Source organism: Microbispora corallina, from assembly GCF_016863035.1.
In the GTDB taxonomy this organism is placed as follows: domain Bacteria; phylum Actinomycetota; class Actinomycetes; order Streptosporangiales; family Streptosporangiaceae; genus Microbispora; species Microbispora corallina.
In genome coordinates this window covers 1-57,671 of record NZ_BOOC01000008.1, presented here as the reverse complement: position 1 = coordinate 57,671, position 57,671 = coordinate 1, and the positions used below count along the sequence as shown (strand labels likewise).

The following is a 57,671-nucleotide window of genomic DNA, read 5'->3' as shown; positions in this document are numbered from 1 at the left end:
CCCGTGGCCCACGGCCGCCGAGGTCGAACACCTCCTGGGCACCGCGCGCGACCTGCGCAGACGACTCGACGTCCGCTGACGCGCGAACGCGAGACCGCCGCCGCGCCGAAGGGCACGGCGGCGGTCTCCGCGTCGGATCAGGCCGCGGCGAGGACCTCGGCGGCCGGGGTGTACGGCAGGTCGTGCGCCACCGCGACGGGCTCGTTGGTGAGCACGCCGGCGTGGGTGTTCAGGCCGAGCCGCAGGGCGTCGTCGGCACGCAGCGCGTCCCGCCACCCCTTGTCGGCCAGCTTCACCGCGTACGGGAGGGTGGCGTTCGTCAGCGCGTACGTGGACGTGTTGGCCACCGACCCCGGCATGTTGGCCACGCAGTAGAAGATCGAGTTGTGCACCCGGAACGTCGGGTCGGCGTGCGTGGTCGGGCGGGAGTCCTCGAAGCAGCCGCCCTGGTCGATCGCGATGTCCACGAGCACCGAGCCCGGCCGCATGCGGGAGACCAGCTCGTTGGACACGAGCGTCGGGGCCTTGGCGCCGGGGATGAGCACGGCGCCGATGACGAGGTCGGCCTCCAGCACGGCGCGCTCGATGGCGTACGAGGTCGACACGATCGTCTTCAGGCGGCCCTGGTAGACGGCGTCGATGAAGCGCAGCCGGTCGATGTTCACGTCGAGGATCGACACGTCCGCGCCCATTCCGACGGCGATCTGCGCCGCGTTGAGGCCGGAGACGCCGCCGCCGATGACGACGACCTTGGCCGGCGCGACGCCCGGGACGCCGCCGGGCAGCACGCCGCGCCCGCCGTTGAAGCGCATCAGGTTGTAGGCGCCGACCTGCGGGGCGAGGCGGCCCGCGACCTCCGACATCGGCGCGAGCAGCGGCAGGGCGCCGCCGGCCTGGACCGTCTCGTACGCGACGGCGGTCGTCCCGGCCTGGAGCAGGGCGTCGGTGCAGGGCCGCGAGGCGGCCAGGTGGAGGTAGGTGAACAGGACCTGGTCCGCGCGGAGCCGGTGGTACTCCTCGGCGATCGGCTCCTTGACCTTGAGGATCATCTCCGACTCGCCCCAGACGTCGTCGGCGCGCTCAACGATCTTGGCGCCGGCGGCGAGGTACTCCTCGTCCGTGATGTGCGAGCCGAGGCCCGCCCCCTGCTGGACGGTGACCTCGTGGCCGTGGCGGACGAGCTCGTGCACGCCCGCGGGAGTCGCGGCGACGCGGTATTCGTGGTTCTTGACCTCGGCAGGCACGCCGATCTTCATGGAACAGGTCCTTTCAGGATTCCCGGCGGCCGGGCCGAGGCGGGGCCGGCCGCCGGGCGCATTCGGTCAGAGACGGGCCCACGCCTCGGTGAGCACCGAACGGAGGATCGACTCGATCTCGTCGAACTCCTTGGGGCCGCAGATGAGCGGCGGCGCGAGCTGGACGACCGGGTCCCCTCGGTCGTCGGCCCGGCAGTACAGCCCGGCGTCGTACAGGGCCTTCGACAGGAAGCCGCGCAGCAGCCGCTCCGACTCCTCGTCGTTGAAGGTCTGCTTGGTCGACTTGTCCTTGACGAGCTCGATCCCGTAGAAGTAGCCCGACCCGCGTACGTCGCCCACGATCGGCAGGTCGAGGAGCTTGTCCAGGGTGGCCCGGAAGACCGGCTCGTTGGCGGTGACGTGGCCGAGCAGGTCCTCGCGCTCGAAGATGTCGAGGTTGGCGAGGGCCACGGCGGCCGACACCGGGTGGCCGCCGAAGGTGTACCCGTGCGCGAACGACTCCGTGCCGCTCTTGAACGGCTCGAACAGCCGCTCAGAGGCGATCATGGCGCCGATGGGCGAGTACCCGCTGGTCAGGCCCTTCGCACAGGTGATGATGTCCGGCACGTAGTCGAACTTCTGCCCGCCGAACATCGTGCCGAGGCGGCCGAAGGCGCAGATGACCTCGTCCGACACCAGCAGCACGTCGTAGGCGTCGCAGATCTCCCGCAGGCGCCGGAAGTATCCGGGCGGCGGCGGGAAGCAGCCCCCGGCGTTCTGCACCGGCTCGACGAAGACGGCGGCCACGGTCTCCGGGCCCTCCATCTCGATGGCCTTGCCGACCTGGTCGGCGGCCCAACGCCCGAAGGCCTCGGCGTCCTTCTCCATGCCGGGGAAGCCGCTGATCTCGTCGGCGCGGTACAGGTTCGTGTTGGGGGCCTTGAGCGCGCCGGGGACGAGCGGCTCGAACATCTGCTTGAGCGCGGGGATGCCGGTGATCGACAGGGCGCCCTGGGGAGTGCCGTGGTAGGCGATGGACCGGCTGACGACCTTGGTCTTCATCGGCTTGCCCTGGGTCTTGAAGTACTGCTTGGCGAGCTTCCACGCCGACTCGACGGCCTCGCCGCCGCCCGTGGTGAAGAAGACCCGGTTGAGGTCGCCGGGGGTGAGGTCCGCGAGCCGGGCGGCCAGCTCCGCGGCCTTCGGGTGGGCGTACGACCAGAGCGGGAAGAACGCGAGCTCCTGGGCCTGCTTCGCCGCGGCCTCCGCGAGCTCGGCGCGGCCGTGGCCCACCTGGACCACGAACAGCCCGGCCAGGCCGTCGAGGTACCGCTTGCCGTGGATGTCGTAGACGTAGGCCCCCTCGCCCCGCACGATCATCGGCACCTCGGCGTCCTCGTAGGAGCTGTGCCGGGTGAAGTGCATCCAGAGATTGTCCTGTGCGGCCTTGAGAACGTCGGGGCGCGTCATCGCAACCTTCCCTAAGGTGATCCGTGCTGTGGACAGTGTGCATGCCACTTCTGCGTTTTGCCAAGTGATTACGTGGTGTCACTCTGCAAGAAGTTCGGAATCCGCGATATCGGGTTGTAACAGCAACGAAATCCGTGACCGTACATTGGGAGCGTCCAGACCCTGCGCAGCCCCTGCTGCGGCCGGTCCGCCGTGCGTCCCCGGCGACCTCGTCCCGCCGTGTGGTGCAATGGGGTCCGACCAGCAGCTCACAACGTCGTGAACAACGCATATCCGGGAGAAAACGCCGTGACACCCGAGGAGATCGAGAGCGCCGTCGAGGCGGGGATGCCGCAGACGGTCGAGGACCTCACGAGGCTGGTGACCATTCCGTCCGTGGCCTTCCCCGGCCACGCGGAGGCGCCCGTCCTGGAGGCCGCGGCCCTCACCGAGCGGCTGCTGCGCAGCGCCGGCCTCCCCGAGGTCCGGCAGATCCCGGTCGAGGGCAGCTACCCGGCCGTGTACGGCGAGGCGCCCGCGCCGCCCGGCGCGCCCACCGTCCTCCTCTACGCGCACTACGACGTGCAGCCCGCGGGCGACACCGCCCTGTGGCGCACGCCGCCGTTCGAGCCCACCGTGGTCGACGGCGCGATGTACGGCAGGGGCGCGGCCGACGACAAGAGCGGCGTGATGACCCACGTGGCGGCGCTGCGCGCCTTCCAGGGCCGGTTCCCCGTGGGGATCAAGGTCATCGTGGAGGGCCAGGAGGAGTACGCCGGGGAGCGCCTGGAGGATTTCGTCGAGGCCAACCCCGAGCTCGTGCGGGCCGACGCCATGGTCATCGCCGACTGCGGCAACCCCAGGGTCGGGGAGCCGGCGCTCACCACGTCGCTGCGCGGGATGGCGGCGTTCACCGTCGAGGTCCGCACGCTGGCCGAGGCCGTGCACAGCGGCGCGTTCGGCGGCGCCGCCCCCGACGCGCTGTCGGCGCTGATGCGCATGCTGACCGCCATGCACGACGACAACGGCGACGTCCGGGTGCCGGGCCTGGCGCGCGGCGTGTTCCCGGGCGCGAGCGACTCCGAGGACGAGTTCCGCGCGACGGCGGGAGTGCTCGACGGGGTCTCCCTCGTCGGCACCGGCTCGCTCGCCGACCGCCTCTGGGCGTCGTACGCGATCACCGTCACGGGGCTCGACGTGCCGACCGTGACGGGCGCGATCAACGCGGTCCAGGCGGTCGCCCGGGCGCGGGTCACCGTCCGCATCCCGGCCTCGGGCGACGCCAAGACCGCGCTCAACGACGTGACCGGTTACCTGGAGAAGGTCGCGCCCTGGGGCGTCAAGGTGAGCTTCAGCGACTTCGTCACGGGCTCGGGCTTCCAGGCGGGGGCGGAGGGCCCGGCGCGCGGCGCGGTCGAGCGGGCGCTGGAGCGCGCCTTCGGCCGGGCGCCGCGCCAGGTCGGCCAGGGCGGGTCGATCCCGCTGGTCGCCACCCTCGCCCGCCGCTTCCCGGCGGCCGAGATCCTGCTGTACGGCGCCGAGGACGAGGGCGCCGCCATCCACGCCCCCAACGAGCGGGTCGACCTCGAGGAGCTCCGCCGGATCATCACGGCCGAGGCGCTCTTCCTCGCGGAGTACGGCGCGGGCCGTTAGGCGTCCACGAGGGAGGGCCCGGCGGCCTGGGGGACCGCCGGGCCCTCTCTCATCGGCGGGGCGTCACCGGTAGGTGATGTCGGACGCCGAGTAGATGCAGTTGACGCCGTCCGCGCCGCTGCCGATCTTCGTCGGCTCGCTGCCCTTCGGCACGCCCTTGTACTTGTCGCAGATCGAGATCTCGCGGCTCGGGTCGTTCACGATCGTGATGTTCGAGAAGCGCGCCGTGTCGCCCCAGTTGGTGTTGATGCCGGCCAGGGCCTTGCCGGGCGAGGTCGCGGTGACGTTGGAGATCACGACGTTCCGCTGGTAGGAGTTCCCACAGTTGCCGCAGCCGCGGTAGTCGCCCATGTTCCCGGTCGCGTAGTAGCGCTTGAGGCCGCCGTCCACGGTCCCGGAGACGCTGATCGTGCTGCTCACCGCCTGGGAGCCGTTCGCGCCCGGCCATCCGCCGGACGGCGGGGGCGACGTGGGCGTGGGCGTGGGGGTCGGCGTGCGCGTCGGAGTGGGGGTGGGCGTCCCGGTCGGGATCGACCCGGCGGGCTGCAGCGTCCACCGCTTGCTGGTGACCGAGTCGCAGGAGTTCTGCTGGACCGGCGCGCCCGCCGCGGTCGAGCTGTCCATGACGTTCAGGCACTTGCCGCCGTTGGCGTCGACCACCTGGTAGGTCGAGCCGCTCACGAGGGTGAGCTGCCAGGTCTGGGAGGCCGCGCCGGTGCACGTCTCCTGCTGGACGGCCTTGCCGGCCGAGGTCGAGGCGTCCCTGACGCCCGCGCACTTGCCGCTGTGGGCGGCCGCGAGGCGGAACCCGCCGCCCTGCGCCCGCCAGGTTCCAGGTCTGCTCGGCCACGCTCGCGCAGCCCCGCTGGTCGAGCTGGTCAGGAAGTAGCGCAGATCACAGGCCGTCCGGCAGGTCTTCCCGCCATTCGGCGTTACGCTTTTTGTGCCGACTGGTCAGTTCAAAAGGAGGGGCGATGGCGGAGGAGGCACGGGCCGCGTTCGCGGGCGCCGAGGTGCGGGCACGCGGCCTCGGCCTGCGGGGACGGCACGGCTGGGTCTACCGGGACGTGACCCTCGACGCCGGGCCCGGTACGCTCACCGCCGTCCAGGGCGAGGCGGGCAGCGGCCGGACGAGCCTGCTGCTCACGCTCGCCGGACGGATGCGGCACGGCGAGGGGACGCTCCTGGCCGGCGACCACGACCGCCCGCGGGCCATCCGCAGGGTGGCCGCGCTCGGCCTGTTCCCGGACGTGAACCCGCTCGACGACGCCCTGTCCGTACGGGAGCACCTGCACGAGCGGATGCGGCCGCACGGCCTGCTGTGGCGCCACGGGAACGGCGACATCGTGGCGCCGGCGCTCGCGCGCGCGGGCCTCGACCCGGCCGGCCTGCCCGAGGGCGACCGGACGCTCGCCCGGGACCTCACCCGCGAGCAGGCGGTGCGGCTCGGGATCGCGCTGGCCCTGCTCGACGCGCCGGGCCTGCTGCTGGTGGACGACGCCGACGACGGGATCCCGGCGGACGGGCGCCGCGCGCTGTGGGCGACCCTGCGGGGCCTCGCGGACGCGGGGCTGACGGTCATGGCCGCCTGCACGGACGCGCGGGAGGCCGCCGAGGCCGCGTCCCTCGTGCTGACCCTGCCCGGCCGGGACGGGGACGGGCCTGCGGACGACCGGCGGGACCTGGACGGCGACGCACACGGGGACGATCCGCGAGACCTGGACGGCGACGGGCCCGGGGACGATCCCCGAGACCAGGACGAGGACGGGCGGGACGGCGACGAGGAGGGCGGGCTCCGATGAGGTCTCCGCACCCGGGGCGGCTGGAGTTGCGCCGGTTCACGCGCTCACGACTGACCAGGGCGGCGCTCGTGGCCGTGGTCATGCTGCCCCTGCTCTACGCGGGGCTCTACCTGTGGTCGTTCTGGGACCCGCAGGGGAACCTGGAGCGCGTGCCGGTGGCGCTGGTCGTGGAGGACCAGCCGGCCGCGGCGAACGGCACGACGCTGCGGGCGGGCGGCGACCTGGCGGACGAACTCGTGAGGCGCCGGGTCTTCGACTGGCACCGGGTGGACGCGGCGGAGGCCGACCGGGGCGTGCGCGACGGCAGGTACTACCTGTCCCTCACGATCCCCCGGGACTTCAGCGCCGACCTCGCCTCCCCCTCCGGCGACGGCGCGCCGCGCCCCGCGCGGCTCGGGGTCCGCGTGGACACCGGCCGCAGCTACATCATGCGGACGATCTCCGACTCCGTCTTCCGCGAGGTGAAGGAGGCGTCCGGCCGCAGCGCGGTGCGCGGTTACCTGGACCAGATCTTCCTGTCGTTCGCCGACCTGCACGACCAGACGCTCCGGGCGGCGCAGGGGGCGGACCGGCTGCACGACGGAACGGCGCAGGCCCGCCAGGGCGCCGCGTCGCTGAACGCCGGGCTCGGCACCGCGCAGGACGCCACCGGCAGGCTGTCGGCGGGCGCGGGGACGCTGCGGGCGGGGTCCCGGGCCCTCGCGAGCGGCGCGCACACCGCCTACGCGGGTTCGAGGACACTGGAGGCCGGCCTGTCGACGGCGGCGAAGGGCGCGGCCGGCCTGCGGTCCGGGCTCGCCGCCCTCGACGCGGGCGCGGCGAAGCTGGCCGAGGGCAACCGGCAGGCGTACCGGCAGGTGCACGCGCTGTCGCCGGTGGTGAACGGGGCCGCCGACAGGTACGCGCCCGTGCTGACCCGCGACGGCGACCGGATCAGGCGGGCCGCCCTCACACTGGCCGACGGCGCGGACGCCGTCGCCGGCGCGCTGGGCGGCCTGCCCCAGGAGGTCAGCGGCTCTGCGGGCGCCGCCCGGCAGGACCTGCGCGCGGTCGAGCGCTGGCTCGACGCCCACCCCGGCGCCGACCCCGAGCTGCGCGCCCTGGTCGAGCGCGCCTCCGGCTCGGCGGGCGAGCTGTCGGACGCGGCGGGCCGGCTGCAGAGCCGCCTCGGTGCCCAGGCGGGCCGTACGGACGACCTCGCCCGCACGGCCCGGCAGGTCGCGGGCGACGCGCGCGAGCTGGCCGCGGCGGCGCCGGGGCTCGGCGCGGCGCTCGACGGGGCCCGTGACCGGTTCAACCAGCTCGACCGCGGTCTCAGGCAGCTCGCCGACGGAGCGGACGACCTGCGGAACGGCAGCGGGAAGGCGCTGAAGGGCGCGTCCTCGCTGTCGGCGGGCCTCGGCCGCCTGGGCGGCGGCGCGAGCAGGCTGTCGGACGGCCTCGCGCGGCTCGGCAGCGGGGCGAGCCGGCTGGACGCGGGCGTCGGCGCGCTGGCCTCGGGCGCCGGGCGGCTCGACTCGGGCATCGGCAGGCTGCACGAGGGGGCGGGCCGGCTGGACCACGGCCTGGTGCGGCTGGCGAACGGCTCGGGCGAGCTGGCCGACAGGCTGGGCGACGGCGCCGCCCAGATCCCCGACTACGGCACAGCCGAGCGCGACAGCCGTACGGGCATGATGAGCGACCCGGTGCGGCTCGACTCGCGGATCGACAACGACGTGCCCAACTACGGCACCGGCTTCGCGCCGTTCTTCGTGCCGCTGGCCCTGTGGGTGGGCGCGATGGTGATCTACATGCTGCTCCGCCCGATGAACCCGCGGCTGCTCGCCGGGTCGGCTCCCGCGTGGCGGACCGCGCTCGCCGGGTGGCTGCCGGGGATGGCGATGGGCACGCTGCAGGTCGGGGTGCTGCTCGCGGTGCTGCGCCTCGGGCTCGGGCTGTCGGCCGCGCACTGGCTCGGCGTGGCGGGCTTCCTGCTGCTGACCACCGCGGCGTTCCTCGCGGTGATCCAGGCGGTGAACGCGCTGCTCGGCACGCCGGGGCGGATCGTGGTGCTGGCGCTGCTGATGCTCCAGCTCACCTCGTCGGCGGGGACGTACCCGATCGAGACCTCGCCCGGGTTCTTCCAGGCCGTCTCGCCGTGGCTGCCGATGAGCTGGGTGGTCGCGGCGATGCGCCGCCTGATCAGCGGCGGCGACCTGGCCGTGGTGTGGCAGGCTTGCGGCGTGCTGACCGCGTTCGCCGTCCTCGGGTTGTCGCTGACCGTCCTCGCCGTGCATCGGGGCCGCACGTGGTCCCTGCGCCGGCTCAAGCCGGAGCTGGCCCTGTGAGCACGCGCGGCGAGCGGACCGAGCGGACCGAGCGCGGCGAGCGGGGGCGGCGGGGCGACACCCGGCAGCGGCTCTACCGGGCCGCGGTCGACCTCATCGCCGAGCAGGGCTACACGGCCACGACGGTCGACGCCATCGCGGAGCGCGCCGGGGTCGCCAAGGGCACGGTCTTCTACAACTTCGGCAGCAAGGAGGCGCTGTTCGCGGGGCTGCTCGACCACGGCATCGAGCGGCTCGCGGACGCCCTCGCGGAGGCCGCCCGGGCGCCGTCCGCCTCTCCGGTCGCCACGCTCGACGCCCTCGTGCTGGCCCAGCTCCGCTTCGTCGACGAGTACGGGCCGTTCGCGCGGGTGCTGCTGGCGGAGATGTGGCGGGCGGCCTGGCAGGAGGCCGTTCTGCGGCTGCGCACGAGCGTGCTCGGCGTGTACGAGCGGGTCCTGGAGGAGGCGGTGCGCGCGGGCGAGCTCCGTGAGGGGCTCGACACGGCGACGGCGGCGACGGCCGTCTTCGGCATGGTGCTGACGGTCGCCATCGAGCGCCGCGCCCTGCGACCCGACCACCCGCTGGACGACGTGCACGCGACGCTCGTCGAGCTGATACACGGCCGCATCTCCGGACGTTAGCCCGCCGAGATCATCGGCAACTAACGTGAGCCGTCATTCGTCGGGATAAGTGCTGGCATTCCTCGAATGGCCCTGGAGGACGCGTGTACCCCCCACCCCAGCAGAAGCGCCGCCGCGGCTTGGCGCCGTTCATCATCGCCGTCATCCTCGCGGGCGCGCTGATCGTGGGGCTGAGGACGCTGATCGGCGGCGGCGGGGGCGACGACCCGGGCGGCGGCGGCGCCGGCATCGCGCAGAAGCGGGCCTGCGGCGACGACGGGATCGTGCTCACGATCGCGGCGTCCAGCGAGAAGGCCGAGCTGCTGCGCGGCATGGCGAACGGCTACAACGGGCACCGGGTGGACGGCCGCTGCGTCGACGTGGTGGTGAACTCCAAGGCCTCGGGCGGCGCCATGCAGGCGCTGGCCCGCGGCTGGGACGAGCGGCAGGACGGCCCCCGCCCCGACGTCTGGACCCCGGCGAGCGCCGGCTGGGTCGCCCTGCTGCGGCAGCGGACGGAGGGCGGCGACCGCGCCACCCCGGTGGCCGCGGACAACCCCACCCTCGCCGAGTCGCCGCTGGTCATCGCGATGCCGAAGCCGATGGCGCAGGCGCTCGGCTGGCCGGCCAAGAAGGTCGGCTGGTCGGAGATCCTCGACCTGGCCAACGACCCGAAGGGCTGGGCGAAGTACGGGCATCCGGAGTGGGGCGCGTTCCGCCTGGGCAAGACGAACCCGAACTTCTCCACCTCCGGCCTCAACGCGACCGTCGGGGCGTACTTCGCCGCCACCGGGCTGTCGGGCGACCTGACCGAGAAGGACGTCTCCTCCGCCAAGACCCGGGACTTCGTGCGGGGGGTCGAGCGGTCGATCGTCCACTACGGCGACACGACGCTGACGTTCCTGTCCAACCTCCAGCACGCGGACGACGAGGGCACGGCCATGTCGTACATCTCCGCCGTCACGGTGGAGGAGAAGTCGGTGTGGGACTACAACCAGGGCAACCCGACCGGCGACCCGAAGACGCTCGGCGAGCACGCGAAGCCGAAGGTGCCGCTCGTGGCCATCTATCCCAAGGAGGGCACGCTCTTCTCCGACCACCCGTACGCCGTGCTGTCCTGGGCCGACGCGGCGAGGAAGGCGGCCGCGGCCGACTTCCTGAAGTATCTGCAGGCGCCGGAGCGGCAGCGGGAGTTCGAGAAGTACGCCTTCCGGACCTTCGACGGCAAGCCGGGCGACCTCATCACGGCGGCCAACGGCCTCGACCCGAAGCAGCCGTCCACCACGCTCGGCGCCCCCACCCCGCAGGTGCTCGACCGGATCCTGAAGAGCTGGTCGGAGCTGCGCAAGCCGGCGAACGTCCTCATGGTCATGGACGTCTCCGGCTCGATGGGCGCCGAGGTCCCCGGCACCGGCAGGACCAAGCTCGACCTGGCCAAGCAGGCGGCCGTCAACGCGCTGCCGCAGTTCGGCCCCAACGACCGGGTCGGCCTGTGGATGTTCTCGCTCAAGCAGGACGGCGACAAGGACTACCGCGAGCTCGTCCCGATGGACAGGAACACCGGCAGCCGGCTCAAGGACCGCATCGAGGGCCTGATCCCCAACGGCGGCACCGGCCTGTACGACACCACGCTCGCGTCGTACCGGTACGTCATGGCGCACCGCAGCGGCGACGCGATCAACGCGGTCGTCTTCCTGACCGACGGGAAGAACGAGGACAACAACTCGATCTCGCTGGACGACCTGGTCCCCGACCTGCGCACCGAGGCCGGCGAGGACGGCGTGCGCGTCTTCACCATCGCGTACGGCGCGGACGCCGACCTGGGCACACTCAAGAAGATCTCGCAGACGACGGACGCCGCGGCCTACGATTCGCGCAAGCCGGGAAGCATCGACCAGGTGTTCACGGCCGTCATCTCCAACTTCTGACTGCCGGGAGCCGCCCGTGTCCCGCTTCACCGAGGAACTGCGCGATCCGTGGGGGCTGCTCCTGGGCGCCACCGCGGGAGGCGCGGCCTGGGCGGTCGACGTCCACCCGGCCGGCGCCGCCTTCGTGGGCGTCGCCGTCTGGCTCGTCAAGGCGTTCGCCTCGGCCTGGCAGTCGACCGGGGGCGAGAGCCGTACGGAGGAGCCGGAGGCGCCGCGCGTCGCGCGGGGCAGCGCCGAGGAGGCGTGGCTGCGGCGGGCCGAGCGGGCCGCCGCCACGTTCGCGGACCTCACCGCGTCGATGCGCGGGCAGCTCCTGCTCGACCGGATCGCTGAGATGCGCCCGCAGGTGGACGACACCGTCGCCACCCTGCGCCGGCTCGCCGGCCAGGCGTCGGTGACGGGCGCGGCGCTCGCCCGGTTCGACCCGGGGTTCCTGGAACAGGAGCGCCTGCGGCTCATCCACGCCCGGGAGCGGGCGCGCGGCGACGTCGCGGGCGAGCTCGACCGGTCCCTCGCCTCACTGGCGGCGCAGCGGGAGGTGCTCGACCGGCTGACCGCCGCCCGCGACCGGGTGCTCGCCCGTCTCGAGTCCGGGGCGATCAGCCTGGAGGGCCTGGTCGCCCGGGCCGTCGAGGTCGGGGCGATGAGCGCCACGTCCTCGGCGGCGGACGACGGGACGCGGGCCCTCGACGAGCTCACGTCCGAGCTGGAGCTCACCCGGCAGAGCCTCCACGAGGTCGAGGAGGCCACCCGCCGCGACCTCCCCTGACGGCCCCCGTTCCCCTCGTCAGGCGGCGAGGAGGCGGGCGAGCTCGGCGGGGCCGGCGTTGCCGCCTGTGCAGACGACGGCGACCTCGGCGCCGGCGAACTCCTCGCGCCGGGCCAGCAGGGCCGCGAGGGCGGCCGCCCCGGCGCCCTCGGCGAGCGTGTGGGCCTCGGTCAGCAGCATCCGCTGCGCCCGCAGGATGTCCTCGTCGTCCACGAGGACGAAGTCGTCCAGGCGGGCGCGCATCACCGCCTGGGTCATGGCGAACGCCGAGCCGGTGGCGAGCCCGTCCACGACCGTCTTCACCGGCCGGGTCACCGCCTCGCCCAGCCGCCAGGAGTCGTGGGCGGCGGGCGCCTGGGCCGACTGGACGGCGATCACCCGGCACGCGGGCGCGAGCGCCTCGGCGACGATGCAGGCGGCGGCCGCGCCGGTCCCGCTGCCGACGGGCACGAACACCGCGTCCAGCCGCGGCCGGGCCGTGAGGATCTCGGCGTAGAGCGTGCCGACGCCCGCGATGATGTCGGGCTCGTCGGCCGGGCTGACGAGCCGCATGCCCTCCCGGTCCGCCAGGTCCCCGGCGTGGCGGGCGGCCTCGACCATCGTGGCGCCCGCGACGTGGACGTGCGCGCCCAGCGCCTCGACCGCCGCCACCTTGGCCGGGTTCGGGTTCTCCGGCATGACGACGGAGCAGGGCACGCCGTGCAGCCGGGCGGCGTACGCGACGGACTGGGCGTGGTTGCCGGTCGAGTACGCCACCACGCCCCGCCGCGCGTCGGGCATCCGCGCGAGCAGGGTGATGCCGCCCCTGACCTTGAACGCCCCGGTGGGCTGGACGTTCTCGTGCTTGACGTGGACGCGCGCCCCGACGGCCGCGTCGAGAACGGGATAGGACCACATGGGCGTCTCGGGAAGGTGCGGGGCCAGCAGCGCGCGGGCCTCCAGCACGTCACGGATGTCGGTCATGAATCTCAGCCTGCTCGCCGTACGGCCCATAGGTCCAACTCGACTTTTCGCGGTGACCCATAGACCGCGTTGATATGGTGCGGAGATGCTCGACGTGGTGCGGCTTCGCGTGCTGGTCGCGGTCGCCCGCACCGGCTCGGTCACGGCGGCCGCCCGCGAGCTGCACTACTCGCAGCCGTCGGTGAGCCACCACCTGGCCCGGCTGGAGGCGGAGACCGGGGCGAAGCTGGTCCAGCGGGTGGGCCGCGGCATCCGGCTCACCGACGCCGGGCGCCTGCTGGCCGAGCGGTCCGCGGAGATCCTCGGCCGGCTCGACTCCGCGTCCGCCGAGCTCGCCGCGCACGTCGGGCTGCGGTCGGGGCGGGTGCGGCTGGCCGCGTTCCCCTCGGCCCTCGGCACGTTCGTCCCCGCCGCCGCCGTCCGGCTCGCGTCCGCGCACCCGGGGCTCGACCTGCGGCTCATCGAGGCCGAGCCACCCGAGGCCCTCCGCATGCTCCGCGACGGCCAGGTCGACGCGGCGGTGGTGTTCCGCTACGGCGGGACCGGCCCGGACGAGGACGGCGTCCGGCTGACCCGCCTCCTCGACGAGCCGAGCCTGCTCGTCACCCCGGCCGCCCTCCTGGACGTTCCCGCACCGATGGGCGACGGGACGGGGACGCTGGCCGGGCACGCCGGGTCGCGGTGGATCGCGGGGTGCGACCGGTGCCGGGCGCACCTGCTCGACCTGTGCGCCGCCGCGGGCTTCGAGCCGCGCGTGTCGTTCACCACCGACGACTACGTGGCGGTCCAGGCCATGGTGGCGGCGGGGCTGGGCGTCGCCGTCCTCCCCCGGCTCGCGCTGTCGGCCCACCGCCACCCCGGCGTACGGACGGCGGGGCTGCCCGGCTCGACGCGGCGGGTGTTCGCCGCCACGTACGGCGAGCCGCCCGATCCCCCCGCGACGGCCGCCCTCGTCGCCGCGCTTGTCGCCGCCGTCGAGGAAGCCGAAACCGTCGGCGCGGTCCAGGGAGCCGATGCGGTCGCGGCCGCCGGGATGGTGTGAGACCGCGGTGGTGTGACGCCGGGATGGCTGACGCGCGGGCGGTGTGAGACCGCGGTGGTGTGACGCCGCGGAAATCCGATGGCCGCGCGGCGGGCCGCGTTCGTACCATCGCGGCATGCCCGCACTGCCGACGCTCGCCCTGTTCGCGACCGCCACCCTCGCGCTGCTCCTGGTCCCCGGACCCGCCGTGGTCTACATCGTCACCCGCAGCGTCGCCCAGGGGCGCGCGGCGGGACTCGTGTCCGTGCTCGGCGTGCACGCCGGGTCGCTGGTGCACGTCGCCGCCGCCGCGCTGGGGATCAGCGCGGTCCTCGCGGCGTCGGCCACCGCGTTCGCCGTCGTCAAGTGGCTGGGCGCGGCCTACCTCGTCTACCTCGGCGTACGGAAGCTCCTGAGCCGGCCGGCGGCGGAGACGCCGGAGGTCAGGCCGGCGTCGCGGTCACGGCTGTTCGGGGAGGGGTTCGTGGTCAACGTGCTCAACCCGAAGACGGCCATCTTCTTCCTGGCCTTCCTCCCGCAGTTCGCCGACCCGGCGCGGGGACCGCTCGCGCCGCAGATCGTGCTGCTGGGGGCGATCTGGGTGGTGCTCGGCATGGCGAGCGACGGCACCTACGCCCTCGCCTCGTCGGCCCTCGCCGGCCGTCTGCGCTCGTCCGCACGGGCCCGCAGGCGCCTCGACGTCGGCAGCGGCGTCGTCTACCTCGGTCTCGGCGCCGTCGCCGCGCTCGCAGGCGAGGGAGCCAAGAAGCTCTAGGCGCGCCTCCGGCGATCGTTTTCCACCCCGCGCGCGATCTCATCCACTAACGTCACCCGAGGGCGATTGTGGAGGTCGGTTTGCGGGGTTTACAGGGACTCGGTCAGGGCGACCCCTCGCACGTCGGCGCCTACCGGCTCGTCGGCGTGCTCGGCGAGGGCGGGCAGGGCGTCGTCTACCGGGGCGAGGGGCCGGGCGGAGCGCCGGTCGCGGTCAAGGTGCTGCACGCCCGGTTCGCGGGGGACGCGAGGGCCCGCTCGCGCTTCGCGGGCGAGCTCGCCCACGCCAAGCGCGTGGCGGCGTTCTGCACCGCGCGGGTGCTCGACGCCGACGCGGACGGCGACCGGCCGTACATCGTGAGCGAGTACGTGGACGGGCCTCCCCTGTCGGAGGTGATCTCCTCGGGCGGCCCCACCCGGGGTCCCGCGCTCGACCGGCTGGCCATCGCCACGGTGACGGCGCTCGCGGCGATCCACCAGGCCGGGGTGGTGCACCGGGACTTCAAGCCCGGCAACGTCATCATGGGCGCGGACGGCCCCCGGGTCATCGACTTCGGCATCGCGCGGGCCCTCGACGCCACCGGGACGCTGTCGAGCGCGGTGGTCGGCACGCCCGCCTACATGGCCCCGGAGCAGATCAGCGGGGCGGAGGTCGGGCCGCCTGCCGACGTCTTCGCCTGGGCGTGCACCGTCGTGGCCGCCGCCACCGGTGCCGCGCCCTTCGGCCAGTCGTCGATCCCGGTGGTGATGCACCGCATCCTGCACGAGGAGCCCGATCTCGGGCCGCTGTCGGGCCCGCTGCGCGACATCGTGGCGGCCTGCCTCGCCAAGGACCCGGCCCGCCGCCCGACCGCCCGCCAGGTCCTGCTCCGGCTGCTCGGCGGGGCGGAGGCGCCCGGGGACGCGCTGCTCAGCGAGGGCGTCCACGCCGCCTCCGGAACACCCGGCCGGTCCGCAGGTCTCGGCGCGGCCGAGGGCGCCGCGCCCGGCTTAGCGCCCGGCGCATACGGGGGCGCGCCGCCCCACTCCAGGCCCGTCACCGCCGAGGGCACACCACCCGGCTCCGGCCCGGGCGCATTCGAGGGCACACCGCCCCACTCAGGACCCGGCGCGGCCGGGGGGGCGCTGCTTCTGCCGCCCGGCTCCGCGGACGCCGCCGGGACGCCGGACGCGACGGCCCGTCTGCGTCCCACATCCGGGCCCGCGGCACCCGGCGGGGAGGCGGGCCCGCGGAGGGGCCGCCGGGCGATGGCGCGGCTGGTCGCCGCGGCGGGTTTCCTGCTCGCGGCGGTGACGTTCGTGGCCTGGGGAAGCGTCGGCACCCTCAGCGGCGGCATGTCGATCCCCATCGACGTCACCCCGGTGGCCGGCCTGGCCACCGTCTGGGGCGTGGTGACGCTCGCGACGGGCCTGCTCGCGATGGTCGTCGCGATGATCGACGAGTTCACCCGGCGGGTGTCCGCCGCGTGGGCGGCGCTGCCGGGCCTCGCCGCCGTCGGCGCGCTGACCGCCTTCTGGATCCGGCGGGAGGACCTGCACAGCGCGCATCCGAACCTGGGCATGCTCTCGCCCGACGAGCTGCGCGGCTTGGGCGCCCGCTTCTACACGTCCATCGCGTACGGCTGGTACGCCGCGCTGGCGATCGCCGTCGTCCTCGTCGTGCTGGCCCTGGCGGCCGTCCCGCTCCGCCGGAAGTAGCGTTCAGCCGGCCAGCGCGGTTCTCCCGCCGTCCCCGCCCTCGGCGCACGCGGCGGCGAGCTCGTCCAGCGAGAGGCCGAGCGCGGCGGCCAGGGCGGCGATCGTGAAGAACGCCGGCGTCGGGGCGCGCCCGGTCTCGATCTTGCGCAGCGTCTCCGCGGACAGCCCCGCGGCGGCCGCGATCTCGACCATGCTGCGGTCGCCGCGCGCCTGCCGGAGCAGGACGCCGAACCGCTCTCCGCGCTCCCGTTCCCAGGGGCTCAAGGGTGGCCTCACCATGGGTGTGATACTAATACCGGTATAAGTATTGGGTCTACCGAGGAGCCCGGACATGGTGGAGATCAAGTCGGACGACGCCCTGGCGGCCATGCGGGAGGCGGGCAGGGTGGTGGCCCGCGCCCTGGAGGCGGTGCGGAAGGCCGCCGCCGTGGGTGTCCGCCTGCGCGACCTGGACGAGGCCGCCCGCGCGGTGCTGGACGAGGCCGGCGCGGGCTCGCCGTTCCTGGGCTACCGGCCCTCCTTCGCGCCCACGCCCTTTCCCGGGGTCATCTGCACCTCGGTGAACGACGCCATCGTGCACGGCATCCCGGGCGACTACCGCCTCAGGGACGGCGACCTGCTCGGCGTCGACTGCGGCGCCGAGCTGGACGGCTGGACGGGCGACGCCGCCGTCACGTTCACGGTCGGCACGCCGCGCCCCGCCGACCTCGAACTCGTCGAGACGGCCAGACGCGCCCTCGACGCCGGGATCGCCGCCGCCGCCGTCGGAAACCGCGTCGGCGACATCTCCCACGCCATCGGCACGGTGGCGCGCGCCGCCGGGTACGGGATGCCGCGGGACTTCGGCGGCCACGGCATCGGACGCCGGATGCACGAGGACCCCGCGGTGCCGAACGACGGACGGCCGGGCCGCGGCTACCCCCTCCGACACGGCCTCGCCCTGGCCATCGAGCCCATGGTCATGGCGGGCGGCGGGACCCGCTACCGCACCGACGGCGACGGCTGGACGCTGCGGACCACCGACGGCAGCCGGGCGGCGCACATGGAGCACACCGTGGCCATAACCGAGGAGGGCCCGCGCGTCCTCACGCTGCTCTGAGGCGGGCGGCCCGAAGAGACGGCGGCGGCGCATGGCAGAGTGAACGGGTGACGATCCGCGGAGTGCTGTTCGACGTCGACGACACCATCTTCGACTACTCGTCCTCGGAGGAGACCGGCCTAATTGGGCACCTCACGGCCGAGGGCCTGCTGGACGCCTTCCCGTCCCCCGCCGAGGCGGTGGCCGTCTGGCGGCAGATCATGGAGGAGGAGTACGCCCGCTGCCTGGCCGGGGAGCTGACGTTCGCGGAGCAGCAGCGGGTCCGGACCCGGCGGTTCCTGACCCACGCCGGGCGCCTCGCCGACGGGGGGATGTCCGACGCGGAGGCGGCGGTCTGGTTCGAGCGGTACGGCGGCCACCGCGAGGCGGCCTGGGCCGCCTTCCCCGACGCCGACCCCGTGCTCAGGAAGCTCGCCCCGGCGTTCAGACTCGGAGTCGTCTCCAACTCCTCCCTGTCCCACCAGCGGCGCAAGCTCCGGAGGGTCGGCCTGCTCGACCACTTCGGCGAGGCCGTCCTGTGCTCGCTGGAACACGGAACGTCCAAGCCGGACCCGGCCATCTTCCTCGCCGGCTGCGCCCTCCTCGGCCTCCCGCCGCACCAGGTCGCGTACGTGGGCGACAGGTACGACATCGACGCGCTCGGCGCCCGGGCGGCGGGCCTGCGCTCCTACTGGCTCGACCGGGCCGCCACCGGAACCGCCGTCGTGGACGGCGTCACCGTCGTCCACTCCCTCGACGACCTCGCCCTCGACCTGATCCCCGGAAACTGATCCGCCTCATTAAGCAGTGGACATGTCAACCGGCCCCCTCGCCGCACACTTCAGCGCTCCAGTCCTGACTTGACAAACTCGGACAAACGCCCGGGCTTGACCTGCAGCACAACAGGACCGCCGTTGGCGCCCGCGATGGCGCGCTCAAGCGCTGTCGCCGCCTCGGCCAGCGGCAGTGCGGAGCCGACCGACAGGGTCAGCCGGCCATCTCCCAGTAGCGCACAGAGCTCCGCGAGCTGGGTGGCGTCCGGGCGCACGTAGACGTCGGCGACGCTGATTCCACGGTCGGCTGCCGGCGGGTCGCCGGTGATGGTCGCCATCCGACCACCCTCCTGCACGGCCAGGATGGTGTCGGCACTCCCCCCGCGAACAGCGTTGACAGCAGCGTCGACGCCCGCGCCGCCGGTCAGTTCGCGGACGCGATCGGGCCACCCGCTGTCGTGGTAGTCGACGACCTCGGCCGCTCCGGCCTTTGCCACTCGAGCGACGCTCGACGGTCCGGCGGTGGCGATCACCCGAGCCCCACGCAGGGCGGCGAGCTGCACAATCAGCCCACCGGTTGTCCCACCTGCGCCGTGGACGAGCAACGTCTCGCCCTCGGCGAGCTTGAGCGACTCAGCGAGGACCTGCTTCGCGGTCAGCGCGGGCACCGGGAACGCCGCCGCCACCTCCCACGACACGCCAAGCGGCTTCCGCACGACCAGACCGGCGTCCACAACGACGCGCTCCGCCCAGCAACCCTGGTCACGCAGCGGCAGCGGGTGACCGAGGACCTCGTCGCCCTGCCGAAGGCCTGTGACCTGCGAACCGATCGCGATCACCGTGCCGGCGACTTCCACGCCAAGCGCCATCGGCGGTGTGGGCCCGACGTTCCACACGCCGGTTCGGACGATGTCGTCCCAGTTGCCGACACCGGCCGCCTCGACCTCGATCAGGACCTCGTCCGGACCGGGGCTATGAGGGTCGGGGAGGTCGAGCAACTCGACCTGACCAGCGGACTCACGCACTCCAGCAGCACGCATCACACTTCCTCCTCTTCACTTTGAACAACCTGGTACTTGGCAGACCACTCGGCGATGAGGGCGGTTTCGTCCGCGTCGCCGAAGGCATAAGCGGGTGACGTGATCGGTCGGGCCTGATCGACATGGACCAAGACAGCTTCGTGGGCGGGGTAACCCGGTCCGTTCAGGTCGAGCAGCCAGCTGCGTAGCCATTCGTAGACCGGCGTTCCCTGACCATGAAGCGTCGCGGTACCGGTGAACCGATAGCCCCGGCGTCGGAGGACATCCACCGCATTCATCTCGATGCGCGGGTCCGCGGTGAGATTGGCGATCGTCTGGGGCGAGGCGATGTTCATGAAAGCGATGTGCTCGTCGTCGTACACCCGCGCCGATCCCTTCGGTGACAGGTTGGGCGAGCCGTCCGGCCGCACCGTCGCGACGAAGGTAAGCCTGGCGGCCTCCACGATCAGCCGCATGTCGGCGTTGATCATGCTCTTGGCTCCTCTCTTATTCCCTCTCTTAGTCCCTCTCGTTTCGCGTACGTCCGTAGCCGGCAGCGAGCGTCCTGGCGAAGTGAAACGCGCTTATGGACAGGCCGACGCGTGCGTAGAACCGATGCGCGTCGCTCCGCGTCACAGCCGAGTCCAGCTCGATCGTCTGACAGCCCGCGGCGACGCCCGCCCGCTCGAGCCAGGCGAGCAACGCACGGCCCGCGCCCATGCGTCGCATCCCTGGATCGGTCACGAGGTCGTCGACGTAGAGCACCCGCCCCCGTATGGTCGACATGATTCGCCAGCTGGCCAGGCCGACGAGTCTCCCGGCCTGCTCGAACGCACTCAGATGACGCACCCGTTGCGCCGCCGACGCTGCGATGGACCCGGTCAGGTCGGCGGTGCCCCTCGCAGGTGAGCCAACAGCGCCACGACCCGATCGTCAGCTGCTGGATTTTCCAGCTCACGGACCCACACGTGCACCAGCGGGGTATCGGCGCTCGCTGTGGTTTCTTGCATGCGACTACGCTAGCCAACAGTCGGACCCGTAATAGGGTCCACATCTATGCCAGATATGGGTACCACTTCTGGAGTGGAGCTCCTCCTTCCGATCGAGCCACCGCAGCCCGGACGACCTCGCCGGGTTCAGCTTGAGAGCGCCCTGCGCGACGCGGTGCGTACTGGTCGGCTCGCGGCCGGTCAGCGGTTGCCGGCCAGTCGTGTTTTGGCCGGCGACCTCGGAGTCTCTCGTCGCCTGGTCGTCGAGGTCTACACGCAGTTGACCGCCGAGGGCTATCTGGTCAGCCGGCCCGGCTCTGGCACCTGCGTCTCTGATCTGCCCCTGCCTCCGGCCGCCAATGCGCCTGCTGCTCGCCGATCGCCGGAGCCCTCAGCCCGATGGGACATGCGCCCAGGCATTCCGACGCTGTCGGCGTTCCCCCGCCACCTGTGGCGGCGGGCATGGACGGCCGCGCTGGGTGCTGCCGCAGATTCCGATCTGGCGTACCCCGACTCCGCTGGGCATCCCCGGCTGCGCCAGGTGCTGGCCGCCTACCTCGGTCGGGTCCGCGGCGTGGACGCCGACGCGCAGCGGCTGCTGATCTGTGCCGGTTTCACGCAGGGCCTTCACCTGCTCGCCCATACCCTGCGCGCCCGAGGCGCCCGGACCGTCGCGCTCGAGGACCCGGGGCTGCCTCACCGCGCACCGATCCTGCACCAAGCCGGTCTCGCTGTCGTACCCGTCTCGGTCGACGGCGACGGCATCCTCGTCGACCGACTACCCGAGCAGGGCGTTGACGCAGTACTGACGACCCCAGCTCACCAATTCCCTACCGGCGCGGTCATGGCACCCGCCCGCCGGGAGGCACTGCTGGCCTGGGCCGGCCGCTGCGGCGCGATCGTCGTCGAGGACGACTACGACGGGGAGTTCCGCTTCGACCGACGCGCTGTGGGCTGTCTGCAGGGCCGTGCGCCTGACCGTGTCGTCTACCTTGGATCCACCAGCAAGACGCTCGCCCCGGCGCTACGTCTGGGCTGGATGGTCAGCCCGGCCGAACTACACACCGAGCTGCTGCTCTCAAAGTTCCTCGCCGACCATGGCAGCCCGACCCTCGATCAACTCGCCCTGGCTCACCTCGTCGAAACCGGCGACTACGACCGGCACATCCGCGCCGCCCGAGCCCGCTACCGAACCGCCCGGCAAGCCCTCGAGCAGGCCATCACCCGTCATGACGTGCCCCTACGACTTGCAGGGACACCCGCCGGCGTCCAGACCCTCGCGACCCAGCTCGACGGCACCCACCCCGACCAGCTGACCGCGCGCGCCCGGGCCGTCGGGATCGCGTTCGACTCCATCACCCGCTACCAGCTCACCCCTGACGCGGACCCCCTCGGCGTCGTCATCGGCTACGGCAACATCACCCCCCACGCCATCGACGAGGCCATCGCCCTCCTAGCCACCATCACCAACGGACAGCACCGATCAGCCCGATGAAATGCACATCGACCGGTGAGCTCGACACACGCTCAACCTCGTCGAGAATCGCGTAGGCCCGCCGGGCGTCTCGGAGCGCGGCGGCCTGTACATCGTCGGCCAGGGCGGCGAGCAGGTCGACCGACTCGCGCACGTACCGCCAGGCGGTGGTGGTGGTCCCGACCCGCCTCCTGCGCCCATCCTGACCAGCATGATCAGGATGAAAATGGCTCTATCTCTCACGAAGGGGTGGAGGCGAGAGCCTCGCTCACTAGCCGTGGGAGGAGCCTGCCGGGGGCCGGAGGGACGCGCCGGTGCCGCCGTCCGTGAACCTGACGTCGTCCGGCGCGACCACGGCGTCGGCGTCGTCGACGAAGGCCACGCGCACCGGCCGGCCGGGGCCGGCCGACCGCCTGAGGACCGTCGGGCCCACCGACGGCGGCCTGTTGTCGTCGCCCCACTGCTGCAGCGCGGCGAGGACCAGGCGGAGGTCCTCCCCCGCCGGGGTGAGGTGGTAGCTGTCCCGCGTCCGCGCGCCCGGCTCGCGGTACGGCCTCTTCTCCATGACGCCCGCGTCGACGAGAGAGGCCAGCCGGGCGCTGAGCAGGTCCGGGGCGATGCCCAGCCCGGCCCGGAAGTCGGCGAACCTGGTCACCCCCCGCAGCGCCGCCTCCCGGATGATCAGCAGCGTCCACATGTCGCCCACGATCTCGAGCGTGCGCGCTATCGAACAGAGCTCTTCCGCCTCGCGGCGGCGGCCGACCGTACCCACCCCACCATCCTACTCCTGGGTAGGCCGTTCCTACCCAGGCGCGCTCAGCTCCCGGCGGGGACGCTCGGGTAGAGCAGGTCCAGCCCCCCGGAGAGCGCGGCCCTGACGTTCCGGGTCTTGTCGTCGACCAGCACTTCCGCGGCCCGGGCCTCGACGCCGTCCAGGGCCAGACCGGCCACCCACGCCGGGTCGACCTTGTCGGCGGGGTCCACGTAGCCGGCCATGTCGGTGTCCATGTAGCCGACGTGCAGGGCGGTCACGTCGATGCCGGCGGGCGCCAGTTCCTGCCTGACGACGTTGGTCATGGCCCACGCAGCGGCCTTCGCCGCGCTGTAGCCGCCGTACGACGGATAGTGGGCCCAGGACAGGAGGGACAGGACGTTGAGCACGGCCCCGCCGCCGTTGGCCTCGATCACCGGGGCGAAGGCGCGGGTGACGGCCAGGGAGCCGAAGTAGTGGGTCTCCATCTCCAGCCGGATGTCCGCGAGGTCGCCCTTGGCCAGCCCCGCGTGCGTGCTGACGCCCGCGTTGTTGATCAGGAGCGTGGTGTCGGAGGCGGCCCGCGCGGCCGCCTCCACCTCGGCCGGGTCGGTGATGTCCAGCCGCAGCGGGACGACCCCGGCGAGGTCGACCGACGACGGGTTCCGGACACCCGCGTAGACCTTCTTCGCCCCGCGCCTCAACAGCTCGGCGGCCAGGTGCCGGCCCAGGCCGCGGTTGGCGCCCGTCACCAGCGCGACGGCGTTCGTGATGTCCATGTTCCACTCCCTCGAACCCCTGAATAGGTATTCACAACCTAGACCACCTGAGTTGGAAATGGCAACTCAGCAGGGACCGCGGAACGCCCGGGCCCGAACCGCGCGGTTCCTCAGCGGGTGCGAGGGGTGGAGATCCGCCACCCGGGCGGGGGGACGTAGGGCCGGCGGCGGGCGGAGCGCCACAGTCCCAGCAGCCAGAGCAGGCCGATCACGGAGACGACCGCCAGGCCGCCCCAGGACAGGATCGTGAACAGGTCGGCCTGCTCGGCCGTCGGGCGGGGCATCCAGCCCAGCTCCAGCAGGCGGAACTGCGCCGGCGTCCCGGTGAGCAGGAGGGTGACGAGCACCGCGATGGAGTGCATCGAGTCCCACAGGGCGTGCAGCAGCGAGACGCCGAGATAGGCCAGCAGCAGCCGGTACGTCAGCGTGAAGTGGTGGCGGCCGCTCGCGCGGAAGAGCACGCCGCCCAGGATCGCCGTCCACAGGCCGTGCCCGAGGGGCGACAGGAGGCTGCGCAGCAGCTCGGTCTGCACGACCTGCATGAGCGAGAGCCCGTGCTCGGTGAACAGCGCGGTGAAGGCGTAGCCGGCGGACTCGAAGGCGGCGAACCCGAACCCGACCGCCGCGCCGAGGATCATGCCGTCCCGCACGGACTTGTCGGCGAGGTGCCGGGTGAGGAAGGCCAGGGCGGCCAGCTTCACGGCCTCCTCGATCAGGCCGACGCCGAGGAACAGCCAGGGCGACGGATGGAGCAGGTAGCTCTCCAGGACCGAGGCGGCCAGCACGCCGAGCACGCCGCCGGTGAGGAACGTGGAGAACACCAGCGTCGGGGTGAGCTCGCCCGTGTCGCTGCGCTCGAAGGCCCACACCACGAACGTCACCGGCACCAGGAAGCTGCCCAGCAGCACCAGCGTCGGGATCAGGTTGGGGTTGCCGGTCCAGAACGTGATCATCACGGTCAGCACCCACAGCACGAGGCCGGTGGAGAAGACCCGGCGCCAGGGGTGACGGGGGCGGGCCCTCGTCTCGAGAGTCGGAGTGGTCATGACGCTCCCCTCCCCCGCGTCGCTGTCCGGGCCGCTTACCCGCCGGGAGGCGGCCGAAACCGCGAGCTCAGGGGGCGGAGCCGGCCACCTCCCTGGCCCAGCGGTAGTCGGCCTTCCCCGCCGGGGAGCGGACCATCTCGTCCACGAACGCGTACGTCCGGGGCACCTTGTAGCCCGACAGCCGGGCCCGGCAGTGCGCGTCCAGCTCCTCCCGGCTGGGCACGATCCCGTCGTACGGCTGGATCACGGCCGCCACCCGGAACCCCCACCGATCGTCCGGCACGCCCGTGACCACGGCGTCGAACACGGCCGGATGGCCCTTGAGCACGGCCTCGACCTCCTCGGGGAACACCTTCTCCCCGCCGGTGTTGATGCACTGCGAGCCGCGCCCGAAGACCCGGATCGTGCCGTCCTCCTCGACCATGGCGAGGTCTCCGGTGAGCAGCCAGCGGGTGCCCTCCGCGTCGGTGACGAACGTCTCGGCCGTCTTCACCGGGTCGTTGTAGTAGGCGAACGCGATCCGGCCCGCCTTCGCGACCGTCCCCAGCTCGCCCGAGCCCGGCTTCACGGGTTCGAGCCTGTGGTCGAGCACGGCGATCGACGCGTGGGCGTGCGGCCGGTACTTCAGCCCCGACTCGGGAGACGACCCCGACACCCCGGAGGCCGTGTAGCCCGACTCGGTCGAGCCGAAGTTGTCCAGGATCATCCGGCCCGGCAGCAGCTCCTCCAGCCGGTCGCGGACCGACCCGGTGAGGATCGCCCCGGTCGAGCCCACGACGACCAGCGAGGACAGGTCGTACGACCCGGCGGCGATCTCGTCCGCGAGCGGGCGCGCCATGGCGTCGCCGGTGACGGTGAGCGAGACGACCCGCTCGCGCTCAACCGCCCGGAGCACGTCGGCCGCGCTGAACTTGCGGACGTAGACCATGGTGCCGCCCATCCACCAGGCGATGAACGTGCCCATCTGGGCCGCGCCGTGCATGAGCGGGGCGGCCGTCATCATGACCATCGGCGCCGCGGCGGACGCCTGGTCGATCACGGCCCGCGGCGTCTCCAGCGGGTCGCCGTACGGGTTGCCGCCGCCGAAGGCCATGAACAGGTCCTCCGAGTGCCACATCACACCCTTGGGCATGCCGGTGGTGCCGCCCGTGTAGATGACGTACACGTCGTCGCCTGACCTCTCGGGGAAGTCCCTGGCGTCGGACGCGCCGGCCAGGGCCTCGCCGTACGGCACGGCCCCCGGGACGGCGGAGTCGCCGCCGACGGCGATGAGGTGGCGGAGGGCGGGAGCGTCCGGCGCCACATGGGCGACCCGCTCGTCGAACTCCACGTCGAACAGCAGGACGGCGATGTCGGAGTCGCGGTAGAGGTAGCCGAGCTCCGCCTCGACGTACCGGTAGTTCACGTTGATCGGCACGGCCCGCAGCTTGAGCGCGGCCAGCAGGGCGGTGACGTACTCCAGCCCGTTGTAGAGCTGGATGCCCACGTGGGTCCCGGGGCCCACCCCCCGGTCCCGCAGGTGGTGGGCGAGGCGGTTGGCCTCGGCGTCCAGGGCCGCGTAGGTGAGGCGGCCGTCGCCGCAGACGACCGCCACGCGGTCCCCGATGGCGTCCGCGAGCCCCTCGAACAGGTCGGCGTGGTTGAACTCCATCCGGCGGACCTCCCGCGGTCAGGGTTTGCGGCTTCCGACGATCCACATGGCGAAGAACTGCGCCCCGCCGCCGTACGCGTGACCGAGCGCGAGCCGCGCCCCGTCGACCTGGTGCTCGCCCGCCATGCCCCTCACCTGGAGCGCGGCCTCGGCGAACCTGATGAGCCCCGACGCGCCGATGGGGTTGGAGGACAGCACGCCCCCGGAGGCGTTCCAGGGGATGTCGCCGTCGAGGGCGGTGCAGCCGGCCTCGGTGAGCTTCCAGCCCTCCCCCTCGGCGGCGAAGCCCAGGTTCTCCAGCCACATCGGCTCGTACCAGGAGAACGGCACGTAGACCTCGGCCACGTCGATGTCCCTGCGGGGGTCGGCGATCCCGGCCTGGCGGTACACGTCGGCGGCGCAGTCCTTGCCGGCCTGGGGGCTGACGGTGTCGCGGCCGGCCCGGAAGATCGGCTCCGACCGCATGGCGGTGCCGTGCACCCAGGCGGGCGTGCCGGTCACCTTGTCCTCGGCGGCGAGCACGATCGCGCAGGCGCCGTCCGACGACGGGCAGGTCTCCAGGTAGCGGATGGGCTCCCAGAGCATCGGCGTCGCCTCGACCATCTCCCGGCTGATGCCGGGGATCCGCAGGTGGGCGTAGGGGTTCCGCAGCGCGTTCTGCCGGTCCTTGACCGCGACGAGCGTCCCGATGTGATCGGGGGCGCCGGACCGCCGCATGTACTCCCTGATGTGCGGCGCGAAGTAGCCGCCGGCCCCGACGACCAGCGAGGCGCTGAACGGCAGGTGCGTGGACAGCGCCCAGGTGGCGTTCGACTCCGACTGCTTCTCGAAGGCGACCACGAGCACGCGCCCGTGCACGCCGCCCTGCACGAGGGACGCCCCGACCAGCGCGGTCGACCCGCCGACCGAGCCGGCCGTGTGGACGCGCATCATCGGCTTGCCGGCCGCGCCGAGGGCGTCCGCCAGGTACGCCTCGGGCATCATGACGCCCTCGAACAGGTCGGGGGCCTTGCCGATGACCACGGCGTCGATGTCCGCGAACGTGAGGCCGGCGTCCTCGAGTGCCCGGAGGGCGGCCTCGCGGACGAGCCCGGCGATGGACACGTCGCGCCGCTTGGTCTGGTAGCGCGTCTGGCCGACGCCGATCACTGCGCAGCGGTTGCCCACGTCGTCACCTCGTCTCAACAGCTTCGAGCACGGCCACGAGGTTGTGCTGGAGGCACGGCCCGGACGTCGCGTGGGCCACGGCCCGGTTCGCGGACCCGTCGAGGATCCGCCGCGCCGCCTCCCCCACCCGGATCAGCCCGGTAACCATGATCGGGTTGGCGGCGAGCGGGCCGCCCGAGGGGTTGACGACGGTGCCGTCCGGCAGGCCGAGGGCCTCGCGCAGGATCGGCTCCTCGTGGCTGAACTGCGTGTGCAGCTCCGCCACGTCGACCGGGCCCTTGCCGACCCCGGCCGCGCGGGCGGCGTCGGCCGCCGAGACCGAGCGGGACAGGTCGCGCATGCCGAGGTAGTGGGGCTCGATCCGGTGGGCGATCCCGGTGATCCAGGCGGGCCGCTCGGCCAGTTCCCTGGCCAGGTCGCCCGCCGCGAGCACCACGGCCGCCGCGCCGTCCGTCGGTGGCGCCACGTCGTACGGCCGCAGCGGCCCGACCTCGTCCTCCTCGCCTGAGGGGTCGGGCAGGTCCAGCGCGTACGGGTTGGCCCGGCCGTCGGCCCGGCTGCGCCGCACGATCTCGTCGAGCGCCGCCCGGTCCGCGCCGGACCCCCGCGACCGTGCCGCGCTCGCCTGCAGCGCCGCGAACGACACCTGGTCGAGCCCGAGCGGCGCGAGATAGTACGGGTCGAGCTGCAGCGTCATGACCTCCCGGACGTCCGTCATCGACGACTTGCCGAAGCCGTAGACCAGGGCCGAGTCGACGTCGCCGTGCTGGAGGCGCACCCACGCCTCGTACAGCGCGAACGCGCCGTCCATCTCGACGTGGCTCTCGCTGATCGGCGGCCAGGCGCCGAGCGCGTCGAGGGCCGACACGAACGAGAACGGCGCCCCGGCGAGGTAGTCGCACGACCCCGAGCAGGTGAACCCGAAGGAGCCGAGCCCCGACGCCCTCCTGACCTCGTCGAGCACCGGCCGCAGCATCTCCGCCTCGTTCTGCCCGGCGTCGTGCCCGGTGTGCACGGTCTGGGCGAACGCGACGACCGCCACGTCCCGCATCACGCGCCCCCTTCCAGCTCCGACGGGTCCGCGTCGGGCTCCCCCGTGGGCGCGAACCACCGGACGTTGTCCATCGACAGCGTCCGCTCCTCCGGCGGCGCCCACACGGCCCGCACGCGCATGCCCTGCCGCACCTCCTGCGCCGGCACGTCCCCCACCAGCGCGATCATCGGCGTGTCGGCGCCGTCGAGCAGGATGTACGCGGACACGAACGGCACCTGCGGGGCCCGGGGGTCGGGCAGGTTGTTGATGGCGAACGTGGTGATGGTCCCGGTGTCGGCGACCTGGACCTCCTCGTCGATCAGCGTGCCGCAGGACGGGCAGGAGATCCGGTACGGCACGTAGACCTTGACGCAGCGCGGGCACCGGCCGCCGAGGAACACGCCGTCGCGGACGCCCTCCAGGAACCGCGTGAGCGCCTTGCCCGGCGTCACGCGGTACTCGGCGCGCACCGGTGCGACGATCCGCGTCACCTCCGGCTGGAAGCACGCGATGTCCGTGATGTGCCCGGACGTCTCGGCCCGCCAGCGCGGCCGCACCCGCATGCCCGGCTGCACGGCCTTGGGATCGCCGGCGTCGACCGCGTGCACGAGGGCCGTGTCGGCGCCGTCCAGCCGGATGAGCGCCCAGGCGAACGGCCGGTCGAGCGGGTGGCCGGGCCGCGGCGAGCTCACCCACGCCCACGACTCCACCGTCCCCGCCGGCCCCACCTCGACGTACTCGTCCGTGACCGGCTCGCCGGTGTCCGGGTCGTACTCCAGCGGCGGGACCAGCACCCGGCCGCCGGCCGTGCGGACCCCGACGAGCCGCCGGTCGCGCAGCTCGGTCAGGAACCGGCCGATGACCGGTCCGGTCGTACGGGTGTAGCCGCCGGGGAACTCCAGAACATGGGTGGCCGCCAGGTCCTCAGATGGCACGGTCCCTGCCCTCCCAGTACGGGTCGCGGAGCTTGCGTTTGAGGAGCTTGCCGTTCGGCTCGCGCGGCATCTCCTCGATGAAGTCGATGGTCTTGGGCCACTTCATCCTCGAGAGGCGGCCCTCGAGTGAGTGGAGGATCTCCTCGGCGAGCGCGGGCCCCGGGGCGACGCCCGGCGCGGGCTCGACGACCGCCTTGATCTGCTCGCCCCACTCGTCGTCCGGGACGCCGAAGACGGCCACGTCCGCGATCTTGGGATGGATGAGCAGCTCGTTCTCGATCTCGGCGGGGTAGATGTTCGTCCCGCCCGAGATGATCATGTCGGCCTTGCGGTCGCAGAGGAACAGGAACCCGTCCTCGTCCAGGTAGCCCACGTCGCCGACGGTGAAGTGGTCGCGCAGCCGGTTGGCCGCGGTCTTGGCCGGGTCGCCCTTGTACTCGAAGCCGAGTCCGGCCATCTTCATGTAGATCGTGCCCGGGGTCCCCGTCGGCACCTCGTTCGCGTCGTCGTCCACGATCAGCAGTTCGCTGATGGGCCACGCCTTGCCCACCGTCCCGGGGTGCTTCTTCCAGTCCTCGGGGGTGGCGATCGTGCCGCCGCCCTCGGTGGCGGCGTAGTACTCGTAGATCACGTCGCCCCACCACTCGAGCATCTGCTGCTTGACCGGCACCGGGCAGGGCGCGGCGGCGTGGATCATCCACCGCAGCGACGACAGGTCGTACCGCCGCCGGACGTCCTCGGGCAGCGCCAGCAGCCGCTTGAAGTGGGTGGGCACCATGTGGGAGTTGGTCACCCGATGGCGCTCGCACAGGCGCAGCGTCTCCTCCGCGTCCCACTTGTCCATGTAGACGAGCGTGTGTCCCATGTGCAGGGCCGTACCGCCGAACTGCGTCACCGCTGTGTGGTAGCAGGGCGAGGTGACGAGGTGCGCGTTCGGCGGCCCGGGCGTGATGCCGAACATCGCCAGCAGGGCCGTCATGAACTCGGCCGAGTCGTCCGGGTCGAGTCCGGTGAGCGGGCGCCTGACCCCCTTGGGGCGTCCGGTCGTGCCCGAGGTGTAGTGCATGGTGGCCCCGGCCGTGCGGTCCGCCGGCAGGTCGTCCGGCTGACCGTCCGTCAGCTCGGCGACCGGCCGGAAGCCCTCGATCGAGCCGAACGAGAACAGCCGGTCCGGGGAGATGCCCGACTCCCGCGCGCCGCGCGCGCCCTCCACGGCGTACCGCTCGTGGACGAAGTACGCCCTGGCCTCGCTGTCGGCCACGACGTAGCCGATCTCGGGGCCCGTCAGGTGCCAGTTGATCGGCGTGTAGTACCACCCCGCCTGGAGGGCCGCGAGGTACAGCGCCAGCCCGTCGGTGCCGTTCGGGACCAGGCCGCAGATGCCGTCGCCGGGCCGCAGGCCCAGCTCACGCAGCCCGTGCACCAGCCGGTTGGCCCTCGCGAGCAGCTCTCCCGCCCGGTGCTCGGCGCCGTCGGGGTCGACCGCGGCCACCCACTCCGGGTCGGCCTGGGCGAGCCTCCAGAAACCCAGCGAGCCCATACGCCAGCTCCCTTGTTCGTATACCGCGATCTCCGCTCGCCGCCGAGATCACCGGTCCACCGGTGCCGCCACGCCTCGCCGTTCGTGTCCGGGCCCGGAGTGAAACACGCGGGCACCTCGCTGACAAGCCCTGGCAATACGCGACGACTCGGACGAGAATCGGTTCTAGTTCTTGCGGGCAGACTAACCCGGAGACCCGAGCCGAACAAGCGCTTGATACGCACGTCGCGCCGTCGTCCCCGCCCCGCCCGGCGGCGCCGGGACCGCCGTTCCGAACGGGGTGGAACGCGCTATCATCCGGCTCGGACAAGCGCTTGGTCAACACTGGAGGGACGCCCGTGGAGCTCCTGCCGATCAGCACCCCGCACTGCCGTGTCGAGCGCGACGGCCACGTGGTCGTCGTCACGATGGACCGGCAGGAGGCCAGGAACGCGCTGTCGACCGACATGCTCGTCGGCCTCGCCGACGCCTGGCGGTACATCTCGGACGAGCCGGAGGTGCGGGTCGGAATCCTGACCGGGGCGGGCGGCACGTTCTGCGCCGGGGCCGACCTCAAGGCGATGGGCAGGCCCTCGGACGACGAGCGCGTCCGGCGGCGCGCCGCCGAGATCCCCGACTACCACTGGAAGGGCCTGCTGCGCGACAGCGAGGCGCTGCCCGCCAAGCCGATCGTGTGCGCCGTCGAGGGCTACGCCGTGGCCGGCGGCACCGAGCTGCTCGTCGGGACCGACCTGCGCGTCGTCGCCGAGAGCGCGACGCTCGGGCTGTTCGAGGCCAGGCGCGCCCTGTTCCCCATGGGCGGCAGCGCCGTCCGGCTCCCCCGCCAGATCCCGTACGCGTTCGCGATGGACGTCCTGCTGACCGGGCGGGCGATCACGGCGCGGGAGGCGCTCGCCATGGGCCTGGTGAACCGGGTCGTTCCGGACGGCGAGGCCCTCGCCGCCGCGCGCGAGATCGCCGGCCAGGTGGCGGCCTGCGGCCCCCTCGCCGTCCAGGCGATCCTGCGCACCTACCGGGAGACGCTCGGCATGCCCGAGGACGAGGCCCTCAAGGTCTCCGACGCCATCGGCTGGCCCGTCATCGGCTCGGAGGACGCCAAGGAGGGCGCCCTCGCCTTCCGGGAGAAACGCCCCCCTGTCTACCAGGGCAGGTGATCCGTCTCAGCCCTGGCGCCTGCGGTCCGTCCAGGCCGTGTCCACGGCTCGCACGAGGCGGCGGCATCGGCGCCCACAGGTGCCGGTCCGCCCCGGGCCGCCTTTCGACACGGCCATTCGCCCCGCTAGCGTGGAGACGTGCCCACTGCCGCGCCGGAGCGTCAGGTCGGCAACCTTCCCGCCGATCTGACGAGCTTCGTGGGCCGCAGGCGGGAGCTGGCCGAGATCCGCCGGTTGCTGTCGGTCTCGCGTCTGGTGACCCTCACGGGAGTGGGCGGCGTCGGCAAGACCCGGCTCGCGCTGCGGGCCGCGGCCGAGCAGCACCGCGCGTTCGACGCCGTCTGGCTGGTCGACCTGTCCGGCCTTACCGACACGAAGCTGGTCGCGGAGACGGTCGCGGCGACCATGGGCGTTCGGGATCAGTCGGAGCCCTCCCCGGCCGACGCGTTGATCAGGGTGCTGGCCGGGCAGCGGACGCTGCTCGTGCTGGACAACTGCGAGCACCTGCGGGACGCGTGCGCGTCGTTCGCGAACCGCCTCCTGCGGGCCGTGCCCGACCTGCGCATCCTGGCGACCAGCCGGCAGTCGCTCGGGATCATCGGCGAGTATCAGATGAAGATCGCCCCGCTCGCGGTCCCCGAGCCGGACCGGCCGCTCACGGGCAGGGCGCCGGAGCTGTACGACGGGGTGTGCCTCTTCCAGGAGCGGGCGGCCGCGATCGTGCCCGGGTTCCACCTGACGCCGGACAACAGGGACGCGGTGGTCGAGCTGTGCCGCCGCCTTGACGGCATCCCCCTGGCGATCGAGCTCGCCGCGGTGCGGCTGCGGGCGCTGTCGGTGGACACACTGGTCGAGCGGCTCGACGACCGGTACGCCTGCCTGACGGGCGGGAGCCGTACGGCGGCGCCGCGCCAGCGGACCCTGCACGCGCTGGTCGACTGGAGCTACCAGCTGCTGTCACCGGCGGAGCGGACGCTGTGGAGCCGCATGTCGGTCTTCCCCGGCCACTTCGGCCTGGAGGCCGTGGAGGCCGTCTGCGCCGGTGACGGCGTCGAGCCGGAGGACGTGCTCGACCTGGTCGACGCGCTGCTGGACAAGTCGCTGCTGCTGCGCGAGGAGCATCACGGCGAGGTCCGCTACCGCATGCTGGAGACGCTGCGAGAGTTCGCCAGGAACCGGCTGGGCGGGCCCGACGAGCGGCGGTCGCCGGCGCGCCGTCACCGCGACCACTGTCTGTGCCTGGTGGAGCGGGCGGCCGACGAGTGGTTCGGCCCAGCTCAGGCCGGGTGGTTCGCCCGGCTGCGGCTGGAGCGGGCCCACCTGCGCGCCGCCCTGGAGTTCTCCCTGAACGAGCCCGCCGAGGCGGAGACCGGGCTGCGCATGGCGGTCCTGCTGTTCGACCCCCACTGGATGCCGAACGGGTTGTACAGCGAGGGCCGCTACTGGCTCGACCGGCTGATGCGGGCGGCTCCGGAGCCGACCGCCGTACGCGCCGAGGCGCTGTGCCAGGACGCGCACCTGGCGTTCATGCAGGGCGACCGCACGGCGGCGGAGCCACTCCTCGGCATGGGCCGGGCGATGGCGGAGAAGCTGGACGACCGGAGACTCCTGGCCTTCGCGTCGCTGATCTCCGGCATAGCGGCCCATCAGCGCGGCGATCACGCGCGGGCGGCCGTCCTGCTGGAGGAGGCCGCGGACGTGTTCACCGCCACCGGGCATGTCCTGTCCGCCCTTGTCAGCCTGTTCTGCCTCGCGGCCTCGGCGGGCTACCTGGGCGACGCGGAACGGGCGGGGCGGCTGTTCGAGCGGAGCCTCGCGCTCGCCGAAAGCCACGGGGAGAGCTGGATCCGGTCCATACTGCTTGGCCACTTCGCCATCCACGAATGGCGGCAGGGGGACTACGGCCGGGCGACCTCGCTGGCCCAGGAGAGCCTGCGGGCCGGCCGCGGCTTCGACGACCGGGTCACGATCGGGTTGGCGTTGGAGACGCTCGGCTGGATCAGGCAGAGCACAGGCGATCCCGTGGGCGCCGCCCGCATGCTCGGCGCCGCCGACGGCGTCTGCCGGACCGCCGGGGTGACGGCCCTGTGGGTGGATCGGCACCGCGAGTTCCACGAGCGGTGTGCGAGCGCCCTCCGCGCGGAGATGGGCGAGCGCGCCTTCGGCGGCGCGCTGCGCCGGGGACAGTGGCTGACGCTCGACGACGCGCTCGCCGAGGCGCTCGGCGAGCAGGCGGCCGAGGGCGGGACCGGAGAGCGGGACGAGGATCACGGCCCGCCGGCCGAACCGGCGCCCTCACCGCTGACCCCGCGAGAGGACGAGATCGCCGAGCTGATAGCTCAGGGGCTCAGCAACAAGGAGATCTCCTCCGCGCTCGTCATCGCGCAGCGCACCACCGAGGGCCACATCGAGCACATGCTGACCAAACTCGGTTTCATCTCCCGCACCCAGATCGCGGTGTGGGTGACCGCGCGGAAGGCCGCCGGCCGGAACAGCGACGGCGCCCCGCCGCCCCCTCACCCTCGTTGAGGCGTACCCGCCCCGCGGCCCGCCCGGCCGCATTCCTCGCCCCGCCCGGAACGCGGCCGAAGCCCTGCCCGTGCCGGGTCCATGCCTGCCGAGGCCCGGGTCATGTCGTCCACGGCCAGCCTCAGGGGCGGCCCTGGATCATGGCGTGGGTGCCGGCGGTGCGCCAGGGGCGGCCGGTCGCGTCCAGGCCGGCCAGGGTGCGCTCGGGCACGCCGACCAGGGCGTCCGACTTCAGCGTGCGCAGCGCGACGACCGGGCCGGGGAAGTAGCCGGTGACGGCGGCGAACGGGGTGGTGGGCGGCCACATGCGGTCGCCGACGAGCCTGCGGTAGTTCAGGTCGCCCTTGGTCACGGTCAGGGACGCCGCGGCGAACTCCTCACGCAGGTCGTCCGGCATGTCCCGGTAGGGTAAGGGGGCGCAGGCGAAGGGGTGGGCCCGCAACGTGAGCCGTCCCTCCTCCATGGCGTGCCAGAGGCGGGCGCCGGCCTCGCCCGCCCGCCCCGGCGCGGCGGCCAGCCGCCGCAGGCACGCGAGCACGTCCGCGGGGGTGGCGTCGGACACGAAGTAGGGGGCGGGCTTGACGTGCAGCACGACCTCCCGCGCCAGCCCCTCGGCCAGGAGGTGGTCGGCCAGCACGAGGTCGGGCAGCAGTTCCCGGCCCGCGTTGTCCGCGACGAGGCACACCCGTCCCGGAGGCCGGTCGCGCAGGAGCGACCACAGCAGCGCGCTGTCGTCCACGACGAGGCCGCTGACCCGCTCGCGGTCGCCGCTCAGCGTGAGGGTGAAGGACAGGTCGGCCCGGTTGCCCCACAGGGAGCCGAGCAGGAGGGCCTGGGCCCGCTCGCCGGGCGGCAGCGCGGCCGTCTCGTCGAGCGCCGCGAGCTCGCCGTCCACGACCGAGCCGGTCAGCTCGGCCTGCTTGACCGGCCCGAACGGGTCGACCCCGCGCCACGGGCCGTCGCCGTAGTAGCCGGTCGCCTCCAGGAGCTTGCGGTAGAAGTAGCTCTCCGCCCACAGGAACGGCACGTCGACCCAGCGCCGCCCGATCTTGTCCCGCCCCCACTCCGCCCACGCCGCGCCGTCGTGCGCGGACGGGCCGAGCGGCTCCATGACGTCGCGGACGACCTCGTCCAGCAGCCGGTCGAGGGCCTGCCGCCGGTCCGGCGTGTACGGCAGGGCCTCCCGGACCTGGCGGATCAGGGCCGGGTGCCGCTCGCGGAAGACGGTCAGGGCGTACGAGCCGGGGACGTTGCCGAGGATGGGCGGCGCGTCCGCCACGGTCTCGTCGCGGGCGTGGCTCACGTCGGGCACCCTCCCCCGGCTCGTCGGACTCCTGCCCAGTAAAGCGCAGGGCCGCCGCCGGGCCGGGACGAGGGTCGCCGGTCGCGCGCCGTCAGTCGCGGTTGACCCGTTCGAGGCGCTCCATGGTCTCCACGTACTCCTCGACCATCTCGAAGACGACCTGCCTGGCCGACTTGACCTGGTTCATCGCGCCGATGATCTGCCCGGCGGGGAACGTGGTCAGCTCGGCGGCCCCCGAGCTGCCGATCCGCCGCAGGGCGCCGGAGACCAGCATGAACTGCAGCGGCATCGGCAGCGTGCCGGGTGACTCGGCCGACTCCCAGGCCTCGGTCCACTCGTTGCGCAGCAGCCGGGCGGGCTTGCCGGTCCAGCTCCGCGAACGGACCGTGTCGCGGGAGGTGGCCTCCAGGATGCGCCGCTTGACGAGCTCGGAGGTGTCGGCCTCCTCGACCGTCAGCCAGACCGAGCCGGTCCACACGCCCTCGGCGCCCAGGGCCATCCCGGCCGCCATCTGGCGTCCGGTGCCGACGCCGCCCGCGGCCAGGACCGGCACGTCGACCGCGTCCACGACCTGAGGGATCAGCACCATCGTGGAGATCTCGCCCGTGTGGCCGCCCGCCTCGGTGCCCTGGGCGACCACCACGTCCACCCCCACCTCGACCTGCTTGACGGCGTGGCGGGGGGTCGAGGCCAGCGCCGCCACCTTCACGCCCTTGGCGTGGGCCAGCTCGACGACGTCGGCCGGGGGCGGGCCGAGGGCGTTGGCCAGCAGCGCGATGGGGTGCCTGAGCGCCACCTCGACCTGCGGCCGCGCGGTCGCGTCGGTCCAGCCGAGCAGCACCCTGCCGGGGTCGGAGCCGGTCAGCGGCGGGACGCCGTGCCGGGACAGCAGGTTCTCGACGAAGTCGCGGTGCGCCTGCGGGATCATGCCCTGGAGCCTGGCCACCAGGTCGGCCGGGGAGTCGACGTCGAGGTCCGCGCCCGCGTAGGAGGCCGGCATCACCACGTCGACGCCGTACGGCCGGCCGTCCACGTGGTCGTCGATCCACTTGAGCTCGATCTCGAGCTCCTCGGGGGTGAAGTACAGGGCGCCGAGCACGCCCATGCCGCCCGCGCGGCTGACCGCGGCGACGACGTCCCGGCAGTGGCTGAACGCGAAGATCGGGAACTCGATACCGAACAGGTCGGTGACACGTGTCCGCATGTCCCGACTGTACGGCGGGCCCGCCTGGAACTGCAACGTGTTCTAGCAAGCCCGTTCTTCCACTCCTACCAGCCGGTAACCTGCACGTTTCCGACCGGCCGAAACGTCGGCGAGAACACGTTCCAGTGCGAGCGCCGGATCGCGCGACAACCGGCGACCATGACCCACGAGTTAAAGTCAAATTTCATGACAAGGCGGGATTGCGGCCATACCACCGGGGCCGTACGTTCCCGGTATGGATCTGGAGATCCGGCACCTGAGAATCGTGCACGCCGTCGCCGAGGCCGGCAGCGTCACGAAGGCGGCCACGCGACTCGGGCTCGCCCAGCCGTCGCTCACCGCGCAGCTGAAACGCATCGAACGCTCCCTCGGCGGTCCCCTGTTCGAGCGTGACCGCAACGGCGCCCGTCCCACTCCCCTTGGGGAGATGGTGCTCTCCCGCGCCCGGGTGCTGCTCCCGGCCGTACGGGAGCTCCAGGAGGACGCCGTACGGTTCGCCAACACGCCCGTGGAGATCCCCGGCTACCGGCTGGGGGCGACTCACGGGCCCATCCTCGGCGGGCTGGTCGAGCGCGTGACCGCCGCCCAGCCCGGCGTCCCGGTCACCACGCGCACGTCCTGGTCGGCCGGGGAGCTCACGTCCATGGTGTCGGCCGGGCGGCTCGACTTCGTGCTGCTCGGCACCTGCGGCGACAGCCCGCCGCCTCCGGGCGAGTCGATGAGCTGGAGCGTGGTGGGGGCCGACCCGGTCTTCGTGCTACTGGCCGAGGACCATCCCCTCGCAGCGGAGAGCCAGCTCGACCTGTCCATGCTCGCCGACGAGTGCTGGACCGTCGCCCCGGGAGACGGCTGCTTCTCCGACTGCTTCGCCGCCGCCTGCGCCCGCGCCGGGTTCGTCCCCATGTCCATCTACGAGACCGACGTCGCCACGTGCCTGCACCTGGTGGGGGTGGGTAAGGCCGTGGCGCTGTGCCAGGCCACGTTCCAGCTCACGGCCGGGCTGGTGATGATGCCGCTGGCGGGCGCGCCCCTGCGCTGGCGCCACCTGCTGGGCTGGCATTCGGAGTCGATCGCGGCCCGGGTGGCGCCGGCTGTGGCGTCGTACGCCCGCGCCTCCTACGCGGACGCGGTGCGGCGCAGCGCGCGCTACTCGGATTGGCTGGAGACCAATCCCCAATTCGGGACGGTTCCATAATGCGGCGGTAGGGGGGAGTTGATAGATCCGCCTCCCCGGGGAGCTCGGCTACGGTGACGGCACCCCCCGATCCCCGAGGAGAACACATGCTCCCCAGACGTGCGGCCACCGCCGCATGCGCCCTGGCCGTCGGCGTCACCACGCTGCTGGCCGCCCCCGCCATGGCCGCTCCCGGCGACGCCTCCGGCCCGTCCGCCGCGCAGGCGGCCTCGGGCGCGGCGTCGTCGGCGCTCAAGCCGCCGCCCGCGATGCTCGAGGCCATGCAGCGCGACCTCGGGCTGTCCGCCGCGCAGGCGGAGGCCCGGGTCGCCAACGAGTCCCGGGCGTCCGCCACGGAGACGAAGCTGCGCAAGCGGCTGGACGCCTCCTTCGCCGGCTCGTGGGTCTCCGGCCCCACCTCCTCGACGCTCGTCGTCGCCACCACCGACGCCGGCCGCTCGGCCGACATCGCCGCCCAGGGCGCCACCCCGCAGGTGGTCGGCCGCTCGCTGGCCGCGCTCACGGCCGCCAAGGACGCCCTCGACCGCGCCTCCGCGAAGGCCCCCTCCTCCGCCCCGGTCTGGTACGTGGACGTGCGCAGCAACAGCGTCGTCGTCCAGTCGTCCCAGCCGGCCGAGGCCGAGGCGTTCGTCAAGGCAAGCGGCGCGGACCCGGCCGCGGTCCGGGTCGTGCAGTCGTCGGAGCAGCCCCGCCCGCTGTACGACGTGCGCGGCGGCGACGCCTACTACATCGCCGGCCAGGCCCGCTGCTCCGTCGGTTTCTCGGTCACCAAGGGCAGCACCAACGGCTTCGTCAGCGCCGGCCACTGCGCGACCGTCGGCAGCAGCCTCACCGGCTACAACCAGGTCTCCATGGGGTCGTTCCAGGGCTACTCCTTCCCCGGCAACGACTACTCCTGGGCCGCGGTCAACAGCAACTGGACCGCCCAGCCCTGGGTGAACAACGGCAGCGGCGGCAACGTGACCGTCAGCGGCTCCACCGTCGCGGTCGAGGGCGCGTCGATCTGCCGCTCCGGCTCCACCACCGGATGGCACTGCGGCACCGTCCAGCAGCGCAACACCAGCGTCACCTACCAGGAGGGCACGGTGAACGAGGTCACGCGCACCAACGTGTGCGCGGAGCCCGGCGACTCCGGCGGCTCGTTCATCTCCGGCAGCCAGGCCCAGGGCGTCACCTCCGGCGGCTCCGGCAACTGCAGCGTCGGCGGCACGACGTACTTCCAGCCGGTCAACGAGATCCTCTCGGCGTACGGCCTGACGCTCGTGACCTCCGGCGGCGGCAACCCGCCGCCCACGGGCTGCTCGGGCTACCAGCAGACCTACACCGGCAGCCTCACCAGCGGCGGCAACGCCTACCAGCCCAACAACTCGTACTACCAGTCGACCGTCTCCGGCACGCACAAGGGCTGCCTCGACGGGCCTGACGGCACCGACTTCGACCTCTACCTGCAGAAGTGGAACGGGTCGAGCTGGGTGACCGTCGCCAGCGGCACCACCGCGAACCCGGACGAGACCGTGACCTACTCCGGCACGGCCGGCTACTACCGCTACCGCGTCAACGCCTACTCCGGCTCGGGCTCCTACACCCTCGGCATCACCAAGCCGTAGGGGCACCGCGCGGCCGCCGTCCTCCCACCCCCCGGGAGGACGGCGGCTCCCACATGCCTTGACCTGGGCTTTCCGTCACCGCTCCGCGTTTCCATACCGCCGTGGTAGGGGCGAACTGATAGATCCTTAACCGGTCACGCCTCGGCTACGGTAACGGCACCCCCCCAAGAGAAGGAGAGAGCCACATGCTCGACAGACGCACGGTGATCGCCGGATGCGCTCTGACCGTGACCGCCCTCGCCGTGGCCGTCACCCCGGCCATGGCGGCGCCGACGCCGGCCGGTTTCTCCGCCTCCTCCGCCGTCAAGCCGCCGCCCGCGATGCTCGAGGCCATGCAGCGCGACCTCGGGATCAGCGCCGCGCAGGCCGAGACCCGCATCGCGAACGAGTCGCGCGCGAGCGCCACCGAGGCCACGGTGCAGGCGTCGCTCGGCGACTCCTTCGCCGGCACCTGGGTGACCGGCCCGACCTCGGCCGTCCAGATCGTCGCCACGACCGACTCCACCAAGGCCGGGGCCATCCTGGCGGCCGGGGCGCAGCCCCGCATCGTCGGGCGCTCGCTCGCCGCGCTCACCGCCGCGAAGGACGCCCTCGACAAGGTGTCGCCGCCCGCGTCGGTCTCCGCCTGGTACGTGGACGTGCCCAGCAACAGCGTCGTCGTCCAGTCGTCCCAGCCAGCCGAGGCCGAGGCGTTCGTCAAGGCCAGCGGCGCCGACCCGGCCGCGGTGCGCGTGGTCCAGTCGTCGGAGCAGCCGCAGACCCTCTACGACGTCCGCGGCGGCGACGCGTACTACATCGCCAACCAGGCCCGCTGCTCGGTCGGCTTCTCGGTGCGCCGCGGCAGCACGAACGGCTTCGTCAGCGCCGGCCACTGCGCGACCGTCGGCAACACCCTCACCGGCTACAACCAGGTCTCCATGGGGTCGTTCCAGGGCTACTCCTTCCCCGGCAACGACTACTCCTGGGCCGCGGTCAACAGCAACTGGACCCCGCGGCCGTGGGTCAGGGGCAGCGGCGGCAACGTGACCGTCAGCGGCTCCACCGTCGCCGTGGTGGGCGCGTCGATCTGCCGCTCCGGCTCCACCACCGGCTGGCACTGCGGCACCGTCCAGCAGCGCAACACCAGCGTCCGCTACTCGCAGGGCACGGTGAGCGAGGTCACGCGCACCAACGTGTGCGCGGAGCCCGGCGACTCCGGCGGCTCGTTCATCTCCGGCAGCCAGGCCCAGGGCGTCACCTCCGGCGGCTCCGGCAACTGCAGCGTCGGCGGCACGACGTACTTCCAGCCGGTCAACGAGATCCTGTCGGTCTACGGACTCACGCTCGTGACCGGGTGACGATCCCGGGCGAGCCGAGGCGCCGCCGTTCCCTGTGGGAGCGGCGGCGCCGCCGTCTCTCAGGGCGCTGCGAGGCCGGCTGGGGCGTCAGCGCGGCATGCGGCGCCAGACGTCCCGCGGCAGGATCCGCATGACGGCGAAGACCGGCCGCAGCCGCGCGGGCACCCACACCGTCCCCCTGCCCGACCCGAGCGCCTCGACCACGGCGTCGGCCACGGCGTCGGCCGTGACGGACATGGGCGCCGGCGTCATCCCCCGGGTCATCCGGCCGATCACGAACCCGGGCCGCACCAGCACCACCCGGACGCCGGTGCCGTGCAGGGAGTCGGCCAGCCCCTGGGCGAAGCCGTCGAGGCCGGCCTTGGCCGAGCCGTACACGAAGTTGGCCTTCCGGACGCGGACTCCCGCGACCGACGACAGCACGACGAGCGCGCCGTGGCCCTGCTCGCGCAGCCGCCGGGCGGCGGCGAGGCCCGCCGAGACGTGGCCGCCGAAGTTGACGGCGACGTCGCGGGCGGCGGCCACCGGGTCGTCGTCGTAGACCGCCTGGCTGCCGAGCACGCCGAAGGCGGGGATCACCACGTCGAGGTCGCCCAGTTTGGCCGCGGCCTCCTCGATCAGCGCGGGGTGCGTCTCGGGCCGGGACGCGTCGAAGTCGAGCACGTGCACCTCGGCGCCGAGCTCCCGCAGCCGCTCGGCCGGGGCGGTGCCCCCGCGCGCGGCCAGCACGACCCTGCTCGCGCCGGCCCGCACCAGCCGCTCGACGACGGCGAGCCCGATCTCGCTCCGCCCGCCGAGCAGCAGGACCGTGTCGACCGAGCCCAACGCGTTCCTCATGATCCCTCCACGACTCGGCCCCACCCTAGGGTCACAGGCGCAGCCTCCGCGCCAGGTCGGAGACGAACAGCCCGTCCGGGTCGGCCCGCCGCCTGATCGCCCGCCATTCCTCCAGCCGGGGGTACGTCGCCGCCATCGTGGCCGCCGACATCCGGGAGTCCTTGGCGAGGTAGAGCCGGCCCCCGGCGGCGGCCACCCAGCCGTCGAACTCCGTCAGCATCGCCGCGAGCCCGTCCTGGCCCACCGGGATGTCCAGGGCCAGCGTCCACCCGGGCATGGGGAACGACAGCATGCCGGGGGTCCCCTCGCCGAACCTCTTCAGCACGGTCAGGAACGACACCACCCCGGCCCGCGACAGCCGCTCCACGATCCTGCGCAGCGTGTCCTCGGCCCCGAACGGCACCACGAACTGGTACTGCACGAAGCCCCGCGAGCCGTACATGCGGTTCCAGCCGCCCACGCCGTCGAGCGGGTGGAAGAACGGCGCGACGCCCTGGATCAGGCCGCGCCGGTCGGCCGGGGCCCTGCCGTACCAGAGGGCGTTGAACGCGCCGATCGTCGCGCGGTTGAGCAGCCCGTCCGGCACCCAGGGCGGCGCGGAAAGCCGGGGCCGCGGGCCGAAGGCGAGGGGGTCGCGCCGGGCGCGCGGCGGAAGCTCGTCGAGGCGGGCGTGGTCCCCGCGGGTGAGCACGCTCCTGCCCATCCGGCCACCCCGAGCCAGCAGGTCGATCCAGGCGACCGTGTAGCGGTAGTCGTGGTCGCCGGCGGTCATGACCTCCAGGGTCTCCTCCAGGTCGCGCGTCCGCCGGACGTCCACCCGCATGCGGGAGGTCTCGACAGGGACGCACCGGAAGGCGGCCTCGACCACGACGCCCGTCAGGCCCATGCCGCCGACCGTCGCCCAGAACAGGTCGTCGCCGGGCCCGAGGGTGCGCAGGGTCCCGTCGGCGGTCAGCAGGCGCAGCGAGCGGAGGTGGGCCCCGAAGGACGAGTCGGCGTGGTGGTTCTTGCCGTGGACGTCGGCGGCGACGGCCCCGCCGACCGTGACGTACCGCGTCCCCGGGGTCACCGGGACGAACCAGCCGCGCGGCAGCAGCGCCGTCATGAGGTCGTGCAGGCTCATCCCGGCCGAGGCGGTGACCAGGCCCGTCTCCTCGTCGAGCGACCAGGAGGGCGCGAGCGCGGCGCAGTCGAGCACGAGGCCGCCGGCGTTCTGCGCCGCGTCGCCGTACGCCCGGCCGAGCCCGCGGGCCACGACGCCGCGCCGCCCGGCCTCCTTGAGCAGCGCGGCGGCCTCGTCCGCGGAACGGGGACGCAGGACGGTCGCGGGGGTGGGCGCGGTGCGCCCCCACCCGGTCAGCGGCGTCATGTCAGGTGGATTCCCAGGCCGAGCAGCACCAGCATCATCACGATGAAGACCTGGAGCGGGCGGTCGCGCAGCGCCAGTTCCTCCGGCTCCTCGCCCACGCCCCGGTCGACCAGCAGCGCGTGCCGCAGCACCACGAGGACGAACGGGACGATGCTGAGCGCGAAGAACGCCTTCTCCGTCCCGGTGTGCTCCTGGAGGGCCCACAGGCAGTAGGTCACGATCATCGCGCCCGAGCACATCACCCGGACGTGGGCGAGGTAGCTCGCGGTGTACGTCGTGAGCGTCGAGCGGGTGCCGGCCCCGCCGCCCTCCGTCTGCGCGCGCAGCTCCGCCTCCCGCTTGCCCGCCACGAGCAGCAGCGACCCGAGCGAGATGACGACGAGGAACCAGCTCGTCACGGGGACGGCCACCGCGACCGCCCCCGCGTACGCGCGCACGACGTGGCAGCCCGCGACGGCCACGAGGTCGACGACCGGTTGGTGCTTGAGCCAGAACGTGTAGGAGAACGTGAGCGCGAGGTAGGCGGCCACCACGGCCGCGAGCGGCCACCCGGCGGCGAACGCCAGCGCCAGGCCGGCGGCCAGCAGCACCGCGCCGGCCGCCCGCGCCAGCCGTACGGACACGATGCCGGCCGCGATGGGCCGCAGCCGCTTGCGCGGGTGCCGCCGGTCGGCCTCCACGTCGGCCGAGTCGTTGAACAGATAGGTGCCGCTCGCCGCGAGGCAGAACGCGGCGAAGGCGACGAGCGCGCCGCGCAGCCCGGCGCCGGTGGTGAGGACGCCCGCGGCCGCCGGGGCGGCGAAGACGAGCGCGTTCTTCAGCCACTGGCGCGGCCGGCACGCGCGGACCAGCCCGGCGGCGATCGCCCGCCGGGTGGACGGCCCCGCCGGCGGGGCCGCCGCCGGCGGGCGCAGGGCCGCGGTCTCCCGGCTCATCAGTCCGTGCGGTCCGAGGGACGGCGCAGGAGCAGGACGCCGGCGACGACGAGCACGAGGCCGAGGACGAGCGACGCCAGCGGGAGCGTCGTCTTGACGAGCGTGATCTGACCCATGTTGTCCCTGGCCGTGTTCACCAGGTCGCTCACGGTCTGGGGGGTGAACGAGGCGGTCGCGATGAGGGCCGGCATGCGCTCGACCCCGTCCGCCGTCTTCAGCACCTCGTGGCGCTGCTGCTCCTCCTTCACCGGAACGCCGGTGTTGGGCTCCACCCAGAACGTGTTCACGCCGTCGTAGACGCGATTGACCTGGATGTCGCCGGGGTCGGTCATGCCGAGCACGGAGGCGGGGGCGCTGAGCGTCTGCGTGACGGTCGGCGGGATCTTCTGCTCGAACTTGTACACGGACAGGCCGTTGACCGTGTCCACGCCCGTGAAGGTCGCCGGGTACGCCTTCTGCGCGTCGGTGCTCCACACCTGGTACGTCTTCTTCTCGACGCCGAAGGGGAACAGGAAGATCTGGCCCTGCAGTTGCACCGGCTTCTTGTCGACCGAGGCGTTGCAGCAGGTCACGCCCTGGCCGTTGTACTTGTTGAACGCGCTGCGGAACTCGGTGTAGGAGATGCCGGGCCGGTTGTTCGTCACGTCGTTGACCGCGGTGAACTGGTCCCACACCACGCGGTCGTCCTTGGCCTCGGCGACGTCGCCCCTGGTCGTGACCGTGATGTCGAGGTTGCCCGTCAGCACCTTCAGGTCGCCGACGCTGAAGTAGCGGGCGTTCTCGGCGCTGAGGCGGGTGATGCTGTACTGGTTGGCCGGCGCCTGCACCAGTTTGCCCGCCACCTGGAACCTGATCAGTGGCGCGAGCACGATGAGGAAGGCCCCGATCCCCAAGAGAACTACTCCCATTGCGCGGCGCATTTCGCTCCTCCTGGGCAGGCCGAATGATGCCTGTTTGTCCTGAAACACGTTTCTATTTCGCTGTATGTTAGTCAGGGCAGTGACCGACGTCACGAGGGATGCGGAAAAGTGACCGAAACAGGTTCTAGGTCGACGACGGGTCGTGACATATTACTCGTCGGTTCTCAACCTGTTCGTGATGAAACCGTGAGCTCTGTCCGTACGGCCGTCCCCACCGTCACCGGGCACCTGGACGCGCTCGACGGCGTCCGGGCCGTCGCGGCGATCGCGGTGCTCGTCTTCCACGTCGCCATCGAGTCGGCGGCGGCGCTCCAGGACAACTTCTTCAGCAGCCTGCTCGCCCGGGGCGACGTCGCGGTGCCCGTCTTCTTCGCGCTGTCGGGCCTGCTGCTCTACCGGCCGTACGCGCGGGCGGCGCTGCGCGGCGACCCCGCCCCCTCCGCGCGGGTCTACCTGGTCAAGCGCGCCCTGCGCATCCTCCCGGCGTACTGGCTGGTCGTGATCGCCGCCATGGCGCTGTGGTCGGGCTCCCACCTCGGCGACGTGAAGACCTGGCTGGAGCTGCTCCTGCTGGCCCAGAACTACGACGTCCACCCCTGGTGGTACGGCCTCGGGCCGCGCGGCCTGGCCCAGATGTGGAGCCTGTGCGTCGAGGTGGCGTTCTACCTCGTGCTGCCGCTGCTGGCGGCGGCGCTCACGGCCTACGCGCGGCGCGGCGGCCCCGACCCGGCGCGGCGGGCCCGGCGGCTGCTGACCGGGGTGGGGGTGCTGGCCGCAGCGTCGTTCGCCTGGGCGCTGTTCACCTACTACCCCGTCTACCGGCCGTACCTGAACACGTGGCTGCCCCGGGCGTCGGTGTTCTTCGCCGTCGGCATGGCCCTCGCCGTCGTGTCGGTGTGGGCGCGGGAGGAGACGGACGAGGACGGCCCGCCACGCCGGTTCGTCCGCGCCGTCGGCGCGTCCACGGGGAGCATCCTGCTCGTCGGCGGCCTCGCGTACGCCGTGGCGGCCTCGCCGCTGACCGGCACCCGGTTCAGCGGCGTGGACGGCGTGTGGGCCGACCTGTCGGAGCTCCTCCTGTACGCCGTCGTGGCCGCGTGCCTGGTGGCCCCGGCCGCGCTGATGAGCGACGGCCGCTCCCCGCTCGCCCGCTTCCTCGGCAGCCGCGTCATGCGCTTCCTCGGCCGGGTGTCCTACGGAATCTTCCTGTGGCAGTTCGTCGCGCTCTACCTCTGGTACGACTTCACCGAGCAGAAGCCCTGGACGGGCAACTTCGCCGGCAACCTGGTCGTGGTCGGCGGGCTCACGCTGCTGCTCGCCACGCTCACGTACAAGTTCGTCGAGGAGCCGGCCCGGGGGCTGGTGCGGTTCGTCAGCCCGAGGAAGAAGCCCGATGGGACGGCGTCGCCGTCGCCTTCGGCTTCCCTGCCGGCTTCCGCGCCGGCTTCCGGGACGGCGACGGGGACGGCGACGGGGACGGCGACGGGGACGGCGACGGGGTCCGCCCCGGCGACGCGCTCGGCGACGGCGCGGGAGCAGGAGCCGGGGCGCCGGCCGGCGGGGCGGGAGGCGTCATCGGCACCGGATCCCCGTAGGCGAAGCCCCTGAGGCAGATGGGCGCCGACGGGTCGTCCAGCCGCACGAACAGCCCATTGCCGGACGCCAGGACCGGGAACTGCAGCAGGCCTCCCGGGGTGGCGGAGAACGTGAGCTGCCCCCGCACGCCGCCGATCTCGTAGGTGCCGGTGCCCGGCCGTTCGGCCGAGTACGCGATCCCGCCGACCGGCCCGATCCCGCCGTACGAGACCACGTCGGGGAAGTAGACGGCGTCCCCGATGAGAGGGAAGCACGTCCGGCCGGGCGGGGGGACGCGGGCGACGAGCGCCTGGACGCTGACCGGGGCCAGCCGGCCCTTGTCGTCGAAGACCAGGGCGTGCTCGGACGGCTCGGGCGCCCGCATCCGCGCGCGCAGCGCCGGCCGGGCGAGCGGCGCGAGCAGGTGGTGGCTGAGCCTGCGGTTGCCGTTCCACGGGAGGACGATGTCGCCGGGCAGCGGGCTGGAGTAGATGACGGCGGTGTCGGGCGCCTTGGCGAGGGCGGCCCGCACGTTGCCGAGGTAGGCGCGGACGCGGTCGCCGGACAGCGTGTCCCGGTAGTTCGCCGTCGACACGATGGACGTCACCAGGTAGGCGCCCACGGCCAGCCCGGCCACCATCGGCACGCCGGTCCCGGACGGCAGCGACCTGCGGTACGGCCGCGCCTCGCCCGCCGTCGGCAGGAGCGCCAGCGCGAGGCACAGGGCCAGCACGATCGCGGCGTCGGCGACGTACCGGGTCTCGGCGCCGACGATCTGGGCGAGGCCGGTGCCGCGGGCGATGGCCGTGGGGACGGCGTCGACGCCGACGACGTAGCCCGCGAGGATCAGCCAGGCGCGCAGCGCGTGGCGGCGCCACAGGACGGTCAGGACCAGCAGCGCGACGATCACGACCCACGCTACGGCGACGAGGAACGTCCCGGGGTTAGCCATGCCGCCGGTGGGCGGCACCGGCCCCCACGAGAGGGGTCCGCCGACCGCGCCCGCGGGGAGGGTCCGCCCGAGCATGCGGGACACCAGGTCGGCCACGTCGCCGGGCTTGGGGACGGCCGCCCCCTCGCCGGGCGCCGTGCTCCTGCGGGCGAGGTAGAGCGCGGTGTATCCGGCGAGGAGGGCCGCGTAGGAGCCCCACAGCCGCCAGTGCTGCCGCATCTCCCGCAGCATCAGCGGGATCCAGCCGCCCGCCCACGGCCGCAGGTAGGCCGTGGTGACCGCGAACAGCAGGAACGTGAGGAAGACGCCCTTCGTGCTGAACGCCATGGCGAACAGCACCCAGTAGAGGGCCCGGCGGGCGTGTTTGGCCGCGCCGCCCCGCACGTACCGCACCTGGGCGTCCAGCGCCATCACCATGCCGAGCTGGAGCGGGACGGCGTTGATGGCGGCCGACCACCAGCCGAAGGCCGGGATGGTGAGCGGCGAGAACAGCGCGAGCGCGAGCGGCAGCAGGATGCCCGGGCGCACGCCGAACAGCCGGACCAGCAGCCGCAGCAGCCCGATCGCCACGGCGGCCTGCAGGGCCATGGTCACGGCGGAGACCAGCAGCCAGTCGTACGCCGAGATCCGGCCCAGCACCCACGTCAGCCCGAGCGCTCCGGGCATCAGGTGGCCCTTGTGCACGCGGAACAGGAAGTCGAACGTCAGCCCGTGCTCGTAGGCGTCGCCCATGAAGAGGAAGTCGTCCTCGACGAAGTACGAGCCGAGCAGGATGGGGATCCGCACGGCCAGCGCGGCCACCACGAGCAGGACCGCGGTGGCCATGACGGGGTTCGCGACGCCGGCCATCCAGCGCGGAAGGGTGATGCTCAGGCTGGGCCGTTCGGTACCCGTGATCTGGGTCATTCCGATCTCCCTGAGGCGTTTGTCGCCGTACGAGCGATATCAGCGTTCTGGGTGCCGCCTCCGCCGCCTACCGGCGGGTAATGAGTGTTATGCTCCGGCCCACCCACAGGGAGGGAGAGGCCGTGCACATCGAGCCGTTCCGCGCCGACCTGGCCCGATCGGTCCGGCTGCTCAGCGCCTTCCGCAAGGAGCAGACGGACCCGGACTTCTTCTACGGCCTGCTCGCCGCGGACACGGTCGCCCAGCTCGGGACGTACGCCGATCTGGACGGCGCGCTCGTGGCGGACGTCGGCGGCGGCCCCGGCTACGTCACCGAGGCGTTGCGCGCGGCCGGCGCCCGGCCGGTCTGTGTCGACTGCGACGCCGGGGAGATGAGCGCCCGGGCGGGCGTCATCCCGGACGGCGCCGTGCTGGGCAGCGCGCTCGACCTGCCGCTGGGCACCGGCACGATCGACGTCTGCTTCTCCTCCAACGTGCTGGAGCACGTGCCGGACCCCTGGCGGATGGCCGGCGAGATGGTCCGGGTGACTCGGCCGGGCGGCGTGGTGTACCTGTCGTTCACCAACTGGCTGTCGCCGTGGGGCGGCCACGAGACCTCCCCCTGGCACTACCTCGGCGGCCGCCGCGCCGCCCGCCGCTACGCCGCGCGGTACGGCCGCCCGCCCAAGAACGTGTACGGCGAGAGCCTGTACGCGGTGTCCGTCGCCGGGGCGCTCGCCTGGGCCAGGAGCCACCCGGACGTCGAGGTCCTCGACGCCCTGCCTCGTTATCACCCCCGCTGGGCGACCCCGGTGATCCATCTACCCGGCGTTCGCGAGATCGTGACCTGGAACCTGCTGCTCGTCCTGCGGCGCCGATAGCCGCCGGGCGAGACGGGCGGCCCGCTGCCAGGCGAACAGCGCGAGCAGGACGCCGCCCAGCACGAGGAAGCCCACCGGCACGACGTCCCGCACCAGAACGATCCACTGGCGGAACCGGGCCGCCTCGGCCGCCCGGGCCTGCACGTCGCCCTCGTTCATCACCAGGTCCGCCTGGAAGGACGTCTGGCGCTCCACCTGGTCGGGGGTGCGCAGCGTGTCGTGGCGGCGTTCCTCGGCCTTGACCGTCAGGCCGCTCTCCGGCTCCACCCACAGCGTCCGCGTGATCTCGGTGTAGCGGGAGACGCTGATCCTGCGCCAGGACGGCAGCCCGACCGACGCCCCCGGCACCTGGTCGGGCAGGTCCTCCACCTTCACCGGGCCGGCCGAGTAGGTGTACCGGTAGACCGGCACGCCCTCGACCGTCTCCGCCCGCTCGAACCGCAGCGGCGCCTGCCGCTTCAGCACCGGGTCGAACATCTCGTACGTCCGCGGCTCGGCGCGGAACGGCAGCCGGAAGGCGAGCCCGGTCTGGCTCACCCCTGCGTCGTCGTCGACGTACTCCCCGCAGCAGTTCACGGCCTCCCCCGTCCGCCTGTCGAAGGCCGTGCGGCGCTCGTGGTAGTCGAGCCGCTGCCCGTCCCCCGTCTCCAGGGAGGAGAACTCCACCCACACGGCCGTCCGGTCGTCCCCGGCGGAGGGGTCGCCGTACAGCGAGACGGTGTTCTCCACGGGCACGCCCGTGCGCAGCTGGAAGGTGGCGCTGTCGAGGTAGGTGGCCGAGGGCGACGCCATCCGGTAGACCCGGGTCTGCTCCAGCGGGAGCACCAGCGTGTGCGGGTAGACGTAGAAGCGGAACAGCGCCGCTACGGTGACGAGGAACGCCGCCCCGGCGATCAGGACGGTCTTGGGCAGCCGGATCAGCGCGTCGATCATCGCCTCGCCTCCTCCAGCTCGGGGCCGGCCGGCCCGGGACCGGCCGGGCCGTCCGGCCCGTCTCCGTGACCCCCGTCACCGCGGCCGCCCGGCTCGCGCGGCTCCTCCGGCTCGGCGAACAGCGGCCGGCGCACGACCGGCTCCTGGTCCCGTACGGCGCCGAGCAGCCGGGCGAGCACCAGGAGGCAGAGCACCTGGGCGACGAGGCCCTGCCCGGCGGCCTGGGCGATCCCGGCCGCGGTGAGCAGCCCGGCGACCACCCACGCGGACACCGCGCGCCGCGCGAGGCGCCGCAGCCGCGAGGGGCCGGCGTGCTGGGCGTCGGCCAGCCGCCGCACCCACAGATGCAGCGCCAGCGTCCCGGTGACCAGGAGCGCGCCGATCACGCCGCCGGTCCACAGCCCGGCGAGCGGCGCGGCCGGCCAGACCCAGGCCGTCGACGGCCGTCCCGCCGGGGCTCCGCGCAGCCGCGACCGGCCCCGCACGAGGGCGAGCGCGACGACGAGCAGGGCGGCGGCCAGCCCGCCCAGCAGCGCCGTCCGGTAGACCGGGTCGGGCTCGTAGCGCAGGACCACCTCACCGCCGCCCGCGGGCACCTCCCAGGCCTGCTTCCACCCGTCGAGCCGCACCGGACGGAGCCGGACGCCGCCGAGATAGGCCTGCCAGCCCGCGTTGTAGTTCTCGCCCACGACCAGGTACGAGGGCGCGGCCGGGGAGACCCGCAGGCGGCGCTCCTCGGGCCCCCACGACAGGACGCTCGCCGGAGCGAGGTCCTCCGTGGTCCGCTCCTCCGCCTCGTCGGTCCGCAGCACGGCCGACTCCACCCGGAACGCGTCCCCCGACGCGACGCTGAGCCGGCTGCGGCCCTCCGACAGGTGGACCGGGACGCATCCCGAGTAGGTCAGCGGGCGGCCGTTCAGGACGTCGTCGAGCGTGCCGCCGACGATCCGGGTCGGCACCTCGTTGCCGTCCACCCGAAGGGTGGGACCGTAGCCGCAGGGCAGCCGCAGGGGGAACCCGCCGAGCGCGCCGAGGGGCTTCACGCCGGGGATGGTGACCTCGGAGACCTCGATCGCCCGGGAGGCGGGCGCGGTGAACTCCAGGGAGAACTTCCGCGTCCGCAGCGGCGGGAACGTGAACCGGCCGTCGCGGCCCACCCAGCCCTGCACGGCCGCGGTCTCGGTCCGCAGCGTGAGCTTCACCGGCGGCTGCCCCATGAACGAGTCGGGGAACAGCACCCGGATCTGCGCGAAGCGGTGCGCGGTGCCGAGGTCGACGTACAGGGTCGGGTGCCGGTCGAACGGCTGGGCGTACCAGAGCGTGGTGGGGTCCCCGTCGAGGGCCTGGCGGCCCAGCACGGCCGGGTGGTCGGTCACCGTGGACGAGGCGCCGACGTGCGGGTAGAGCGACGGGAGGGTGGTGAGCAGGTCGGCCGCCCGGGGGTCGGTCAGCACGGCCTTGCCGCTGACGGTGCGGACGCCGTCCCGCGCCACCGGGAAGAGCCGGTCGAGCCCGTAGCCGTCCTCCCCGAGGATCTGCAGGCGCGGCGAGCACGTCCAGGTGGCCGAGCCGCGCATGCAGGCGGGGGCGTCCCCCTCCTTCGTCAGCAGGATGGTCCCGGGATCGCCGGAGGCGGGGTCGGGCACCGAGATCGTGCGCACCGCCTGGACGCCGGGGATCCGCAGCTCGGTGATGCCCACCCGGCTGCCGAGCGGGGTCTTCGGCTCGTAGGCCAGCCGGGTCACCCGGATCCGCAGCCACGAGGTCTTCCCCCGGACGGGCCGGAGCGTCTGCGGCAGGTCGGTGCGCTGGACCGCGGCCCGCGTCACCCCCTGCTCGGTCTCCAGCGCGACCTCGGCGACCGGCGGCCCGATGGCCGACTCGTCGAACGCCACGCCGATCTCGCTCAGGTCGAGCTCGCCGGTGAAGCGGACCTTCAGCCACTCCCCGACCGCGCCGTGCCAGCCGTCGGAGCGCCAGCCCGTGCGGGTGTCCCCGTCCAGGGCCGCGTACGGCTGCCGCCCCGGGTCGCGCTGACCGGAGGCCGCCGTCACGCTCGCCTCCGAGGACGACGCCGTGACGTCCCTGACGTCGAGGTAGCGGGCGGTGGACAGGGCCCCGGCCCATACCGGGTCCGTCAGGTCGGTGGTGACGGGCTTCTGGTCGTCGGGGAGCGTGGCCGAGGCGATCCGCCGGACGTCGCCGAAGACGATGTCCCGTTTGCGGAGCGTGTCGCTGCCGACCGTGTCCTTGTCGGGGATCGCGGACGCCCCCGGCTCGTCGCCGACCAGGACGGGCCGGTCGTCCGGCAGCAGGCCCTGCTCGGCGAGGTCGAGCACGGCCTCCGGGGCGCCCTCCACGTGCAGGGTGCCCGCTCGGGGCACCGTGCCGGCCACCGGGGCCGCGCCGGGGACCGCGTACACCTCCAGGGCCGGGTACGGCTGGTCGAACCAGCCGGAGGCCGTGCTGCTCTGCGGCATCCCGACAAGCGGGCCGAACTCGGCGGTCCGGGTGAGACCGGAGTCCTGGAGCGTCTGGTGCACCCGCGCGGGCCACGCCGTGCCGAGCGTCTCCCGCACCAGGTCGTTGCGGATGAGCAGGTACTTCACGCCCATCCGGGCGAGGGCCTGGGTGAGTCCGGGCGAGCCCCTGCCCGTGGAGAACCGCTCGTCGACCGCCTGCACCACCCGCGCCAACCCGGGCGAGCCCCACGGCACGTTCGCGTGGGTGGCCCACCGCACGGTGAGCAGCGACTGCATGGGCTCGTCGAGCGGCCTGCCCCACAGGTACTCCCCCCGGGCCGAGCCCGGCATGGCGAGCACCATGCCGTCCCCGGTGTTCCGGTTGAGCCAGGTGGCCGCGTCCCGCCAGTACGACGGGATGTCGGCGAACGACCCCTGCGGCGTCACCCCGGCGGTGGCCACCGGCACGAGCGTGAGCGCGAGCGCCCCCGCCGTCACGGCGAGCACGGGCCGGCGTGCCCGCACCGGGCCCGCGACCGGCAGCGCGGCCAGCCCCAGCGCGAGCGGCAGCCGGATCAGCGCGTCGAACTTGTGCAGGTTGCGGAAGGGCGCGAGCGGCCCGTCGAACAGGGCCTGCACCTGGGACGTCCAGGGGTGGGCGAGGTCGCCCGCGTGCCCGGCCGTCACGACGAGGACGCCCGCCACCACGCTGAGCACGAGGAAGGTCCGCTCGGGCGTGGCCCGGCGGACCGCGCCGGCCAGGCCGAGCGCGGCCAGGAGCGCGGTGGCCACCACCAGCCACGGCAGCGTCGCCTGCTCGAACGCCGCGGGCAGCCAGGGCCGGCCGTCCACCGGCAGGAACGAGATCCAGCTCGACGTGCCCCGCAGGGCGTTGACCAGCGACGTGACGCTCGTGGTCGCCGACGCCGTCTCGATGAACGGCAGGAACGAGAAGATGTAACGCCCGAGCAGCAGCAGCGGGACGAGCCACCACAGCGAGACGAGGCCCGCGAACAGCAGCCACCACGCCAGCAGCCGCCGCTTGCGTGGGCCCCTCCCCCGGCTGAGCAGGTAGATCAGCGGGACCACCAGCACGGCGAGCTCCGCGGCGGCGTTGACGCCCCCCGCGAACAGGAACGCCGCCGCCGACAGCGCCGCCGCCCGGCGGGGGCTCGCGCCCTCCCGGGTGCCGTGCACGAGCGGCAGCAGCACCCACGGCAGCACCGCGCTGGGCTGGAACTCCGAGGAGTTGATGCCGATCAGCGCGAGCGCGTGCGGCGCCAGCGCGTACGACAGCGCCGCGATCAGACGGGTGGTGGGCGAGCCGATGCCCATGGCCCTGGCCAGCCGTTCCGTCCCGAGGAACGCGGCGCACAGCACCCCCGACATCCACAGGCGCTGGGTGTCCCACGCCGGCATGTCGAGCGCGTGGAACAGCACGTAGAACGGCCCCATCGGGAACAGGTAGCCGTACGCCTGGTTCTGCAGGTGGCCGAAGTACGCCGGATCCCACAGGTGCAGCGCCCGCGACAGGAAACCCTGGGCGTTGACCGCCATGTCGAGCTTGGTCTCGGCGATGACCGCGCCCGGCGCGGTGTTGAACGCGATCGCCGCCAGCAGCAGGCACCCGGCCACCAGCCGCAGCGTGTGACGCAGTCCGGGCGCCTGCTCTCGCTCCGCCGGGCGCGCGGGCGGCGACGGCTCCCGCCGGAAGGGGAACGGCGGGGAGGGCTGGGCCCGGGTGTCAGCGGACACGGCTTCGCTCAGGACGTCTCACGGGATGATTCGCGTAGTTCGCTCACGATTAGTCCGGTCATGCTAGCGCCCGTGTTCCCCCAGGTGAACTCCCGCGCCCACATCCGGCATGCGCTTCCCATGCGGGCGCGCGTCCGGGGGTCGTCCAGCTCCTTCAGCGCGAGCGCGACGACGTCGGCCAGCCGCTCGCCGTCGCGGACGAGCCAGCCGGTCACCCCGTGCCGCACGGAGTCGCGCAGCCCCGCGACGTCGTACGCCACGGTGGGCACGCCGAGCGCGGCGGCCTCGATGACGGTCAGTCCCCAGCCCTCGAACTCGGAGGCCGTCACGTTGAGGCGGGCGCCGCTGAGCACGGCGTTCTTCTCCGCCTCCGGGAGGAACCCGTGCAGGTGCACGCGGCCGGCCACGTCCGGCCGGGCCGCCAGGGCGGCGAGGCGGGCGTGCTCGGGACCCCGGCCGACGATGTGGACGTGCAGGCCCGGCCAGGCGTCCCCCAGCTCGGCGGCGAGCTCGGCCACCCGCTCCACGCGCTTGTGGCCGACCAAACGGCCCAGGTAGACCACGGCGGGGTCGCCGCCGACCGCCTCGCGGGCGACCGGCCGGGCCGTCGGGCTGCCGTTCGGGATCACCTGGATCGGCGCGGTCCACCGCAGCCGCTCCCGCAGCTCCCCGAGCGACGACTCCGAGACCGTGACCGTCGTGCACCGCCGGTAGAGCAGCCGGGCGACCGGCCCCTCGATGAAGCATCCGATCGCCGCCAGCCAGCGGGGGAAGAACGCGTAGAACTGCCGGTCGTGCACGTGGTGGACCACGCAGACGACCCGGGTGCGCCGGCGGGCCACGACGGGGGCGAAGAACGGGATGCCGTTCATGCAGTCGAGGACCACGTCGAACCGCCGGCGGCGCAGCAGCAGCCAGAGCGGGACCAGCAGGTAGACGAGGTAGCGGTTGCCCATCCGGCGCAGCTCGATGCCGTCGCGCCGCTCGGCCCGGGCCTGGCCCGGCTCCCGGCTGGTGGCGAAGTGGACGGAGGCCCCCTGGCCGACGAGGTAGCAGGAGACCTGCCAGGCGTACTCCTCGGCGCCGCCGGCGACGGACTGGCACGGCTCGCGGAAGTTGAGCACGGCGACCCGGACGCCCCGGAGGGAGGGGGCGGCGGCGGGGCCGGGCAGCGCGTCGAGGTGGGGCCGGTCCTGGAGGGGCGGCGCCGCGCGGGGAGACCTGCGGCCCGAGGGTGTCGCCTTCGCCTCCTGTGCGACCACGACCACTCCTTCGGCTCTGGGGGGCGTCCCGCGGATGCGCCGCCTCCGCCGGCACGGGGACGTCGGGCGATCCGGGCACGGACGCATGAGGGCATGGCGAGGCAACGCCCTCGGATGGGCTGGGGGAATGCCGCCGGCGACGGGTCAGGGACGCCGGTTACGGCTCAGGCGGATCCTTGAGGGATATGGATCTCGGGGTTCCGGAAGGTCACCTGTTGCCGTAGTTGTACAGCGGCTTGTTGGGCGGCTCCGACGAGGGCGCGGCCACGTTGACCACCGCCACGGAGGCGACCGCGGCGAGCACAGCCCCGACCGCCAGAGCAGCCAGCACCTTCAACACGGATGTTTCTCCCTCCAATGTGCGAACGCGCAGTGCGCTGAGACTAGAACGTGATCCAGCTCATTCACCATAGCTTTGGTCAAACCGTGATAAAAAGAGTTACCGTCCAGTATGCGCCGCCGGGCGGCCGCTCACCTGCTCACAAACGCAACAGAAGAAGCTCGGAACCTCGCCAGATCTGAGTGGCTCCGGGCAGTCGCGGCAGGAACCGGTTCTCGTTAGACCCTTCCACGAGGACGTACCGCACCCCCTCGCGCGCGAGCGCCGCCGTCAGCGGGCCGTACGGACGGGAGACGAGCGCGCCGACGCGGCGGGCGCGGGGGTTCTCGGCGGCCACCCGGATCCGCCCCCCGCCGCGCAGCCCGACCACGAGCGTGTCGTCCCACAGCACGGGCCGGGCGAACATCTTGGTCGCCGGGTCGAGCACCACCCGGCCGTCGTTCCAGGCGAAGGCCCGGTACGCCCCCCAGGGCAGCGACAGCAGCGCCCCCGGCGCCGGATCGGCGTTCACGACGGCCTGGACCGTGCGCCACTCGTCCGGGTACCCGGCCGCGCCGAGCCGTCCGAACGCGCCGAGGGCGAAGGTCGGCAGCACGAGCACCGGCACGGCCGCGGCGGCGAGCGCCGGCCGGGCGGACCAGGCGCGGGCCAGCGCCCCGGCCGCGTACCCGAATCCGGTGGCCTGGAGCAGCGCGAACGGCGCGATGTAGACCTGGCCGTCCCGGAACGGCCCGAAGCCGGGCCACCATCCGACGAGCGCGCGCAGCAGGCCCGGCGTGAACGCCCCGGCGCACGCGATCAGCACGCCCGCGCAGGCGGCCACGGCGAGCCCCCGCGCGTACGGCGGCGGGCCCGGCCCGTCCCCCGGCCGCCGGCGCCCGGCCAGCCGGACGAAGCCCGCGACGGCGACGACCGCGAGCGCGAGGCGGGCGGAGGCGAGCGCGAGGCCGCCCTGGCCCGGGACCACGGCCCGCGCGTTCCAGATGCCGCCGGGCGTGAGCAGGCTGCCGAGCGTGCCGAAGGGCCCGTCGGCGCGGGCCGCGAAGGCGTCCACCCCGGCGGGGTCGGTGTGGGCGTCCGCCCGCAGCGCCGGGACCAGCCACGGCAGGCTGAGCACGAGGAGGACGGCCGCGACGCCCAGCACGGCCCGCACCCGCCCGCCGAGACCGCCGGAGCCGGCCGGGGCGTCGCCGGGGACCTGCGGCCGGGCCATGGCGGCCACCGGGAGGACGGCGAGCGCGGTCACGAGCATGGCCTGGAAACCGCCCACGGCGGCCGGCAGCAGCGCCGGGACCAGCCGCCGCGTTCCACCGGCCCTCGCGACCCGGGCCGCCGCCCGCACCGCCCACGGCAGCCCGGCGTACCCGAGCAGGAGCGCCCACTGGCCGATGAGCAGGCGCTGGGCCAGGTAGGCGTTCCAGGCGTAGAAGGCGGCGGCGGCGAGCCGGGGCGCGAGACCGCCGGGCGGGCGGGCCTCGGCCGCCAGGGCCGCCGCCCCCGAGGCGGCCAGCACGAAGACGCCCAGCAGGACGGCCTTCTGGACGAGCTCCGCGGGCAGCACGGCCGACAGCAGCGCGACGACCTGGTCGCTCGGCACGCCCCGGGGAAAGCCGCCGACGTCGAACCGCAGCGGCGGATCGGGGACGAACACCATGTCGTACCGCAGCACGAAGCCCGGGCCGAGGGCCGGGCCGAGCGCGAGCAGGCCGAGCACCAGCCCCAGCCCGGCCGGAGCAAGCCGGACTAACGGGATGGTCGGCCGCATGTCGTACAGGCTAGG

Annotated in this window: 47 protein-coding genes and 1 pseudogene (1 of these 48 running past the window's edge); 20 read left to right on the top strand and 28 right to left on the bottom strand. The window is 73.3% G+C overall.

Annotated features, from left to right (window positions below; translation table 11 throughout):
- On the top strand, positions 1–79 hold the final stretch of the coding sequence (locus Mco01_RS12205) for a tetratricopeptide repeat protein (protein ID WP_204057011.1). Its footprint begins 1,334 nt before the window's first position; only the last 79 of its 1,413 coding nucleotides appear in the window; its start codon lies off the left edge, out of view; it ends in the stop codon at positions 77–79.
- A gap of 58 nt (positions 80–137) precedes the next feature.
- Here the strand turns inward: Mco01_RS12205 and ald are convergent, their stop codons facing one another.
- Complete coding sequence (gene ald, locus Mco01_RS12200; protein WP_036327724.1) at positions 138–1,256, bottom strand: alanine dehydrogenase; 1,119 nt, start codon at positions 1,254–1,256, stop codon at positions 138–140.
- 66 nt (positions 1,257–1,322) lie between these two features.
- Positions 1,323–2,705, bottom strand: a complete 1,383-nt coding sequence (locus Mco01_RS12195) for an aspartate aminotransferase family protein (protein ID WP_204057010.1) — start codon at positions 2,703–2,705, stop codon at positions 1,323–1,325.
- A 288-nt stretch (positions 2,706–2,993) separates the two neighbouring features.
- Between Mco01_RS12195 and Mco01_RS12190 the strand changes: the two genes are divergently transcribed.
- Positions 2,994–4,337: a M20/M25/M40 family metallo-hydrolase gene (locus Mco01_RS12190; RefSeq protein ID WP_204057009.1), complete on the top strand. Its 1,344-nt coding sequence runs from the start codon at positions 2,994–2,996 to the stop codon at positions 4,335–4,337.
- A 63-nt stretch (positions 4,338–4,400) separates the two neighbouring features.
- On the opposite strand, the gene Mco01_RS39060 is transcribed toward Mco01_RS12190, so the two are convergent.
- Positions 4,401–5,219, bottom strand: a complete 819-nt coding sequence (locus Mco01_RS39060) for an RICIN domain-containing protein (protein WP_239103551.1) — start codon at positions 5,217–5,219, stop codon at positions 4,401–4,403.
- A 92-nt stretch (positions 5,220–5,311) separates the two neighbouring features.
- Here Mco01_RS39060 and Mco01_RS12180 point away from each other — a divergent pair, with 92 nt between their 5' ends.
- The 5 genes from Mco01_RS12180 (at position 5,312) to Mco01_RS12160 (ending at position 11,765) form a co-directional block, all read left to right on the top strand.
- On the top strand, positions 5,312–6,139 hold the full coding sequence (locus Mco01_RS12180; protein ID WP_204057008.1) for an ABC transporter ATP-binding protein: 828 nt from the start codon (positions 5,312–5,314) through the stop codon (positions 6,137–6,139).
- Entirely contained in the window at positions 6,136–8,466 is a 2,331-nt protein-coding gene (locus tag Mco01_RS12175) for a YhgE/Pip domain-containing protein (protein WP_204057007.1), read from the top strand. Before Mco01_RS12180 ends, Mco01_RS12175 begins: the two co-directional genes overlap by 4 nt.
- Entirely contained in the window at positions 8,463–9,089 is a 627-nt protein-coding gene (locus Mco01_RS12170; protein WP_204057006.1) for a TetR/AcrR family transcriptional regulator, read from the top strand. The genes Mco01_RS12175 and Mco01_RS12170 overlap by 4 nt, the downstream gene beginning before the upstream one ends.
- A gap of 83 nt (positions 9,090–9,172) precedes the next feature.
- Entirely contained in the window at positions 9,173–10,996 is a 1,824-nt protein-coding gene (locus Mco01_RS12165; RefSeq protein ID WP_204057005.1) for a substrate-binding and VWA domain-containing protein, read from the top strand.
- Positions 10,997–11,012: 16 nt separating this feature from the next.
- Positions 11,013–11,765 (top strand): hypothetical protein, encoded by a 753-nt coding sequence (locus Mco01_RS12160; protein ID WP_204057004.1) that lies wholly within the window; start codon positions 11,013–11,015, stop codon positions 11,763–11,765.
- An 18-nt stretch (positions 11,766–11,783) separates the two neighbouring features.
- Here Mco01_RS12160 and Mco01_RS12155 read toward each other — a convergent pair whose 3' ends face one another.
- Positions 11,784–12,728, bottom strand: a complete 945-nt coding sequence (locus Mco01_RS12155; protein ID WP_239103547.1) for a threonine ammonia-lyase — start codon at positions 12,726–12,728, stop codon at positions 11,784–11,786.
- 85 nt (positions 12,729–12,813) lie between these two features.
- Between Mco01_RS12155 and Mco01_RS12150 the strand changes: the two genes are divergently transcribed.
- The 3 genes from Mco01_RS12150 (at position 12,814) to Mco01_RS12140 (ending at position 16,221) form a co-directional block, all read left to right on the top strand.
- The gene (locus Mco01_RS12150) at positions 12,814–13,770 is read left to right on the top strand and encodes a LysR family transcriptional regulator (protein WP_204057002.1); all 957 of its coding nucleotides are present in this window, start codon (positions 12,814–12,816) and stop codon (positions 13,768–13,770) included.
- Between the two features lie 115 nt (positions 13,771–13,885).
- Positions 13,886–14,524, top strand: coding sequence for a LysE family translocator (locus tag Mco01_RS12145; protein ID WP_204057001.1), 639 nt, complete (start codon positions 13,886–13,888; stop codon positions 14,522–14,524).
- 80 nt (positions 14,525–14,604) lie between these two features.
- Positions 14,605–16,221, top strand: a complete 1,617-nt coding sequence (locus Mco01_RS12140; protein ID WP_204057000.1) for a serine/threonine-protein kinase — start codon at positions 14,605–14,607, stop codon at positions 16,219–16,221.
- 3 nt (positions 16,222–16,224) lie between these two features.
- On the opposite strand, the gene Mco01_RS12135 is transcribed toward Mco01_RS12140, so the two are convergent.
- Positions 16,225–16,500: a helix-turn-helix domain-containing protein gene (locus Mco01_RS12135; protein ID WP_204056999.1), complete on the bottom strand. Its 276-nt coding sequence runs from the start codon at positions 16,498–16,500 to the stop codon at positions 16,225–16,227.
- 52 nt (positions 16,501–16,552) lie between these two features.
- Here Mco01_RS12135 and map point away from each other — a divergent pair, with 52 nt between their 5' ends.
- Complete coding sequence (gene map / locus Mco01_RS12130; protein ID WP_204056998.1) at positions 16,553–17,320, top strand: type I methionyl aminopeptidase; 768 nt, start codon at positions 16,553–16,555, stop codon at positions 17,318–17,320.
- A gap of 47 nt (positions 17,321–17,367) precedes the next feature.
- The gene (locus tag Mco01_RS12125; RefSeq protein WP_204056997.1) at positions 17,368–18,090 is read left to right on the top strand and encodes an HAD family hydrolase; all 723 of its coding nucleotides are present in this window, start codon (positions 17,368–17,370) and stop codon (positions 18,088–18,090) included.
- 50 nt (positions 18,091–18,140) lie between these two features.
- Here the strand turns inward: Mco01_RS12125 and Mco01_RS12120 are convergent, their stop codons facing one another.
- The 3 genes from Mco01_RS12120 to Mco01_RS12110 are packed head-to-tail and all read right to left on the bottom strand — an operon-like array spanning position 18,141 to position 19,940.
- A complete protein-coding gene (locus tag Mco01_RS12120) occupies positions 18,141–19,112 on the bottom strand; it encodes an NADP-dependent oxidoreductase (protein WP_204056996.1) in 972 nt (323 codons plus the stop codon).
- Positions 19,112–19,582: a pyridoxamine 5'-phosphate oxidase family protein gene (locus tag Mco01_RS12115; RefSeq protein WP_204056995.1), complete on the bottom strand. Its 471-nt coding sequence runs from the start codon at positions 19,580–19,582 to the stop codon at positions 19,112–19,114. Before Mco01_RS12115 ends, Mco01_RS12120 begins: the two co-directional genes overlap by 1 nt.
- A gap of 28 nt (positions 19,583–19,610) precedes the next feature.
- Positions 19,611–19,940, bottom strand: coding sequence for a GNAT family N-acetyltransferase (locus tag Mco01_RS12110; RefSeq protein WP_204056994.1), 330 nt, complete (start codon positions 19,938–19,940; stop codon positions 19,611–19,613).
- Between the two features lie 234 nt (positions 19,941–20,174).
- Here Mco01_RS12110 and pdxR point away from each other — a divergent pair, with 234 nt between their 5' ends.
- Positions 20,175–21,575, top strand: coding sequence for a MocR-like pyridoxine biosynthesis transcription factor PdxR (pdxR, locus tag Mco01_RS12105; RefSeq protein WP_204056993.1), 1,401 nt, complete (start codon positions 20,175–20,177; stop codon positions 21,573–21,575).
- 40 nt (positions 21,576–21,615) lie between these two features.
- On the opposite strand, the pseudogene Mco01_RS40180 reads toward pdxR, so the two are convergent.
- From Mco01_RS40180 to Mco01_RS12060, 9 genes and pseudogenes are all read right to left on the bottom strand, one after another.
- Positions 21,616–21,729 (bottom strand): annotated as a pseudogene (locus Mco01_RS40180) (IS5/IS1182 family transposase); the annotation flags it as partial.
- 96 nt (positions 21,730–21,825) lie between these two features.
- Positions 21,826–22,326 carry a winged helix-turn-helix transcriptional regulator gene (locus Mco01_RS12095; RefSeq protein WP_204056991.1) on the bottom strand — a complete coding sequence of 167 codons (501 nt, stop codon included), beginning with the start codon at positions 22,324–22,326 and terminating at the stop codon, positions 21,826–21,828.
- A 44-nt stretch (positions 22,327–22,370) separates the two neighbouring features.
- Positions 22,371–23,084: an SDR family oxidoreductase gene (locus Mco01_RS12090; RefSeq protein WP_204056990.1), complete on the bottom strand. Its 714-nt coding sequence runs from the start codon at positions 23,082–23,084 to the stop codon at positions 22,371–22,373.
- Between the two features lie 110 nt (positions 23,085–23,194).
- Positions 23,195–24,130, bottom strand: a complete 936-nt coding sequence (locus Mco01_RS12085) for a PrsW family intramembrane metalloprotease (protein ID WP_204056989.1) — start codon at positions 24,128–24,130, stop codon at positions 23,195–23,197.
- 67 nt (positions 24,131–24,197) lie between these two features.
- A complete protein-coding gene (locus Mco01_RS12080; protein WP_204056988.1) occupies positions 24,198–25,781 on the bottom strand; it encodes an acyl-CoA synthetase in 1,584 nt (527 codons plus the stop codon).
- An 18-nt stretch (positions 25,782–25,799) separates the two neighbouring features.
- On the bottom strand, positions 25,800–26,948 hold the full coding sequence (locus tag Mco01_RS12075; protein WP_204056987.1) for a thiolase family protein: 1,149 nt from the start codon (positions 26,946–26,948) through the stop codon (positions 25,800–25,802).
- Between the two features lie 4 nt (positions 26,949–26,952).
- Entirely contained in the window at positions 26,953–27,999 is a 1,047-nt protein-coding gene (locus tag Mco01_RS12070) for a thiolase family protein (protein ID WP_204056986.1), read from the bottom strand.
- On the bottom strand, positions 27,999–28,916 hold the full coding sequence (locus Mco01_RS12065) for a Zn-ribbon domain-containing OB-fold protein (RefSeq protein ID WP_239103546.1): 918 nt from the start codon (positions 28,914–28,916) through the stop codon (positions 27,999–28,001). Before Mco01_RS12065 ends, Mco01_RS12070 begins: the two co-directional genes overlap by 1 nt.
- Complete coding sequence (locus Mco01_RS12060) at positions 28,906–30,456, bottom strand: acyl-CoA synthetase (protein WP_204056985.1); 1,551 nt, start codon at positions 30,454–30,456, stop codon at positions 28,906–28,908. Before Mco01_RS12060 ends, Mco01_RS12065 begins: the two co-directional genes overlap by 11 nt.
- 338 nt (positions 30,457–30,794) lie before the next feature.
- Between Mco01_RS12060 and Mco01_RS12055 the strand changes: the two genes are divergently transcribed.
- The gene (locus Mco01_RS12055) at positions 30,795–31,610 is read left to right on the top strand and encodes a crotonase/enoyl-CoA hydratase family protein (protein WP_204056984.1); all 816 of its coding nucleotides are present in this window, start codon (positions 30,795–30,797) and stop codon (positions 31,608–31,610) included.
- 138 nt (positions 31,611–31,748) lie between these two features.
- On the top strand, positions 31,749–34,139 hold the full coding sequence (locus Mco01_RS12050; protein ID WP_204056983.1) for a LuxR C-terminal-related transcriptional regulator: 2,391 nt from the start codon (positions 31,749–31,751) through the stop codon (positions 34,137–34,139).
- A 121-nt stretch (positions 34,140–34,260) separates the two neighbouring features.
- On the opposite strand, the gene Mco01_RS12045 is transcribed toward Mco01_RS12050, so the two are convergent.
- Both Mco01_RS12045 and Mco01_RS12040 read right to left on the bottom strand, forming a co-directional pair.
- Positions 34,261–35,442 (bottom strand): damage-control phosphatase ARMT1 family protein, encoded by a 1,182-nt coding sequence (locus Mco01_RS12045; protein ID WP_204056982.1) that lies wholly within the window; start codon positions 35,440–35,442, stop codon positions 34,261–34,263.
- Positions 35,443–35,533: 91 nt separating this feature from the next.
- Positions 35,534–36,646, bottom strand: a complete 1,113-nt coding sequence (locus tag Mco01_RS12040) for an NAD(P)H-dependent flavin oxidoreductase (RefSeq protein WP_036327778.1) — start codon at positions 36,644–36,646, stop codon at positions 35,534–35,536.
- Between the two features lie 235 nt (positions 36,647–36,881).
- On the opposite strand from Mco01_RS12040, the gene Mco01_RS12035 reads away from it, so the two are divergent.
- From Mco01_RS12035 to Mco01_RS12025, 3 genes are all read left to right on the top strand, one after another.
- Entirely contained in the window at positions 36,882–37,841 is a 960-nt protein-coding gene (locus Mco01_RS12035) for a LysR family transcriptional regulator (protein WP_204056981.1), read from the top strand.
- Positions 37,842–37,927: 86 nt separating this feature from the next.
- The gene (locus tag Mco01_RS12030; protein WP_204056980.1) at positions 37,928–39,448 is read left to right on the top strand and encodes a S1 family peptidase; all 1,521 of its coding nucleotides are present in this window, start codon (positions 37,928–37,930) and stop codon (positions 39,446–39,448) included.
- Between the two features lie 185 nt (positions 39,449–39,633).
- On the top strand, positions 39,634–40,785 hold the full coding sequence (locus Mco01_RS12025; protein ID WP_204056979.1) for a S1 family peptidase: 1,152 nt from the start codon (positions 39,634–39,636) through the stop codon (positions 40,783–40,785).
- An 87-nt stretch (positions 40,786–40,872) separates the two neighbouring features.
- On the opposite strand, the gene dprE2 is transcribed toward Mco01_RS12025, so the two are convergent.
- The 4 genes from dprE2 to pgfA (Mco01_RS12005) are packed head-to-tail and all read right to left on the bottom strand — an operon-like array spanning position 40,873 to position 44,819.
- A complete protein-coding gene (dprE2, locus tag Mco01_RS12020; RefSeq protein ID WP_204056978.1) occupies positions 40,873–41,622 on the bottom strand; it encodes a decaprenylphospho-beta-D-erythro-pentofuranosid-2-ulose 2-reductase in 750 nt (249 codons plus the stop codon).
- A 31-nt stretch (positions 41,623–41,653) separates the two neighbouring features.
- Entirely contained in the window at positions 41,654–42,991 is a 1,338-nt protein-coding gene (dprE1, locus tag Mco01_RS12015) for a decaprenylphosphoryl-beta-D-ribose oxidase (protein ID WP_204056977.1), read from the bottom strand.
- A complete protein-coding gene (locus Mco01_RS12010; protein ID WP_051458523.1) occupies positions 42,988–43,926 on the bottom strand; it encodes a decaprenyl-phosphate phosphoribosyltransferase in 939 nt (312 codons plus the stop codon). The genes dprE1 and Mco01_RS12010 overlap by 4 nt, the downstream gene beginning before the upstream one ends.
- Complete coding sequence (gene pgfA, locus Mco01_RS12005) at positions 43,926–44,819, bottom strand: cell envelope lipid trafficking protein PgfA (protein ID WP_239103545.1); 894 nt, start codon at positions 44,817–44,819, stop codon at positions 43,926–43,928. Before pgfA (Mco01_RS12005) ends, Mco01_RS12010 begins: the two co-directional genes overlap by 1 nt.
- A gap of 213 nt (positions 44,820–45,032) precedes the next feature.
- Between pgfA (Mco01_RS12005) and Mco01_RS12000 the strand changes: the two genes are divergently transcribed.
- Positions 45,033–46,454: an acyltransferase family protein gene (locus Mco01_RS12000; protein ID WP_204056975.1), complete on the top strand. Its 1,422-nt coding sequence runs from the start codon at positions 45,033–45,035 to the stop codon at positions 46,452–46,454.
- A 1,914-nt stretch (positions 46,455–48,368) separates the two neighbouring features.
- Entirely contained in the window at positions 48,369–49,139 is a 771-nt protein-coding gene (locus Mco01_RS11995) for a class I SAM-dependent methyltransferase (RefSeq protein WP_204056974.1), read from the top strand.
- Here Mco01_RS11995 and pgfA (Mco01_RS11990) read toward each other — a convergent pair.
- The 5 genes from pgfA (Mco01_RS11990) to Mco01_RS11975 all read right to left on the bottom strand — a co-directional run bounded on the left by pgfA (Mco01_RS11990) (position 49,080) and on the right by Mco01_RS11975 (position 57,656).
- Complete coding sequence (gene pgfA, locus Mco01_RS11990) at positions 49,080–50,072, bottom strand: cell envelope lipid trafficking protein PgfA (RefSeq protein ID WP_204056973.1); 993 nt, start codon at positions 50,070–50,072, stop codon at positions 49,080–49,082. The genes Mco01_RS11995 and pgfA (Mco01_RS11990) overlap by 60 nt on opposite strands.
- Positions 50,069–54,289, bottom strand: a complete 4,221-nt coding sequence (locus tag Mco01_RS11985; RefSeq protein ID WP_239103543.1) for an alpha-(1->3)-arabinofuranosyltransferase domain-containing protein — start codon at positions 54,287–54,289, stop codon at positions 50,069–50,071. Before Mco01_RS11985 ends, pgfA (Mco01_RS11990) begins: the two co-directional genes overlap by 4 nt.
- Positions 54,290–54,297: 8 nt before the next feature.
- Complete coding sequence (locus Mco01_RS11980; RefSeq protein ID WP_239103542.1) at positions 54,298–55,551, bottom strand: glycosyltransferase family 4 protein; 1,254 nt, start codon at positions 55,549–55,551, stop codon at positions 54,298–54,300.
- Between the two features lie 208 nt (positions 55,552–55,759).
- Positions 55,760–55,891: a hypothetical protein gene (locus tag Mco01_RS39775; protein ID WP_269750622.1), complete on the bottom strand. Its 132-nt coding sequence runs from the start codon at positions 55,889–55,891 to the stop codon at positions 55,760–55,762.
- Between the two features lie 139 nt (positions 55,892–56,030).
- On the bottom strand, positions 56,031–57,656 hold the full coding sequence (locus tag Mco01_RS11975; protein WP_204056971.1) for an MmpA family trehalose lipid delivery protein: 1,626 nt from the start codon (positions 57,654–57,656) through the stop codon (positions 56,031–56,033).
- Positions 57,657–57,671 lie beyond the last annotated feature (15 nt).

Bases quoted from the DNA above. Each gene is read 5' to 3' on its own strand.
- Mco01_RS12030 (WP_204056980.1), top strand. From the start codon at position 37,928: ATGCTCCCCAGACGTGCGGCCACCGCCGCATGCGCCCTGGCCGTCGGC.
- Mco01_RS12040 (WP_036327778.1), bottom strand. From the start codon at position 36,646: ATGCGGACACGTGTCACCGACCTGTTCGGTATCGAGTTCCCGATCTTC.
- Mco01_RS12010 (WP_051458523.1), bottom strand. From the start codon at position 43,926: ATGAGCCGGGAGACCGCGGCCCTGCGCCCGCCGGCGGCGGCCCCGCCG.
- Mco01_RS12060 (WP_204056985.1), bottom strand. From the start codon at position 30,456: ATGGGCTCGCTGGGTTTCTGGAGGCTCGCCCAGGCCGACCCGGAGTGG.
- Mco01_RS12195 (WP_204057010.1), bottom strand. From the start codon at position 2,705: ATGACGCGCCCCGACGTTCTCAAGGCCGCACAGGACAATCTCTGGATG.
- Mco01_RS12085 (WP_204056989.1), bottom strand. From the start codon at position 24,130: ATGACCACTCCGACTCTCGAGACGAGGGCCCGCCCCCGTCACCCCTGG.
- ald (WP_036327724.1), bottom strand. From the start codon at position 1,256: ATGAAGATCGGCGTGCCTGCCGAGGTCAAGAACCACGAATACCGCGTC.
- Mco01_RS12025 (WP_204056979.1), top strand. From the start codon at position 39,634: ATGCTCGACAGACGCACGGTGATCGCCGGATGCGCTCTGACCGTGACC.
- Mco01_RS12090 (WP_204056990.1), bottom strand. From the start codon at position 23,084: ATGGACATCACGAACGCCGTCGCGCTGGTGACGGGCGCCAACCGCGGC.
- Mco01_RS12150 (WP_204057002.1), top strand. From the start codon at position 12,814: ATGCTCGACGTGGTGCGGCTTCGCGTGCTGGTCGCGGTCGCCCGCACC.
- dprE1 (WP_204056977.1), bottom strand. From the start codon at position 42,991: ATGACGCCGCTGACCGGGTGGGGGCGCACCGCGCCCACCCCCGCGACC.
- Mco01_RS12155 (WP_239103547.1), bottom strand. From the start codon at position 12,728: ATGACCGACATCCGTGACGTGCTGGAGGCCCGCGCGCTGCTGGCCCCG.
- Mco01_RS11975 (WP_204056971.1), bottom strand. From the start codon at position 57,656: ATGCGGCCGACCATCCCGTTAGTCCGGCTTGCTCCGGCCGGGCTGGGG.
- Mco01_RS12135 (WP_204056999.1), bottom strand. From the start codon at position 16,500: ATGGTGAGGCCACCCTTGAGCCCCTGGGAACGGGAGCGCGGAGAGCGG.
- pgfA (WP_204056973.1), bottom strand. From the start codon at position 50,072: ATGATCGACGCGCTGATCCGGCTGCCCAAGACCGTCCTGATCGCCGGG.
- Mco01_RS11995 (WP_204056974.1), top strand. From the start codon at position 48,369: ATGCTCCGGCCCACCCACAGGGAGGGAGAGGCCGTGCACATCGAGCCG.
- Mco01_RS12120 (WP_204056996.1), bottom strand. From the start codon at position 19,112: ATGCGTGCTGCTGGAGTGCGTGAGTCCGCTGGTCAGGTCGAGTTGCTC.
- Mco01_RS12175 (WP_204057007.1), top strand. From the start codon at position 6,136: ATGAGGTCTCCGCACCCGGGGCGGCTGGAGTTGCGCCGGTTCACGCGC.
- Mco01_RS12080 (WP_204056988.1), bottom strand. From the start codon at position 25,781: ATGGAGTTCAACCACGCCGACCTGTTCGAGGGGCTCGCGGACGCCATC.
- Mco01_RS12035 (WP_204056981.1), top strand. From the start codon at position 36,882: ATGGATCTGGAGATCCGGCACCTGAGAATCGTGCACGCCGTCGCCGAG.
- map (WP_204056998.1), top strand. From the start codon at position 16,553: ATGGTGGAGATCAAGTCGGACGACGCCCTGGCGGCCATGCGGGAGGCG.
- Mco01_RS12145 (WP_204057001.1), top strand. From the start codon at position 13,886: ATGCCCGCACTGCCGACGCTCGCCCTGTTCGCGACCGCCACCCTCGCG.
- Mco01_RS12115 (WP_204056995.1), bottom strand. From the start codon at position 19,582: ATGATCAACGCCGACATGCGGCTGATCGTGGAGGCCGCCAGGCTTACC.
- dprE2 (WP_204056978.1), bottom strand. From the start codon at position 41,622: ATGAGGAACGCGTTGGGCTCGGTCGACACGGTCCTGCTGCTCGGCGGG.
- Mco01_RS12180 (WP_204057008.1), top strand. From the start codon at position 5,312: ATGGCGGAGGAGGCACGGGCCGCGTTCGCGGGCGCCGAGGTGCGGGCA.
- Mco01_RS12070 (WP_204056986.1), bottom strand. From the start codon at position 27,999: ATGCGGGACGTGGCGGTCGTCGCGTTCGCCCAGACCGTGCACACCGGG.